Source organism: Catenulispora rubra (assembly GCF_015356825.1).
GTDB classification, from domain to species: Bacteria; Actinomycetota; Actinomycetes; order Streptomycetales; family Catenulisporaceae; genus Catenulispora; species Catenulispora rubra.
Map to the genome: position 1 here is coordinate 1 of NZ_JAACYW010000043.1, position 56,763 is coordinate 56,763.

Here is a 56,763-nt window from a genome sequence, read left to right on the forward strand (position 1 = left end):
GGTGTTGGACGTCCGCGGGATCGGGCCGGGTGACCGGTTCCGGCTTCTGGCGGAGACCGAGGCGGGGTTGGAGCCGGCGATGTTCTGGTTGGGCGAGAATGGCATGCCGCTGACAGTGTCGACCTGGAAGGGCATTTTCGCCACGGCGAACCTGCGCTGCCGGGCGGTGGGGGTGGAGTTGAGTGCCCACGCGCACGCCCTGCGCCATACGTTCGCGGTGATCACCCTGGAGCAGTTGCAGCGCGGGCACATCAGGGCTTTGGCCGAGATGAACACCGATCAGCGATTGCACTATCAGAGGATCTTCGGGGATCCGATGGACTTGGTGCGACGCAGACTCGGGCACGCCTCGCAGCTGACGACGCTGATCTACCTGAACGCGTTGCAGGAGCTGGAGATGGAGACGCGCATGGCGCTGGTCCCTGACGGCTGGGAGGACCCGCGCGAGATGCCGCTGGCGCTGTTCGGCGTCGACGAGGGAACAGGGGCATGAGCCGGCGCACTGGACGTGGCAGCACCGGTCCGGGGCGGGGCTCGCCGCTGCCCGGTGACGGATTCCAGGTGCCTGTTCCGGTGCTGCCGTCGGTGACCGGTTCGCTGGTGGTGGAGTTCCACGGCGACGATGGACGGCGGCGGTCCTTCGACTTTGGCGAGTTGCCCATGCGGGGATGGCGGTCGATGCTGGCTCAGGCGTTCGCGCTGCGCACCGGGTACGGAGGCGCTGTCCGCACCCTGACCAGCGCCCAGAGCACGATGACGATGACCAAGCGTTTCGTCTGCTGGCTGGATGGACTGGACCGGCCGCCCGCGACGCCAGCCGATTGCAGGCGCGTCCACATCAACGCCTTCTTCGCGCGCACCGAACACGCCCCGGTGACTCGCCAGCGCGATCTGGCCGATCTGCGGGAGCTGTTGCGACCGGTGCGCTCGCGGATGCCGGAGGAAGTATTCGATGCGCTATGCCGTCGGAACATCCGCCAGGAGGCCGCCGGGGTAGGCGGTTTCTCGGACGGGGAGTGGAACCGGTTGCTGGCAGCTGCCCGTACCGACTGCGCGGCGGTGGCCCGGCGGCTGAGGGCCGGCAGGGAACTGGCCCGGGTGTTCCGGGAACAGCCGGGGCTGCTCGGCGGCGTCGAGCGGCTCAGGGGCGCGACTCTGGCCGCCACGCAGGACACCGGGACAGTTCCCGGCTTCTCGGGCAGCGGGTTCTCCACCCGCAAAGAGATGGCCGGTCAGCTGGCGCTGTGCCTGGACGACTTGTCGCCGGTGATGGTCCTGATGACCGCGCTGACCGAGCGCAACGGCGAGACCGTCAAGGAGCTTCCAGCCCAGCATCGGGTGCTGGAGAGCCGGGCAGTGGAGCTGACAGTCATTAAACGTCGCCGCGGAGCGGCTTCGTGGACGGAGACGGTGACATGGGAGATCGGGCGGCCGGGTCGGGAGCTGCACACTCCGGGAGGTCTCTATCTGCTGCTGCACGACCTTACCGAGCACGCCCGGTCAGTCTGCGGATCTCCGCTGCTGCTGTGCATCTGGTCGCAGCGCAACCAACTGAGCAGTCGCGGGGAGTACTACGCGCCGTTCCAGGACACACTGCACCCCCAACAACCACGCGGGCTGATGTCCTGGGCGCTGCACCGGCCACGGCCCCTGCTGGCCGACCCGGTGACAGCCGACTCGCACGACGAAGCCCCGGCACCGGCTGAGCCGCTGGCCTTGACCCTCAATCGGGTCAAGACCACCGCCGACGCACACCGGACCAGAAGCCTTGGCGGGCACCTGCCCTCCTCGGCAAAGTCGAACACGGCGCAGGTGCTATTCCGCCACTACCTCCGCCCTGACCTGGCGACCCGGGAATGGGCCGATGGAGTGGTACAGGATGCGCTGCGCGAGGCCGAACACAGCGTCCTGATGGCACACGAACAGCAGGCGCTGCGCGCTCACCAGGAAGCCGCGCGGGCACGGGGCGGAGGGGCGAGGGTCATCGAGGCGGACGTCGCCAGGGAGCTGCTACCGCTGGCCCAGGAGACCGCTTGGGGGGCATGCCGCGACGCCGAGCACCACCCGGTGACGAACACACCATGCCAGGACTCGCTGCTGGACTGCCTACACTGCGGAAACTGCCTGGTCACCCGTGACCACCTGCCCGCCCTGCTAGCGCTGCTCGATGCCCTGTCAGCGCGCTATCAGCGCATGGACATCGACCAGTGGTGGCGCCGCTACGGCCCGGCCTGGGCTGCGCTGCGGCGCGACATCCTCGTGAAGTTCGACCCGGCCGAGGTCGAAGCAGCCCGCACCCGGCTGGCCCCGAACGCCGATGAGCTGCTGGACCTGGTCGAAAACCCTTGGGAGCATCCGTGAGCACTGCCCTGTCCGAGCCGATCGGCGACGACCCGTTCGTGCTGCGCGCTCGTCGGCTCCGTCCCGGCGTCCTCCTGCAGGCGACCGCCCGTTTCAGCAGCCCGGTATGGGACCTGTCTCCGGCGCTGCTTAAGGAGAATGCCTCGGCGCTGAGGCTCTACTTCGACACCATCCCGGACCGGTTCCAGAACGCGGCCAGGCGGCTGTTCGAGGCGCTGTTGTCCGGTCCGCTCCCTGATGGTGAGATCAGGCCCGACATCGCCAGGATTCGCCAGACGTTCACCGGGCTGAAGACGTTTCTGGTCTGGCTCGATGCGCGCTGGCTGCCCGAGCGGGCCGGGCTCGGGCACCTGACCGGCGAGGATCTGGAGGCCTACGTCAGGCACCTGCTGACGGTGATGCCGGACCGCCCCCGCCGACGCGTGACGCTGCGCCGCCAAGTACGGCTGCTCTGGCACTGGAGGTCAGCCCTGGGGCCCGACGCGCTCAGGTTCGATCCGCTGATGGTCGACGGCTGGCTGGAGACGACTGGCGCTCACGGCCGGGAGAACTCTACCGCTCGTATTCCCGAACCCGTGCTCGGGGCGCTCTTGGCCTGGGCGTTGCGGTTCGTCGATGACTTTGCCGAGGACATCCTGCGCGCCGAGCAACTGCGCCGCAGGCTGCGTGCACCACTGGAACAGACCGGGCGGCTCAAACCTGGCGAGGCTGTCGCCAGGATCCGGGCCGCGCTGGATGAGCATGTCGCCGATGACCGCCCGCTGCCGGGCCGGCAGGGCCAGCTCAACAGGTTCTACTTCGCGCAGCTGCTGCGGATCGAGCGCTCCCACCTGACCAGACCGCGGTGCCAGGCCGAGATCGACACCGTGATCGAGAAGGTTGGCCTGACCTCGACGACTTGTTACGACATGACCATCACCGCCCGGCTCAACGGCCGTCCCTGGGCGGCTGGCATCGGCACCGACCACTGCGAGCCATACGGTCTGGCCAGGCTGGCCAGGACGGTGCAAGCCGCCGCCTACGTGATCATCGCTTTCCTCAGCGGGATACGCGACTGCGAAATTAAGCACTTACAACGTGGCTGCCTGCACATCCAGCGCGACGCCGACGGGAACGCCTATCGCTGGAAGGTCGCGAGCCTGGCGTTCAAGGGCGAGATCGATATCGCGGGCGCCCCGGCGGTGTGGACGGTCGGCGAACCGGTGGCCCGAGCCGTTGCCGTCCTGGAGACCCTCCAGCTCCCCGACCAGACGTTCCTGTTCGCCCGGCTTCACCACAGCCCCGCATACAGCAGGGGCCTTGGCCAAGCGCTGAGCTCCGCCGCCACTAACGAACAGCTCAACGAGTTCGTCGCCTGGATCACCGACTACTGCCGTCAGACCGGCCGCCTGGACGGCATCCCCTTGATCGACAAGCGCGTGTTCAACCTCACCACCAGTCAGTTCCGTAGAACCCTTGCCTGGTTCATCGCCCGCCGCCCCGGCGGTGTGATCGCCGGCGCGCTGGCCTACCGACACCACTCGATTCAAATGTTCGAGGGCTACGCGGGAACCAGCGACTCCGGCTTCCGCGCCGAGGTCGAAGCCGAGCAGGCCATAACCCGCGGAGCGGTCTACATGGAAATGATCGAAGCCCACGACCACCTCGATCTTGCCGGGCCTTCAGCTGCCGAGGCCGCCGAACGGCTCAAGGACTTCGGCGACCGGGCCCAGTATCAAGGAAGGATGGCTCTCGACCGGAGCCGACTCCTGCGGATCATGAAGAACAACGATCCGGCGATCTACCCAGGCGAGTTCGTGACCTGCGTCCACAACGCTGCCACCGCGCTCTGCGAGAAAGCCAAGAACGCCCGCGCCGAAGGACTGCCCGAACACGGCGGCTGCCTCCCGCTGGCCTGCCGCAACGTCGCATTGACCGATGAGAACACCCGCGCCTGGCAGCGGGAGCTGCACCGAATCGAGGAACGCCTGAACGCTGGCCGGGCCCTGCCGCCCCTGCTCGCGGCCCGTCTGACTACCCGCCACGCCGAGATCAGCCAGTTCCTCGCCCGACATGCACAGATCGCGCCGACCTCATGAACCGCGACGTCTCCGAAGCGGCCGCCCGCAGACGTCTGGAGGAGATGCTCCGGGCCTGCCATGCCGAAAACACCCGCCCCAGCGTCCTGACGCTTGCCGGCCAGCTCGGAATGAGCAACACCACGTTCCGCCGCCGCTTTCCGGAGATCGCCAGCGAGATTGCTGCGCACCGCACGCCGTCCGCCCGCACCCCGGCCGACGGCCGAGCCCGAACGACATCCTGACCGCGCGAAACGCCAAGCTGCGCCGCGCCAACCGGGAACTCACCGACCAGCTCAAGCTGGCCGCCGCGCAGATCCAACACCTCGCTCTGCGCAACGCGCGTCTGACACGAGCACTGGAGGACCAAGCCAACGTCACCCGCCTCGGCCGCCACCGGTGACGAGCCCCTCGAGCGTCTACGTTTCCTGTTCGATAGGCGACGCCGGACCACCTCCGCCTGGTCAGACGTCACCGGAGCGAGCGACGAGGACCAGGCCCATAATGCGGGGACCGGAATACGATCTTGCACCGCGACTTCGACGAGGTCATCTAGGTCGCACCGAATACCTGGACCATATGCCGTTAACGACCGTGTCACCTGACCCAAACGGCTGTGATCAAGCCGTCTGACGTGCTGCTCTTCTTCGGTTCGGCTGATTGCCCCTTCTCAGGGTTCGGATTACGGCATGATGCGCGGCCATGGGGCGGCAGATAGTCGGGATGGCAGCACGCCTGGCCCAGGTGCTGCATCGGACGATCGACTGGAAGGTCATCGAGGACAACTACGACTTGGTGATGAAGTACGCCGCGGCCATCGACTCGGGGACCGCCACAGCCGAGGCGGTGCTGTCACGGTTCCGCGGCGGGTCTCCCACCCGGCCTACCAGGCGATGCTGGAGATCGGTAAGGCTCAAAGAACGATCTTCATACGTCGTTATCTGCGCGATCGGGACCTTCAGCGGCAGATCGAGGAAGGGCTGAACGTCGTAGAGGCCTGGAACCGCGCCAACGCGGTGATCGCCTACGGCAAATCCGGGGAGATCTCCACCAACCGCAAGAAGGAGCTGGAGATGACGGTGGCGTGCCTGCGGATCTTGCAAGCGGGCCTCGTATACGTGAATACCCTGATGCTCCAGCACGTCCTGGCCGAGCCCGAGTGGGCCGACCTGTTGGGTCCGGCCGATCGGCGCGGCCTGACGGCGCTGTTCTGGGAGCACATCCGCCCTTACGGGGAGGTGCGCTTGAACCTGTCGAACCGTCTGAGCATCGGCGGTGGCTCCGCAGCAGCGTAGGACGACCTGATGGCGTGCCCGGTACGAGGTGTGGCGGGCTATGGAAACGGGCGAGCCCGAGAATGAAGGGGTGGAGGCATGATCGAGCTGACTGCTTTGATCAGACAACTGCGGATGGAGTTGCAGGAGGCGGTGGTCGCCGGCGATGGCGCGGCTCTTCGGTTCGAGCTGGGGCCGATCGAGCTGGAGGTCGTCGTGGCGGTGGAGCGTTCCGCCGAAACCGGTAGCAAGCTGCGCTTCTTGGTGGCGGAAGCACACGCCGACGGCAAGTGGGATGCCACCCGGACCCAGCGGATCAAGCTCACTCTCACCCCGAAGCTGGACGGCACGGAGGTCACCGCGCTCATCGCCGGGACGGCCGAGCCCGGCGAGGAGTAAGCGTGGCAGCCGACGGGCCGGAGAAGGGGCGCGCTGTCCAAGTCGTCGCACACCACCGGAACGGAAAGGACAAGCTCGGCTCCGGATACCTGGTCACCGCCAACCTGGTGATAACCGCACAGCATGTGGTGGGTGACGCGGCCCGCGTGAGCATCCGATTCGTTGACGCGCCTGGCCGGGTCCGCAAGGAGACCGGAAGAACGGAGTGGGCGCACGAGGACGTGGACGTGGCGCTGGTACGCCTGAACGTTTCCGTCTCGCATCCGGGCTCGATAAAACCGGTCCGGTACGGAAGGCTAACCGGCGAGGCGGAATGCCAAGCGGTGGGCTACCCCTGGTTCACGCTGCGCGACGGAGGCAGGAGAGCCGCCGCGGCGTCCCCGGGCAAGTACCGGGAATCTCGCCACATCCGTGCGACCTGCAATCCCTTCAACAACGACATTTCGGGGATGCTGCAGCTGGCTGTCGGTTCGCCACCCCCGCCGCATCCGGATGGTCCCGAGCGCTCACCCTGGGAAGGGATGTCCGGGGCCGCCGTGTTCGCCGAAGGCGTCTTGATCGGGATCGTGACCGATAACTTCTGGCGCGAGGGGCCGGGCCTGCTGACCGCGCGGCGCGTCGAACAGTGGTACACACTGCCGACTGACCAACTGGCAGCACTGAGCGGGCTGATCGGTGTGCCGGACGCCGATCATCAGCTGATCCCCATGCGATCCATAACTGGTCCGGCAGCGCCCAGCCGGGGATCGGCCGCATCCCGCCCGTCGGCGGTCGCCACCGCGATGACCGAGTCTCCTTACCGGGGTCTGGCAGCGTTCGAAGAACAGGACGCCGATTTCTACTTCGGCCGCAACGAGGCTGTCGGTCAGGTGCTGCGTCGCATGTCGCACTGTCTGAGCAGTTCGGGGCTGTTGATGGTGTCCGGCGTGTCGGGGGTGGGCAAGTCATCGCTGCTGCAGGCCGGAGTACTGTCACAAATCCGCAGCGATGGGCTTGACGGTGCTCCGGAGGCGGCGCAGTGGCCGTCTGTGGTGCTCACGCCGGGCCGGGATCCGCTGCACGAGTTGGCCAACATCGCTGCGCTCGCCGGACTCGACGCAGCCACGACGCATCAGGCGATCAAGGCCGATCCCTCGGGTTTCGCGCTCACGGCGCGCCAGGTCGCGCAGGTTCGGCCCGTCGGAACAGAGCCGGGCCGACTCACGGCCGGGCGCAGCCGAAGACTGCTGCTCATCGTCGACCAGTTCGAGCAGCTTTTCACCCAGTGTCACGATGAAGACCAGCGCGTCGCTTTCCTTACTGCCCTGGAAGCGGCAGCGGGATGTGGCTCTGATGCCGGGAATCGCGCTGCCGCCCTGGTGGTGCTGGTGGTCCGCGCCGACTTCGAGGCGCGCTGCGCGGCCTATCCGCTGCTGACCAACGTGGTCCAGGACCGGTACCTGCTTACCGCAATGACGGAACGCCAACTGCGGATGGCAATCACCGAGCCCGCCAAGGAGCTCGGCTCGGACGTTGACGACGAACTCGTCAGGCAGCTGCTTGAGGAAATCCGTGGCCAAGCACCTGGACGCGATCCGATGGGGCCTGGACGTGGGATCGCGGCGCCTGCGGGCATCCTGCCCATGCTGTCCTATGCCCTGGACACGGCGTGGCGCACCCGTGCCCAGAACAAACTGATGATGGCCGACTACGACCGCACCGGGGGCATCGAACGCGCTGTCGCCACCAGCGCAGACGAAGCCTACAACGAGCTCACCCCCGCTCAGCAGGCTACCGCCCGCACAGTATTTCTTCGGTTGACCGCCACCAGCCCCGACGGCACCACTACTGCCGATCGTGTCCCCCGTGCCGAACTTCTCGGCGGCAAAGACACCATGAAGGCCCGCGACGTCGAGGCGGTTCTGGAAGCCTTCGCCGGCAAGCGGCTGCTGACCCTGTCCGCCGAAAGTGTGGAGATCAGCCACGAGGTTCTCTTCCGGGCCTGGCCGCAGTTGTACGAGGGCTGGCTCTTCGACACGCAAGCCGACCGCATCATCCGCTCCCGCATGCGGACAGCCGCCGGCGAGTGGGTCCGCCACAGCCGGGACCCGTCCTATCTGTATGCCGGAAGCCTGCTAAAGAACGCGCTCGACACGACGGACCGAATCGGCCCGGCTCGCCAGCCGGAGCTCAGTTCGGTCGAACAAGAATTCCTCCATGCCAGCACTCGGGCCCGCCGACGCATACGCGCCTCGCGGCGTGGCGGCCTCGCGGCGCTGCTCGCGTTGACTCTCGGGCTGGCAGTGGCGACCGCCGCGGCGTACCAGGCCAGCCGCACAGCTACCGCACAGCGCGATACCGCTGCCCGTCAGCGCAACGCGGCCATCGCCAGCCAGTTGGACACCGAGTCGCAGACAGCAACCGATCCGACTGCTTCAAAGATAGAGAGCTTGGCAGCATGGCACATCGACCCCACGCCCCAAACCCGATACGCCATGATCAACGCCGCGCTCCGCCCCATACCCGGAAGCCTGGCTAACTACATGCTCACGCTTCCCGTAAACCAAGTGGCAATCAGCCCTGACGGCAAGATGCTGGCCACCGGCAGTCACGACGGCACGGTACGGCTGTGGAACGTGGCCACCGCTCAACCGATCGGTCGCCCCCTCATCAACACTAATCAGTACACATTGATGGCCTTCAGCCCCGACAGCCAAACCCTTGCCGTCGCAGGTAGGGATGGCATCCGCGTGTGGAACGTGGCTACTCAACAGCCTATGGGACAGCTGGACATGCCACCTGATCTCCCTATGTCCATAGCCTTTAGCCCTGACGGAAAGATTCTGGCAACTGGGAACCTAGACGGCACTGTGGGGTTGTGGAACTTCGCCACCCGTCAGGCGATCACTGGCATCCTCACCGAGCGCGCCCTCACAACCCTAGGCGTCGCCGCGGTGGTGTTCAGCCCGGACGGAAAAACTCTGGCCACCGGCGACGAATACGGCGTACAGCTATGGGATATATCCACCAAGAAGCGAATTGGCAACCCGCTCTCTGCCTTGCGTGTGCGGTCGATGGCGTTCAGCCCCGACGGTCGAACCCTCGCAACTGGCCACGACGACGGCACTCGGTTGTGGAACGTGACCACAGGAAAACAGATCGGCAACCTGCTCGCGGCAAGCGCCCAGGGCAGGGTCATCAATGTGGCCTTCAGCTCGGACGGGACGACCCTGACCGCCAGCGACGTCAACGACACAGTGCAGAGCTGGAACGTGGCCACCCAGCAACCAATTGGCCAGCCCTGCACTTTCAGCGACGCCAACTATCCCGGCTTCTACACTGCGGTATATCGCCCGGGCGGCCATACGCTGGTCCTCGGACTCCAAGACGGCATGGCTTGGCTGTGCAGCCCAGCCGCGCAACACCCGACCGACCTGCCCCTCACCATCACCACGGTGGGCGGAGCAGCGTCCGCGGCGTTCAGCCCCGACGGCACCACCGTGGCCACCGGCAGTGAGGACGGCACAGTGCGGTTGTGGGACGTGGCCACCCAGCAGCAAATCGGCCAGACCCTCACCATCGGCAGCGACTACGACGGCGTTGCCTCCGTCGCATTCAGCCGCGACGGCCGGCTACTCGTCGCTGGCAGCCAGAGTGGCCTGGTGCGGTTGTGGGACGTGGCCACTCAGCGCCAGATCGGCCGCGACATCGCGGACGGGAGCAGCGCTCTCGACGGCGTTGCCTCGTTAGCGTTCAATCCGGACGGCCGAGCCCTGGCTATCGGCGACAACATGGGCCGCGTGAGCTTGTGGGACGTAGCGACTCGGCGCCAGACGAGCCGCTTCTCGACCACCCGTTCAACCTTGTCTCCCGCCACCTCCGTCGCGTTCAGCCCCGACGGCCGGACCATCGCCACCGGGAGCGGCAAATACGGCATTCTGGGCGACACTGCACGGCTATGGAATACAGCCACACAGCGAAGTATCGGCAACCCACTTGGTATCGGCCAGGCATTGGCGTTCAGTCCTGATGGCCGGACCGTCGTCACAGGCGGACCAAACGACGTGGTGCAGCTGTGGAACTCAGCCACGGGACAGCAAGTCGGTCAACCAATCACGGGCGGCACGACCGGTGCAAAGGTCAACGCGGCGACGTTCAGCCCCGACGGACAAGTCCTCGTCACCATCGGCGACAACGGCACCACGCAAGTATGGGATGTAGCCACTCGGCAGCTGATCGGTCAACCCATCACCGGCAGCGGCACAGTTCACGCGGCGATCTTCCGTCCAGACGGTCTGACCCTGGCTATTGCGGACACAGGTGGCATACGAGCCTTTGACGCAAACGAGATCATGAACCCGCTCGCACAGATCTGCGCCCAAATAGGATACGAAATCTCCCCCGACGAGTGGCGACAGTATGTGCCACCTGGCCCGGCGTATAGCAGGGTCTGCCCATAGCGTTGGGCCGCTATCCCCATCCGACCACGAGCGGTACCCCTGCCCAGGGCGATATCAGCACGGCGCACGGCCATTTAGAGAATACTAATTCTCTAAAGTAGAATCCTGGCATGGTTTAGCGAACGCGCTCCCGGAGGGTCAGCAGAGCCCGGATTCTGGTTTAGAGAACAGGAGGCCGCCTTCATCGGTCCGCCGTGGACGGCGTCCGGCACCCGTCCCGGACCGGTTCGCCGCGGTACTCGACGACTACACCGATCAGCTGGCCGAGGTACCGCTGTCACAAGCGACCCGGCGCACCTACATCTCCAAGGTGCGCCAAGAGCGCGGCCTCCGGGCTCTGCGACGCCCACCAGTTCCACCGGGTCAAGAAGAGGTTGTCACTCCAGGCGTTCTTGGCGCTGCCGGACCTGACTCCGATGCCGAGGATCGGCGGCTGCCAGGTCGCGGCCTGCTATCGCGACCGGAACAGCCCGACCAGCGGGCGTGTTCTTTACGCTCGGCGCTTTCTGGTTCTGGATCTTCATCAGCAAGGAACGCACTGCGCAGCTCGAAGCGCTGAACAGGGCTCTCCGTGACCTTCGGACCACCCGTGTCCGGGTTTCGCTGCAGCAATCGCGGCCTGTTTCCAGCAAAGGATCCGCTCCACGGCTCTCGCGCCGTTTGACGGGGCTGGCGACGATCGCGCCGCCGGCTGCCGATCGTGGCCGGTTCGTCGAGGAGTGGAACGCCGAGCTTTTCGTGCACTCCCGTCTCCAGCGGGCGAATTTCGTGATCGGTATCTGGCGCAAGCTTCCGGCCATGGCTTGGGGACTGCGCATCCACGGCCGTAGACAGAGCGTCCGATGACCACGCTCCCCACCTCCATCTCCAAGGGAATCCGTCACATGCGCGCAGCCACGGCCAGCGCAGCTACCGGGGTCGCGGGCTGGGCCGCCGGGATTGGGCTCGGCTGGCCCGCCGTGATCGTTGCGGCGGTCGTCTTCATCTCGATCGTCGCGACGCTGATATGGGTACTCAGCGACGGGAACCGCAGCCTGCGCCTGGCTCAGCTGGTCTGCACGGTCCGCACCAGGAAACTCACTTCGCGCGACCCCTCCTTGAGCTTCGGTATCGAGCGACCGAACACGAAACAGCCGATCGTCACTGCGCCGGTCCTCAAAGAGCTGCCGCGCCAGCGCTCGAGCGCTACGCGGTCCCCGCGATCGAAAGCCGCCGGGCCGGCGCAACCTGACGCCAATGGAGCCGAGATCGGGGAGCGTCTGGCGGGCTAGTCGCTCCCCGCCACGGAAGCCACTTCGAGTGGGCGCCGCACGCACCGTTCCATGCGATGCTTCGCCACATGCTGCTGCTGTTCGTCGCCTTGGTAATCTTGGGCATCGCTTCACTTACGCGCCGTAACAAGTTCCTCCCTGACCAGGTGATTGGTGTTCTGGCACTAGGGGGAGCCAGCACGATTCTATGGGGCTGGGCATTTTCGGGGCCGGACACGCCCGGACCAGCCGCATCTGGTGGTCCCCGGACAGCCGCGTCGACGATAGGGCCGAACACGCCTGATCTGGACGCCAACCGCCAGCCTGCCGAGCCAGGACTAGGGCCGGGCATGACCTCGCCCGCCATAGCTGCCGCCTCGAATCCGTCGACGGACGAGACAAACTTCGCACCAGCGACGTCGACATACCCTTCGGCTACTTCAAGCCCCGCCTCGTTCACTGCCGGCTTCCACAAGTACGTCGCAGAAGCTTGGCTGACCCCTGCCGAGCTCCCCTTCGCTGCGGAGTTCTCGTGGCAGGGCAACGGTCAGACACCGGTCGGGGCGACGGGGGTGACTCAGCAGGACTGGTACACCTGCAACCCCACCGGAAAGGAGTGGGGCTACGACCCAGCGAAGGACGGCGTCCAAGCTGTCAACTTCACGGCACCCCCCGGCAACCCACAGGCCCAACTGGAGGAGCGGATGATCTTCTTCGCGGACTCGCAGGCCGCCAGTCACGCTCTCGACCAGATCACTGCCGACTTCACCACCTGCAAGACGGTGACCGCCCTGCCGGGTTTCGGGATGGAGGGCATAGAGCTGGTCAGGTTGAACAAGACAGCAACCATCGATGGCGGCTTTGCCTATCTTCACACCGCGCGCAGATTCGACAGAACGCGGGGCACCGGCGTGGGGCACTGGGGAACCGACGCGCACGAGTACTTCGTCCAGCGCGGCAACATCCTCGTCCTCATCAGCCTCTTTGCGCAGGGCGCTGCTGGCGGCAATGCAATGGACGCAACGACCACGGACAGCACCATCTTGCAGCAGGCGGCAGCTCATCTCGTGGTGGCCTACGGAGGCTGAGATGCTGCGTCGCAGTTAGGCGGCAGGGCTAGCGGCAAGTTCTTTCCGGATCCGGGAGAGCCGGTCTGACGGGAAGAGTTCGATCCGGAGCCATCGGCCAACGTTCGGATCCTCGCAAGGGACGAGCCACACTCGTTATCTTGGGTTGTCAAGTGAACTTGCTGGTGATCTGGTCGTGATGCCTTTAGGCAAGTAAGGCATGTTGCCTGGGACGCGTACTGGTGGCGTTCAAGATGACGCGCACACGCTGGGGCGGTCGTCCCCAGCGCAAACGGGAACGACCGCCCCAAACCTGTACTACGACTTGTTGTCGGTCCTGACTCCCCTGCTGGCGTCGCGGCTTGCGTTAGTGTTCGAGGATCAAGGTGATGAGGGCGTGGACGGCGCCGCGCACGGTAGCGGCGCGGTGGACCACAGCCTCCCTCACCTCCATCATCGTCTTCTGATCCGCGACTTCCCTTTTTTCGTCGGCTGCTGTCGGCGGTGCTTGGTCATGGTGTCTCGCTGGCGGGGTTCGGGTTTCGTGGTGTGGGCGTCCGGAGGCCATGGAATCTGTGGGTTCCGATTCCGGCGATGGGCCGCGTGCGGTCGGCCGGGCCTCTACCTGGTGACGTCGTGGTTCCGGGTATTTCCGGGCGTCCGGCGTCACCGCTGCCGCGCCAGGCTGCGGCATGAGTACGATCCCTGAGAAAGGGTTCGTTCTTGCGCGAGGACGCCACACCATCGGGGTGTGCGAGGAGGCGAAGCCGATGTCCAGCCGGGATCCCGCCACGGCGAGCAGGCAGGCAGCCCGCCTGCTCAGCGTCTACGAGCGAAGCGGAGAACTCTCCGTCCTCGTCGAGACGATCGCGCTGTTCCGTGCGGCACTGGACAACGCGCCCGAAGGCCACCCGCACCGCGCTGCGCATCTGAGCAATCTCGGGGCCACGCTCAGAGAGCTCTCCGGACGCACTGGGGACGCGAACGCGCTGGCTGAGGCGGTGCAGTTGGCGAAGAAGGCAGTTGCCGCCACTCCCGTCGGCAGCACCGGCCGGCCGATCTACTCGAGCATGCTCGGGTCCGCCCTCCAGCTGCAGTTCGAGCGCACCGGCGACGTGGAAGCCCTGACCGAAGCCGTCGCGCTGGCGCGGGAGGCGGTGGCGGCCACCTCCACCGACCATCCCAACCGCGCCGGGTACCTGAACAACCTGGCGCCCAGTCTCAAGATGCTGTACGACCAGACCGGGGATCCAGTCCTGCTCGCCGAGGCGGTCCAGGCCGGCCGTGACGCCGTCGCCGCCATCCCCGAGGGCCACCCCGACCGCGCCAAGTACCTGGGCAACCTCGGGGCGTCCCTGCAAACGCTGTTCAGTCGTACCGGCGATCTGGAGGTACTGGCCGAGGCGGTCCAGGCCGGACGTGGAGCCGTGACCGCGACGGCCGACACCGATCCGTACCTTGCCATGCGGCTGAACAACCTCTCCATCTCGCTCTTGGGACTGGCCAGACGTACAGGAGACACAGGTGCCCTCACCGAGGCCGTCGAGCTGGGCCGGCAGGCGGTCGCCGCCACTCCCAGCGACGATCCCGGCCGCTCGCCGCACCTGAACACGCTGGGGAACGCCCTTCAGGCACGCTCGGATTACACCGGCGACCCGGAAGCCCTGGTTCAGGCGGCCCGGATCAGGAGAGAGGCGTTGGCAGCCTGCCCGAAGGGCGGCGCCAACCACGCGTCGTATCTGCGCAACCTCGCGAGCAGCCTCTGGAGGCTGTCCGAACACACGGGAAACGTGGCGACGTTGACGGAGGCGGTCGCGCTGGCGAAGGAGGCGGTGAACGACAGCCCGACAGGGAGTTCCCACCACGCTTCGGACCTGAGCACCCTCGCCGCAGCCCTGGAGTCCCTGTCCGAACGCACGGGGAACCCGAAAGGGGTGACAGAGGCCGTCGAGGTCATGCGCAAGGCCGTGGCCGCCATCCCCGACGGCCACCCCGACCGTCCGATTTACCTCAACCTCCTCGGCACGACCCTGCAGAGCCTTTCGAAGCGCACCGAGCACTCGGGACTGGTGATCGAGGCGGTCGCAGTCCACCGCGACGCCGTGGCGGCCACCCCCGCTGACCATCCCGACCGCAGTTCCCATGTGACCAACCTCGGGAACGCCGTCCAGGAACTCTGGAAGAGCAACGGGAGTACGGAGACCCTGATCGAGGCGGTCCGACTCCACCGCGACGCCGTGGCGGCTACCCCCGTCAGTCATCCCACCCACGCCATGTGTCTCAGCAACCTCGGCAACGCCCTCCACCACCTTTTCGAGCAAACAGGCGACCCGGCAGTCGTGGCCGACGCGCTCGCGTGCTTCCGGGAAGCCGGCGTTAACACCGCCGCCGATCCACACGTCCGGCTCTACGGATGGCAGCGAGCCGCCGCCATCCTGGCAGCCGGGGACAGTCCCGATTCCCTCGCTGCGGCGGAAGCCGCGGTGGAACTGCTGCCCCAGGCATCTCCTCGCTGGCATGTCCACGCCGATCGCGCATACCAGCTCGGCAAGTTCAGCCACCTGGCGGGAACCGTCGCTGCGGCGGCGATCACCGCCGGGAATCCCGAGCGGGCGGTGGAGCTACTTGAGCAGACCCGGGGCGTGTCGGTGTCCGATGCTCTCGACGCCCGCGACAGCGACGTGGCACGACTGAGCCAGGCCGATCCCCGTTCGGCCGAGGAGTTCAAGGAGCTGCGAGCCCGCTTCGACGTTCTCGGCCGGGAGAGGCAAGCCGCCTGGGATCAGCTGCTCGCCCGGATCCGCGGCCGGGACGGCTTCGCCGACTTCCTCGCGCCCCCGTCGATCACGAAGCTGGCCGGCCATGCCAACACGGGACCGATCGTGTTCGTGTACACCAGTCGCGGCCGCTGTGACGCGTTGATCCTTACTCCCGATCCGCAGCGCCCCGTTCGCCTAGTGCCGCTGACGAAGCTCACCGAGTCCGACGCCGTCGACCGGGCCGCCCGGCTCACTCGGGCCGCCCGGCTCACTCGGGCCGCCCGGCTCACTCGGGCCGCCCGGAATGCGACGGCTCCTCCGAGGGATCTGAAGCCCGAGTCGCGAATGTCCGCGCAGGCGGAGCTGCTCGCGATTCTGGCCTGGATCTGGGACACCATCGCGGCACCCGTGTTCGAAGCCCTCGATCTCACCGCCACCCCGGGCGACGACCGGCCCTGGCCCCGCGTGTGGTGGATCCCCGTCGGCATCATGGCGTTCCTGCCCCTGCACGCCGCAGGCCACCACGCCGACCTGATGGCGACGGACCCCGCCCGATCGGCGAATCCCCGTACAGTGCTGGACCGCGCCGTCTCCTCGTACGCCACCTCGTTACGCAGCCTCGCGTACGCGCGTAACCAACATCCCAGCGCCGACATCAACACCACCGTGGTCGTCGGGGTGCCTGACGCCCCGGACACCCAGCAGCTGCCGGGCGTCACCGCCGAGGTCGCCACCCTCGCGAGGCTCCTCCCGGACGCCCTGATCTTGGCGAACCCCACCCGCGCCACAGTCCTGGCCGCCCTGCCCGATCACCGGGTGGCGCACTTCGCCTGCCACGGCCATGCCGACCTGGACAACCCTGCCGGCAGCCAGCTAATCCTGCGCGACCACAGCAGCAGGGCGCTGACCGTCGCCGACGTCAGCGCCCTGCGCCTCGTCGGCGGCCTGGCGTACCTGTCGGCCTGCGATACCACGGTCACCCACCCGCGTCTGGCCAACGAGGCCGTCCACCTCGCCGGCGCCTTCCACCTCGCCGGCTACCAACACGTCATCGGCACCCTGTGGCCCATCGACGACGCGATCGCCCACGACATCGCCCAGGACTTTTACAGCGAGCTCACCGCGGAAGGCACGATCCCGCCCCGGACGGACCAAAGCGCCCACGCGATCCATCACGCCGTCCGCCGAGTGCGGACCGAATACCCTCAAGCTCCGACGTTGTGGGCAGCTCACACCCACACCGGGCCCTGAGGCCGGCTCCGTCGTCCAAACGACACACGAAGGTGCCTCCCGGAAACCTTCTCCGAAAAACACCTCGCGCGCCCCCGATCGACGACCTCCTTGGCCACCCAGCCCTGTCGAGAGCACCACCCAGCGGTCACGCCTCTGGCAGGTCTTTCTCCCAGGCTGAGGTCTCGGGGCTCCAGCGCCAGATGGCGCCGCGCATGGCATCAGTTGGGTCGATGTCAATGAGGGCCAACCTTGCTTCGTCGCTGAACTCCTCGGGAAGCACGATGACGAGCGTTATCTTGGGTTGTCAAGCGATCTGGCTGGTGATCGCATTGCATGGTCTATAGGCAAGTAGTCTCGTGATCTTCAGCACAGCGCTAGTGTCCTGAGTCATTGATCCGTCGGCAGTAACTTGCCAAGGTCTCGAGGATCTGGTCGGCGGTCTTGGTCCAGACATACGGGCGTGGATCGTCGTTCCAGTCGGCGATCCAGGCGCGGATGTCGCGTTCAAGGGCTTGTGTGGAGCGGTGGACGCCGAGGATTTGCGCCAGATCGCCCGCGACGTCCTGGAGGAGAAGACCAGCCCGGCCGCCGCCGTCGACGGCTTCGTGCGGGCGCACCTGGGGTGCCTCGGAACCTGGCACGACGCACTCGACCAGCTCGACGCCGACCTGCGCGACAGCCGCGGCCAGCTGCCCGACTGGGCCGCACCGATGACCTGCGGCGTCGCCCGCGATCTGTTCGAGGCCGACCTCGCGCTGAAGAACGCCGTCATCGAGTTCCACCACGGCTCGGAGGGGCTGTACCTCAACCCGGCCTACGGCTTCGAGTACTGCCTGTCCAACGGCTACGCCGGCCCGTTCCGATCTCGATGACCGGCATCCGGCGGCGGTCGAGGGGCAGCGGTGAGCGTCACTAGCTCCCGGCCCCCGGAACCGCCGCCGTCCGGATCGTCGCGGCCGACGCCGCGACCGCCGACGCGGTCCTGGCCGCGCTCACCGGACGCTTCCCCCGCGCTCGCCGACGCCGACCGCTACCCGGCCGGCGCGCGGACCGGCACCCGCCTATACGTCACCGTCGAAACCCCGCAGGGATCAACGACGGTAGAGCTCTGATCCGGATTCCGCGGCTGCGACGGTCCTTCGCGGGGGAGCCGGTCTGCGCGACGGTCAGATGACTCTGTACGGGGCTAGCCCATCGGAGTCGAGTACCACGTTGCGCCAGGTGCGATCAGCGGGGCCGTGTACCGGCATGATCGTGTTGAGGTCGCCGACCGGGACATCCCAGCCATCCGTGATCTCGGCCCTGGCCGAGAGATCGACCGTGTGCCTGACCAAGTCAACGCGGTAACCGGTGCGCACATGCAGATGCACAAGCATTAGTCGGTCGACCTTGGACGGGTCGAACGGCTCCGCGTTGCGCCTGGCGAGGACGACGTTGCCGTCCTTGTCGATCCGGACGGACTTCGCATCACTGCGCCCCGATGAGCTGAACACGTCGTAGCCGCGCTGCTGCCCGCCGCCCCAGAGCGCATCGGCGTCCTGTGCGTGGGCGTGCTCGGCAGTGACCGCTTCGGCGAGCACCGACCGCACGGTCGCGAGCCCGCGCCCCTCCCAGTCGCTGAACATCTCCATCGTGACCTCCTGTGGGTGTAGATGACCCGGGTCGTGAGTGTCTGTGCGATCGTCCTGCCCGGAACCGTTTCGTCAATGCGTTGACTACGCCGGTTGAGTGCGGCCCGGAGCGAGGACCCGCTCGTCGCCTGCACCGACTGGTGACGCGGGCGTCCCGCCGGCCGGCTCGCAGGGAGCGGAACCTGCTGGTGATGTCGCCCGGAGGGCAGCAGCACCGCCGCAAGGCCTGCGGCCCAGGGCCCGGACTTGAAGGTCGGCGCCCGCAGCATCTTGATCGTAAAGCTACGGAGTTTTTACGTCCCCAGCACCGCATGGTGTGGTCACAGGCGCTGAAGGACCTGGAAGACGCGGGTTCGGGGCGTGAGGATCAGGTGAAAGGGGGCGAGTCGTGGGCTCGCGAGGATGGTTCAAGAGCAGCTTCAGCCCGACCCAGGGCAACAACTGCGTGCTGGTGCAGTTCGTCGGTCCTGCGGTGCAGGTGCGCGACAGCAAGGTTGTCGGCGGGCCGGTGCTGGAGTTCAACCGCGGCGAGTGGGAAGCGTTCCTGCTGGGCGCGTTCAACGGCGAGTTCGAGATGCCGCTGTAAGTGGAAATGTTGGGCTAGATGCCACCTGGCAAACGATACGGCGCGGCTCACCGGGGTTCCGGTGGGCCGCGCCGGTCGGCGTCTGGAGTGGGTGGCGGGGCCCGGGCCTGGGCTTGGCCTGGTTTGCGTATTAGAGTTCTGATATGTGGTGTGGCGACGTGGTCGCCTTGGGTGGCGGGAGGCGCGGTATGGAGCGCGGGGGCGACGTCGAGAACGGTTCTGGAGCGTCGGGTCAGGCGGTGTCGTCGTCTCTGTCGGGTACGGCCGGCGATGTGGTGCAGGCCCGCGACATCAGCGGCGGGGTGCACTTCCACACGCCCGCGGGACCGGCTGGGCCGGTGCCGCAACAGTTGCCGCGCGACCTACGTGGCTTCGTCGGGCGCGATCGTGAACTTGCACATATGCAGGCTGTAGTGGTCGACGACGGGCCCGAGCCCCGGCTGATCGTGATCGTCGGGATGGCCGGCGGAGGTAAGACGGCGCTGGCCGTGCACCTTGCGCACCGGGTGCACGACCGGTTCGGCGACGGGCAGCTGTTCGTGAACCTGCACGGCTACGACGATGGTCCGCCTGTGCCGCCGGCGACAGTCCTGGAGCGGTTCCTGCGGGCCCTGGGGACGGCCCCGGCAGCGATCCCCCCGGAGCTGGAGGAACGCGCGGAGCTGTACCGGTCGCTGATCGCGGGCCGGCGGATGCTAGTGGTGCTCGACAACGCGGCCACCGCAGGCCAGGTCCGCCCCCTGCTACCGGGGGACTCGTCAACGGCGGTGGTAGTCACCAGCCGCAGTCGCATGGCCGGGCTGTCGGCCCGGGACGGCGCCCACCGTGTGACTCTGGGGCTGTTGGAGGACAAGGAGGCGGTGGCGCTGTTCGACGCTGCCACCGCCGACTACCGCAGCGGCGATGATCCGGTCCTGGTCGGCGAGCTGGCCCGGTTGTGTGCGCGGCTGCCGCTGGCGCTGCGGATCGCCGCCGAGCGCGCCGCGGCCCGGCCCATGATGCCGTTGGAAGACCTGATTGAGGACCTGCGTGGAGAGTCCACTGTTTGGGAGGCGCTTTCCGCGGATGACGATGCCGAAGCCGACGCGGTGCGGACCGTGTTCGCCTGGTCCTACCGGGCGCTGCCGGGCACCGCGGCCCGGGCGTTCCGGCTGCTGGGCCAACATCCGGGCCCGGACTTCGAGCCTGGCGCCGCAGCCGCGCTGATCGGCCTGCCGGCCGACCGCACTCGAACGCTGCTGGACGCCTTGGCCGGAGCGCACCTGATCGAGCAGACCGGCCCACGACGGTTCCAGTTCCACGACCTGCTGCGCGCCTTCGCCCACGACCTGGCAGACGGCGAAGACACCGACGCCGAGCACCGCGCGGCACTCGTACGGCTGACGGACTGGTATCTGTACAGTGCCGACGCCGCGGTGCAGGCCATGGGAAATCCGGGCCTGAAGCTCAGTGTGCTCACGGACCCTCCCGAGGCCGCCGCGCGGCCGGCCGGCTTCGACACCGCATCGCAGGCGGTGGACTGGTATAGCCAGGAAGGACCGAACATCCTGGCCGTGACCAGGGCAGCTGCCGCCGCCGGGATGGATGAGACGGTCTGGAAGCTCGCCGTCACCGTGAACACCCTGCAAGAATCGCGCAGTGCGCTGGATGACGCCCTGGCCACCGGGACGCTGGGACTTCAGGCGGCCCGCCGCCTCGGCGACGACAGCGCCGAGGCCCGGATATTGGAGAACCTCGGATACGCCTATCGTGTCACCGGCCGACTTGACGAGGCCGTCGAGAGCTTCCATGCTGCCGAACACTCCTATGCTGGCCGAGGCGACGCGATCGGTGCCCTTCGAGCGGCCAACTCCCTCGGGCTGGTTCACGTGTGGCGCCGCGAGCTCGACGCCGCCGCCGACCGATTCCAGCAGGCGCACCGCGCCGCGCGAGACAACGACCAGCCGACCTTGCAAGCCATCACCGTAGGCAACCTCGGTGTCACCCGCCTGAATCAGGGCTTCCTGAACGAGGCCGTCGACCTGCTCAACGAAGCCCTGGTCGCCCAGCAGGAAGCAAACTGCCACCGATCCCTGCGCATCGAACCGTTGACGGACCTGGTCCGTGCTCACCGGGAGGCCGGCGACCTAGACGCCGCCGAACGCTATGCGCGCCTGGCCGACGAGGCGCTGGCAGGCGGGGAGACATATCTAGCCGGGAAGGTGGAGCTGCTGCTCCAACACGCCGCCAACCAAGTCGCCAGGGCTGACATCGAGCAAGCCTTGGAAACCTATTGGCATTGTGTCCAGCTGCAGCGTCCGCTTGGCGATCGCAGGCAAGAGGCCATCGCGTACACCGGAATCGGCGATCTGTTGGCCGTACAAGGCCAACGCGAGCAGGCCATTGACTTTCATCGCCGCGCCGTAGAGTTGCGCCGTGCCGGGCCTGATGCCTTTGGGCTGGCTGATGCGCTGGCCCGTCTCGCCGACATTCTCGAATCCGACGGCCAGACTGGCGCGGCGCAGGCCGCGGACACCGAAGCCGCAGGCCTGCTCGACCGCTACGCCGACCCCCGTGCCACCTCACTTCGCGACCTCATCCGCGCGCGCCGGGACGTAGCGGACACCGAGTAGGCCTGCTGTCCGCTCCTTCGCTGGATTCGCCACCCTTCACAGACGTACTGTCCGCCGCGCTCTGCGGGACAATCGAGTGACACAGAATCCTGATAGGGGCAAGAGGATGTCTCGCCGCGATGAGCACCGGATCGCGCGCGCTGCCGGGCACTGGCCGGGGCGGCTGTCAGCGATGCCAACGCGCCCAGCCAATACCAACCTCCAGCGCTGTTCAGGAGGTGGCAAGACACAGGCTCGCGAGGCGGCGTGACGGTTCGCCGCTGCTTTGCTGTGCGACAGCGGGCGCCTTGGCTGCATCGTTGAGACTTTCGACTACGGGGTGGTCAGCCGATGAACGGCAGCCCAGACGCGACGCTGGAGTTCCAGGTACGCATGCTCGGCATGGTCCAGGCTGTCCACTGCGGCACCGTACTGGACCTGGGTGGCCTGCGGGCCAAGAGCATCCTGGCCGTGCTGATGCTGCATCCGGGCCAGGTCGTGCCCCGGCGCACCGTCATCGCCCACGCCTGGCCCGACGACCCCCCGGCCAGCGCCGCCGACCTGGTCACGGACTACGTCTCCAAACTGCGCAGGGCCCTGGCCCCCGCGACCGCCGCCGGACACGTAAGACTGGTGTCGCAGCGGCCGGGGTTCCGGGCCGACATCGCCCCCGACCTCATCGACGCCCACCGGTTCACCGAACTCCTCCGCGCGGCCGAACGCGACCGGAAAGGCCGCGAGGACGAACTCGCCGCCACCCACCTCCGCCAGGCCCTGGGCCTGTGGCGCGGCGAGATCGCCCTGTCCGACCTGGACACCCCGTGGCTGCGCTCCCAAGCCGACGTCCTCCTGGCCCGGCGGCTCGATGCGTTCGAGCAGCTGGCCGGGCTGTATCTGAACGCTGACGACCCCGCCGCCGCGGCGGCGCTGCTGCGCGAGGCAGTCCCGCGTCATCCCGAGCGCGACCGCATGGCCGCGCTGCTCGTCCAGGCCCTGGCCGCGCTCGGCGAACCCGGCCAAGCCGCCGACACCGCCGTCCACGTCGCCGCATCCCTCGCCGACCTGGGCCAGGCCCCCGGCCCCCACCTGCGCCAAGCCCACACTCAGGCCCTGCGCACCGGCAGCCGGCCGGCGACCGTACGCGGCCCGCTGCACCAGCTGCCCCTGGACCCACCGGCGTTCACCGGCCGCCAAGAAGAACTCACCACCCTGCTGACCCTGGCCGAACACGCCGCCGGGCAGGACACGCCGGCGGCCATCGAGATCTCCGCCATCGACGGCATGGGCGGCGTCGGCAAAACCGCCCTCGCGTTGCACGCCGCCCACGCCCTGACCGCACGCTTCCCCGACGGCCAGCTGTTCGTCGACCTGCAAGGAGCCCACGAACTCACCCCCCGCCCGCCCGGCGACGTCCTGGCCGAGTTCCTCCAGGCCTACGGCACCCCGCCCCAGCTCATCCCCGCCGAGACACCGGCACGGGCCGCGGCGTTCCGCAACCGGTTGGCTGGTACCCGCACCCTGATCCTGCTCGACAACGCCGGCAGCGAAGACCAGATACGACCCCTGCTCCCCGGAACCCCCGGCTGCCTGGTCCTGATCACCAGCCGCAAACGCCTCAAAGGCATCGACGACGCCCACCCCATCCCCCTGGACATCCTGCCGATCACGGATGCGGTCGCGCTGTTCCGCACCATCGCAGGACCCGGACGCATTCCCGGCGATGATCCGCTCCTGGAGGACATCGCACGAATGTGCGGACAGCTCCCGCTGGCACTGCGCATCACCGCCGCCGTGTTCCGCAACCGCCGCGCATGGACCCTGGAGAACTTGATCGATGACCTGCATGCCCGCGGTGCGGACCTGTCGGTGTTCGATGACGGCGACCGAAAGCTGGACGCGATCTTCGACCTGTCCTACCAGAACCTCAACCTCGACCAGCAGAGACTCTTCCGGTACCTCGGCCTCGTCCCCGGGCCCGACACCGACGCCTACGCCGCAGCCGCACTGACCGACACCGACCTACAGGACGCCGACCGCCTCCTGCAAGACCTCACAGACCACAACCTGCTCACCGAGACCAGCACCGGCCGCTACCGCCTGCACGACCTCCTCAGGCTTCACGCCCGCACCCAGGCCACGACGATCGACGCTGCCGGGGGGCGTGCGACGGCCCTGGACCGGCTCCTGCACTACTACGCCCACACCGCACAAACCGCCTCCGGAACCATCGCCCGCAGGCCCCTACCCGCACCCGACGGCCCCGGCCCCGACCACGCTCGCGACCTGGCCGACCCTGAAACCGCACGGGCCTGGCTGCGCATCGAATACCCCAATCTCGACGCCGCGTTCACCCTCGCCCACACCGGCCACCTCGAACAGCACGTCATTGCCCTGGCCGACGGGTTGGCCGAAATCCTGAACACCGACGGGCCCTGGACCCGCGCCATGCACATCCACCAGGCCGCCGAAACCGCCGCCCGCCACAACCAACCCACCGCCCACGCCACCGCCCTGAACGACCTGGGGCTGGTGCGGCGTCTGGTCGGGGACTATCCGGGGGCGGCGCAGGCCCAGGAGGAGGCCTTGGAGATCTTCCGGCAGCTCGGCCACCGCCTCGGCGAGGCCACCGCCCTGAACGACCTGGGGCTGGTGCGGTATCTGGTCGGGGACTATCCGGGGGCGGCGCAGGCCCAGGAGGAGGCCTTGGAGATCTTCCGGCAGCTCGGCAACCGCCTCGGCGAGGCCAACGCCCTGAACGACCTGGGGCTGGTGCGGTATCCGGTCGGGGACTATCCGGGGGCGGCAAATGCCCTGGAGGAGGCCTTGGAGATCTACCAGCAGCTCGGCCACCGCCTCGGCGAGGCCAGCGTCCTGAACGATCTGGGGCGGGTGCGGTATCTGGTCGGGGACTATCCGGGGGCGGTGCAGGCCCTGGAGGAGGCCTTGGAGATCTTCCGGCAGCTCGGCCACCGCCTCGGCGAGGCCACCGCCCTGAACGACCTGGGGCAGGTGCGGTATCTGGTCGGGGACTATCCGGGGGCGGCGCAGGCCCAGGAGGAGGCCATGGAGATCTACCGGCAGCTCGGCCACCGCGGCAATGAGGCCTGGGCGCTGAACCCGTATGCGGCCACCGTCGCCGCGCTCGGCGACCGCCCTCGCGCCCTCGCCCTCTACCAGCAGGCCCTGGCTATGAACCGGGAACTGGGCAAGCCCGACGATGAGGCCATCGCCCTGGAAGGCATCGCCGAGCATCACCTGGCCACCGGCAACCCCACCGAAGGTGCTGCGTACCTGAACCAGGCCCTGGAGATCTACCGGCGCCTAGGTATGCAGCGGGACATCGAACGGGCTCAGACCCGACTGGCCGAACTCGACGCGCAGTAGGCCGGCCCCGGACGCCGCGCCGGATGTCTTCTCGAAAGGGCCCTTCCGGGAAGTGACATTGTGCTGGCGGTGGCCACCACCGACCACGAACTCGCTGTGGACGCCCGGACCCTGACCCCTGACCGCGACCCCGGCTGCTGTGCTGCCCGGCGCGCAGGATTTCGCCGGGGTCGCGGCAGCCTGCGGCATCGAGGTGGATCTGGTCGACGTCGCCGGATCGGCGCCACGGCGGACGGCGGCCGCGCTGCCGGATCCCTCCCAGATCCCGGCACCTGCGGGCCTGTCGAACCTGGGGACCGGCCCGGTGTTCGTCGGTCGCGCAGCGGGCCCGCGTGGTCCTGGACCTCTATACCAGCCCCGGTGACCGGTGACGGACTACCGAAGACCCGACCGTCCTTACGGCCGCCAGCCGCCTACCGCCGACCCGATCCGGCCGTGTGCGCCGCCGCGTGCTGTCCGGCCTCGCTGCGCTGTTCGTCGCCGCAGGAGCCGTCGGTTTCGCGTCGCGCCCGCCCCGTCTTTGGGGACGGTCAGGACGTGCTCAGGCCCTTGAGCTGGCCGACGAGGTAGGTGGTCAGCTTCGCCGCCATGTCGGCGCCGTTGTGCGGGAGCGACGTGGCCACGGTGACTGCGACGACCTCGCCGCCGACGCGTGCGGTCTCCATAGTGACCCCGTACTCCCAGTCGGGACTCGTCGTGGTGATGACGTACGCCTCGTCTCCGACCCCGCTCACCGGCTTCTCCGTCACGGTGACCTTGGCCTTGGAATCAGGATCCGTGTAGTTCGGGCACTGGACCGACAATCCGGACAGGATCGACTCCGCCGTCTGGGCGTCCTCGGTGATGCCGTAGGCGTCGACATCCTGGGTGATTCTGCCGAGCTTGTCGGGTGCGTCGCTGGTGCTCATGGCGAAGGTTAGGCCGGAGCCACCCAGCGACTGAAAGCCGTTCGTGCCCAGTTTGGTGCAGTCCGGCTTGTCCGTGACGGCGTTCACGGATTCCTTCTGAAAATCGCCAGCGCTGTCCTGGGTGCTCGCTAGATCCCCGGTGTAGCCGGACGGCATCATCGAGGTCGGCGCGAGCAGTGACTGCAACTTGGTGCCGTTGGGGATGCCGGCCAGCGGGTTGCTCGTAGTGGTGGTGGCGTCCTCCGGAGCCGTCGTGGCGGTGTCGTCGGCGGAGGTTGTCGCCGCCGCGCTGGACGTCGCCGTGGGCGAGGAGACCTTCGCCGCGGTAGCGCTGGCTTTGCCGCCCCCGCACCCCGCCGTCAACAGTGCCGTCGCCGCAACAGCGGCCAATGTCCAGCGCGTCGCGGCCGAATTACGCATAGTGCGTGGTCCCTCCCCTGGTGATCCCCGTGCGCGGCACACTTTAGCGTGATCACTCGGGTCCTCCCGACGCGCCGTTCATGGTCGTGCCACAGCCTCGGCCACACGCTTCTTCATAGCCTCACCCTCCTTCACCGTCCATCAGTGGTCGGCCGAACCGATTCACTCCGATCATCGAACCCCACGAAGGTTTCGTATCGCACGGTCACGCAACCCGGCGCCGGACAGCGCGTCGAAGCTCTCCGCGAACCCGGACTGCTCACACAGCGCCCGGAAGCCGGCGCTCACCTCGTCGGCGAACCCGGCCCGGCGCAGACCGACGAGGCCCGGATCGGCCCGCGCCAGTAGCCGTCGGCCTCGTAGTACTCCGACGACGGCTGTTCGGTGGCCGGGCCGAACGCGGTGAGATGGGCCTCGATGTCCCGGGCCAATGTTTGCCGGATGTCGTCGAGCAGACCGGTGCCGAGCACGATCGCCATCAGATCCAGCAGGCTCGTGCTGGCCACAGCGCGCTCTGCGACATTCTCGGCTGCACCCGGCCGACCTGAATACCACCAGCGCGCAGAACGCCGGAGTCCGCAAGACCGCCTCCAGCGACGTCCCGTCTGCAGAAACTCCTCACCTCCTGCGGAATCCCGCCAGACGGGTCTGGACGCGTTCTATCTCCGGGCGCATGCCGAGGCACTGAAAGATCTCCAGGGCCTGGTTCAGATAGGCGATTCCGCTGTCGGTTTCGCCGGTGGCGAGGTGGTGGTCGGCGATGCCTTCCAGGGGATGGCTTCGTCGTCGGGTTTGTTCCATCAGCGACCTCGAACTGGGATGATCCGCTCATGGAGCCAGAACCGGAAGGCGCGGGCGAGAGGCGGCTGACGGCTGAGGAGTATGACGCCGTCCGCACCGCCGTCGCCGCGGTCGCTGGCCGCTGGGCTGGCGGGCAGGAGTGCACCCTCAACAACCTTCTTGGGCGATGGCGTGGCGTCGCCGCGGATTTCGAAGACATTGAGGGCTACTCGTGGTGTGGGCCGGAGTTGTCCAACGATGTATGGTGCCGAACTGCGCTTGCGAAGGTCTGGCCGCTGCTGCCGGCCCGAGTACGACAACTTCGTCAGCCTGAACTGGACGAGCTCGATGGCCGGTTCCGAGCGGCCACGGTGCCGTGGCCCGGCCATGAGACCGAGATCCAGTGGTGGACGTGGCGTGTTCCAAGGATCCTGGCTGCCGAACGCGACGAGCGCTACGACCGAGGCTGGCTCATGAGCTCGGGCATGATGCCGTTCCCGAAGCCGGACTCCGTTGACGTCGTGCCCTGGACTTGAGCCCAGCCCGACCGACCACGAGATCTTTGCCAGAACCAAATCACACTGTCAGGAGCCAGTGGCAGATAGCGCGACAACTCAGGGCCGGTCGCAACTACCGTGACCCAACGGTGCCAACTACGGTGTCCCGCCGTCACCAGCCGACGAGGTCACGCTGCTTCGCGAGTCGCAACAACGTGTCCCGGCACAGGCACCCACGTCGGGAACGTTGTGCAGGCCGCGACGTTGTCGAGCCGATTACGAGGTGTAGTCGCCGGGCAGGCCGGCGGACTCGGCGGCGAGTGCTTCTCGGGCAGCAATCCGGAGCCCGTGCTGGTGGCGAGCCAGTCCCGCATGGCGGTGAGCACATCGGGGGCGATGCTGTGTCTGACCGGATCGCGTCGAGCGACGGTGCGTGCCTCGCGCCGGTGGCCGCCGGCCGACAACTGGCTGGAACTGGTGGCGTGGCCGGGCTACGTGGCATGTAGTCGTTCGCGGTCCTCAGCAAGGATCGGGAGGACTATCCCCGAACCCCGTACACGGAGGTGGGCCCCGGTCGGACGACCGGGACCCACCTCCGTGTACGGGGTTCGTCACCTGCTGGCCCGCTACACCGACCCCGCGACACCGCGCTGCGCGAACGCCTCCAAACCCACGTCGACCCGGCGGCCGCGGTGTGAGCTGCGGCCAGGAACCGGGTTGGGTTCGCGAGGCGCGGTGTGTATTCGCCGGGTTCGCCACCGGCAGCGCTGCTACCGCCCGCACCGGCGGGGGAGAAGAATTCCGTACCGCAGGATCCTGATGAGGGGACGGGCTCCAGGTGGCAGGCGACGTGGACGGCGATTTCCGGATACGGCTGCTCGGTACAGTCCAGGCCGTCCACCGCGGCACGGCGCTGAATCTGGGCGGCGTGCGGGCCAGGAGCGTCCTGGCCGTGCTGATGCTGCACCCCGGCCAGATCGTGCCGCGTCGTACGATCGTGGACCACGCCTGGCCTGGCGACCCGCCGGCCAGCGCCTACGATCTCGTCGCGGACTATGTCTCGGAACTGCGCGGGCACCTCAAGCCGGCCAAGGCCCACATCGAGTTGCGCTTCAAGACGCCGGGGTACCGGGCCGACATCGCCGCCGACCTCATCGACGCTCACAGATTCACCGAGCTGATCTGGCTGGCCGGACGTGACCGGCGCGGCCGCGAGGACGAACTCGCCGCCATCCATCTCCGGCAGGCCCTGGACCTGTGGCGAGGCCAGAGCGCACTTGCAGACCTCGACACCCCGTGGCTGCGCTCCCAGGCCGACGTCCTGCTGAACCGCAGGCTGGAGGCATTCGAGCAACTGGCCGGGCTGTACCTGACCGCCGACGACCCGGCCGCCGCCGCAGCACTGCTGCGCGATGTGGTCCCGCGTCACCCCGAGCGCGATCGCATGGCCGCGCTGCTCGTGCAGGCCCTGGCCGCGCTGGGGGAATCCGGCCAGGCCGCCGACGTCGCCGTACGTACCGCCGCGTCACTGGAGGACCTGGGCCAGGTCCTCGGCCCCCACCTGCGCCAGGCCCAGACCCAGGCCCTACAAGACGCGGACCGCCCAGCTGCGGCACGCGGTCCACTGCACCAGCTGCCCATGGACCCGTCGGGATTCACCGGCCGCCACGAGGAACTGACCGCTCTGCTGGACCTGGCCGAACACGCCGCCGAGCAGGACGGGCCGACGGCCATCGGGATCTCCGCGATCGACGGCATGGGCGGCGTCGGCAAAACCGCCCTCGCGTTGCACGCTGCCCACGCCCTGACCGGCCGCTTCCCCGACGGACAGCTATTCGTCGACCTGCAAGGCGCCCACGCCCTCACTCCCCGAACCCCCGGCGACGTCCTGGCCGAGTTCCTCCAGGCCTACGGCACACCACCCCAACTCATCCCCACCGAGACCGCCGCGCGGGCAGCAGCGTTCCGCGACCGCCTGGCCGGAACACGCACCCTGATCCTGCTCGACAACGCCGGCAGCGAAGACCAGATCCGCCCCCTGCTCCCCGGCAGCAGCGGGTGCCTGGTCCTGATCACCAGCCGCCGACGACTCAAAGGCCTGGACGACGCCCACCTGCTGCCAGTGGACGTCCTGCCGATGACCGATGCGATCGCCTTGTTCCGTACCATCGCCGGCCCCGCACGCACCCCGGTCGACGACCCGCTTCTGGAGGAGATCGCGACACTGTGCGGGCAACTGCCGCTCGCGCTGCGGATCATCGCCGCCCTGTTCCGCAACCGACCCGCCTGGACCCTCAAACACCTCGCCGCCCAACTGACGACCCGCAATGCAGGGCTGGCCGTCTTCTTCGACGGCGACCGGAACCTGGCCACCGCCTTCGACCTGTCCTACCGCAACCTTGACCCAGACCAGCAGGAGCTGTTCCGAAACCTCGGCCTGGCCCCCGGACCCGACGCTGACGCCTACGCCGCCGCGGCACTGCTGGACACCACCCTGGATCGAACCGACCACCTACTGCAGGACCTCGTCGACCACAATCTCCTGGCCGAGACCATCCCTGGGCGCTACCGGCTGCACGACCTGCTGCGCGAACACGCCCGCACCCAGGCCGAAAAAGCCGACCCCGCCCGGCGGCGCGAGGACACCATGAACCAGCTGCTGAGCTACTACGCCCACACCGCACAGAAAGCCTCCCAGCCCATCGCCCGCCATCCCCGGAACATCACCCACGACCTGGTCCTCGTACACACCCCCGACCTGGCCGACCCCGACACCGCGCGTGCTTGGCTGCGCGCCGAGCACCCCAACCTCGACGCCGCCTTCACCTACGCCCACACCCACCGACTTGACCGCCACACCACCGCCCTGGCCGCTGGCCTGGCCGAAATCCTGCTCTCCGACGGCCCCTGGACCCGCGCCCTACAGATCCACCAGGCCGCCGAAACCACGGCCCGACCCGATCCCACCGTCCGCGCCGACGCCTTGGCCGACCTGGGGCGGGTACGGTTTATGACCGGGGACTATCCGGGGGCAGCCGAGGCCCAGGCGTCGGCGCTAGAGATCTACCGGCAGATCGGCAACCGCCTCGGCGAGGCCCACGCCCTGACCGACCTCGGGCGGGTACGGCAGATGACCGGGGACTATCCGGCGGCGGCCGAGGCCCAGGCGTCGGCGCTAGAGATCTACCGGCAGATCGGCGACCGCCTCGGCGAGGCCCGCGCCCTGATCGACCTGGGGCGGGTACGGCATGCGACCGGGGACTATCCGGGGGCGGCCGAGGCCCAGGCGTCGGCGCTGGAGATCTGCCGGCAGATCGGCAACCGCCTCGGCGAGGCCCACGCCCTGACCAACCTGGGGCGGGCGCGGTCTATGACTGGGGACTATCCGGGGGCGGCCGAGGTCCAGGCGTCGGCGCTAGAGGTCTACCGGCAGATCGGCGACCGCCTCGGCGAGGCCAACGCCCTGACCAACCTGGGGCGGGTACGGTTTATGACTGGGGACTATCCGGGGGCGGCCGAGGTCCAGGCGTCGGCGCTAGAGATCTACCGGCAGATCGGCGACCGCACTGGCGAGGCCAACGCCCTGACCAACCTGGGGCGGGTACGGTTTATGACTGGGGACTATCCGGGGGCGGCCGAGGTCCAGGCGTCGGCGCTAGAGATCTACCGGCAGATCGGCGACCGCGGCAATGAGGCCTGGGCGCTGAACTTCTACGCGGCCGCCGTCGCTGCGCTCGGCGACCTCCCCGGCGCTCTCGCGCTGTACCGGCAGTCCCTGGCCATGAACCAGGAACTACACAAGCCCGACGATGAGGCGCTCTCCCTGGAAGGCATCGCCGACCACCACCTGGCCGTCGGCGACACCGCCCAGGGCACCAGGTACCTGAATCAGGCTCTGGTGATCTACCAGCGCCTCGGCATGAACCCAGCTATAGAACGTATCCAGGCCAAGCTCGCCGAGGCCCACGGGCAATAGCCGCGCGACCGCAGTCGGCCGCCGCTTTACTTCCGGAAAGAGCCCTTTCGTGAAGTGACCTGGCACCATGGCATCCGCCCCGGTCTCCGCCGCCCGATCCCGCAGATCAGTGGGGTATGGCTTCCTGTTCGACATAGCGACTCGATCCTTCCAAAAAAGATCGAGAGTCCGGACCAAACCCGGAGCGGTTCATGGCGCAGGCGGACCGCCACCGCGGCGCTGCGTTCGCTGTTCTTCTTCGCCAAGAAGAACAAGCTCATCTTCGCCAACCCCACGACACGGCTGAAGGCCGAACCGGTCAACGACGGCCTGGTGCCGATGAGCCAGGAACAGATCCGCTTGGTCGAGAACGCGGCCGTCCGCGCTGATCAGCGACTGGCCGTCATCCTCGCTGCGGTCCAAGCCGCCAAACGAGGCGCGATCCGCGACCTCACACTCGACGACCTGGACCTGGCCAACCGGCGAATCACCATCGCAGGAAGCGAACAGCGACTGAGCAAGCCGGCCCGCCAGGCCCTGCTGGCCTGGCTCGACGAACGCCGCAGCCGATGGCCGCACAACCCCAATCGGCATGTTCTGATCAACACACGAACAGCCCTCGGCGACGGACCGGTGAGCAGCCACTAACTGCACGGACACCTGCTCCCCGGCATCTCCCTGGATCAGATCCGCCGCGACCGGATCCTCCACGAGGCGCTGTCCGCCGAACCGGATCCGCTGCACCTGGCCCTCGTCTTCAACCTCTCGCACACCACCGCCAGCCGCTACACAACGATCGCGCAACGCGTCCTTGACGACGTCGAATAAGAAACTGAGGGCCTGCAGTCGCGACGGCCCTCGAAGTGGTCTTGGCCATTACGCTGATCCGAACCGCCGACTGCCCGGATCGGAGCACCATGGCCAACTACCTCTACATCACCAGAGCGACCGAGTGGGGTGGCGGCGAGGACTTCCCGATCGGCTCGGCGGAGTGGCTGGCGTTCGCTGAGGCCGATCCGCGTCTGGAGCCGGACGAGGGCGGCGGCAGCCTCGACTGGGTGTTCACCTGCACCGACGGCACCAAGGCCTGGCTTTCATGGAAGCTCCATGTGATCGAGGTCCGCGGGACCCACGCCAAGGACGCCGACCTCGCGGTCCTCGCCCGCGATCTCACAGCCCGCCTCGTCGACACCGACTACGACGAGGAATACCACCCTAACGGAACGACGACGCCCTGGTCCGAGTCAAGGCGCCCCATCCTTCCGGGCTGAATGAACCTGAACCCGACGCGGACCCCGATTCGGGGCAACGAACCCACGTGAGTTCGGGCTGAAGAGCCCTCAGTACGGCTGAACCCACGGGCGTCTTGGCGTTAACGGCCGTGTCACCTGACCCAAACGGCCCGCGATCTTGCCCTTTGACCTGCTGCTACTCATCAACAGTGAGGTGTTCCAGGGCTCTGATCTTGTCGGCTTCGGTTGGTCGACTATAGATCCTGACGGTTTCGATGCGGGAATGCCCGAGCAGCTCGGCGACGGTCGCCAGGTCGGTGTCAGCCCGTACCAGCGTGGTGCCGAAGGTGTGGCGAAAAACTTGGGCGGTCGGCGGGTCTTCCAACCGGGCCGTGGCGGTGATCGCAGTGATGATGTCGCTGGCGGCTGTGGCGGACAACCGTCCGCCAGTGTGGTTGAGGAACAGCGCCGGTCCACCGGCGCCGGGCCAGGCGGAGCGCTGTTCGATCCAGGCGGCCAGGGCGGTGCGTAGCTGCGGCTTGAGCGGCACAGTGCGGACCTTGCCGCCTTTGCCGTACAGGCGCAGCTCGCCGATCCTGCGGGACATGCGAACGTCGTCGACGTCGAGGGCGACTACTTCGGAGATGCGGGCTCCGGCATAGAAGGGCACCAACGCGATCGCCCGTCCTCGGCCTGCGGCCAGCGCTCGACCTCGCGCAGGAACACCATCCGGTCGCGCGGCTCCGGCGCCCACGGCGCCGTTTTGGGTAGCTCGGTGCGCTTGGCGTCGGCTGGCCCCAGACCGCGGCGGGCATAGAAGTCGTCGAGGGCCGCCAGGGCGTTGTTCACGGTGGCCGGTTCGCGTTTGGCCACGGCCAGCAGCTGGGTGCGGTAGTCGCGCACGGCCCAGTCCCGCGCCGGCTTCTTGCCCAGCGGATCACCGTCGCCAGTGGCGGCATAGGTGTGCCAGATGAGGAACTGGCGCACCTTGGAGATGTAGGTGCGTCGGGTCGCCTGCGACAGCGGACCTTGGCCAACTGATCGGAGTAGTCGTCGAGCACCACTGCGAACCGATCCGGGACCGGCGCCGGGCGCCGTCCCCGTCGGCCCGAAGAAGGCGGCTCCCTGTTCTCTAGACTGGAGTCCGGGCCCTGCGGACCCTCCAGGAGCGTGTTCTCTAAACCATGCCAGGAGTCCATTTTAGAGAATCGATTTTCTCTTAACCTAGGCTAGCCAGCCGACCGGCGACCTTCTCGGCGTGCGGTAGGCCGAGGGCTCGGTAGATCTCCAACGCCTGCCGAAAGAGCACTGCAGCCTGCCCAGTGTGCCCCTCGCTCCGCCGACACTCGCCCAGCTTATTGAGCGTTCCGGCCTGGCCGAGCTGGTTGTCGAGCTGGATGTACAGCTCCAGGGCCTGCTGGTGGTACTCGACCGCCTCGGCGTAGTCGCCACGCCGGTGCCGCACGACCCCCAGCTCGTTGAGCGCTCTGGCCTGGCCTTCGCGGTTGTCGAGCTGCCGGTACAGCTCCAAGGCCCGGTACTGGCAATTGTCCGCTTCAGCGCAATCGCCGTTCCTGAGCCGCGCGAGCGCGGCCCCCAGATAGTTAAGGGTGTCAGCCTGGCCGAGCCGGTTGTCGAGCTGCCGATACAACTCCAGGGCCCGCTTCTGGTACTCGACTGCCTCCGCGCAAGCGCCCGTCATGGCCCGTGCGTTCCCCAGCCCGTTAAGCGCACTTGCCTGGCCGTCGCGGTTGTCGAGTTGCCGGTACAGTTCCAAGGCTTGCTGGTGGCGCTCGAACGCCTCGGAAAAATAGCGTGTCTCGTAGCATACGTCCCCCAACCTGTTGAGCGCGCTGGCCTGGCCGCGCCGGTCACCGATTTCTCGGAACAGTTCCAGGGCCTGCTGGTAGTTCTCGGCCGCCTCGACGTAATCTCCGGTTGCGAACCGTATGTCCCCCAGCTCGTCGAGGGCAACGGCTGGGTTGTAGCGGTCGGGAAGCTGCTGGCACAGTTCCAGGGCTCGCTGCAGATGCTTGGCCGCCTCGACGTAATCGCCACTCCGGCGCCGCAGGCTCCCCAAACCGACAAGCGCACCGACCTGACCTTCCCGGTAGCCGAGTCGCCGACATAGCTCCAAGGTCTGCTGGTAGTGCGCGGCCGCCTCGGCATATTCCCCAGTCATGCGCCGCAGGTGCCCCAGATCGTGGAGTACTCTGGCCTGGCCGAACCGGTCGTCGAGCTGCCCGTACAGTTCAAAGGCCTGCCGGTGGCGCTCGGCCGCCTCTGCGTAATCGCCAGTCAGGCGCTGTACGATCCCCAGCTCGTTAAGCGTATCGGCTTGGTCGCGGCGTTCGCCGAGCTGCCGGCCCAGTTCCAGGGCCTGTTGCAAGTACTCGGCCGCCTCGACGTAGTCTCCGGTCAGGCGCTGTATGCTCCCCAGATCGTTGAGGGCAGTGGCCTGGCCGCGCCGGTCGCCGATTTCCCGGTACAGCTCCAGGGCCTGCTGGTAGTGCTCGGCCGCCCCGACGTAGTCATCACTCCAGCTCCGCATGTTCCCCAGATCGTGGAGCGCAGTGGCCTGTCCGCCCCGATCGCCGAGCTCTCGGCATGATTGTAGGGCGCGAGCGTATACGCGAATGGCGCCGGAGCGGTCACCGGCCTGATAGACCGCTCGGCCCAGCTTAGTCTGGGTGTCGGCTTGGCCGTGAAGGTCATCGAGCTTCTCGTACAGCTTCAAGGCGCGGGTATGGCTACCGATGGCGTCGCCATGCTGGCCGTTGCGACGCTGTACGCAGCCCAGGTTGTTCAGGGCCGCGGCCAAGGCCGCGGTATCTGTGGTTTTGGCTAGGGCGGTGGCGTGGGCGTGCAGGGTGATGGCTTGGTTCCAGGGCCCGTCGGCCTCCAGAGCCGGGGCGATGGCTGCGGTCAGGGCGATGACGTTATGGGGGCGGTGGTGACGGTCGGCCTGGCGGATGCAGGCCAGCAGGTTGTCGCGTTCGGTGCGGGCCCAGGTCCGGCGCAGCTCGTGGTCCAGGGGCTGCCGGCCGTTGTGGGCGGCCGTAGCTTTGTCAGCGACGTTGGTAAGCTGGTAGTACCCATACAGCCGATCCAAGGCCTTCTGGATGTCGTTGGCCTCGGCCGTGATAGCCAGCGAGCGAGCGTATTCGCGAGTCAGGTCATGCATACGGTAACGACCGCGGGTTGCGGTCCCCTCCAGCAGCCGGTGCTCCTCCATCCTCGCTAGCAGCCGCCGGGCCGCACCGATGCCAACATCCAACAGCGCCGCGGCAGCACCAGCCTCATACTCGGTGCCCGGGTGCACCCCCAGCAGCGCGAACAGTTGTTGCTCGTCAGAGGTCAGATCGCGGCGAGACAACTCCAAGGCTGTGGCCATTACGCGCTCCGCGGTGTCCAGAACCTCCAGCCGGCTGTCGGCCTTGTCGAAGTCGTCGACCAAGTCAGCTGCCGACGAGTCAGCCAGCAGCGCTCCGATCAGGGTCAGTGCCAGCGGCAGGTGCCCGCACAGTGCGGCCAACACCTGGATATCCGGATCGGATACGTCGAGGTCGGCCCGGGCTGCGGTGCGTACCAGCAACTCTGCGGCTTGGTCGGGATACAGGACGTCCAGGCTGAGCGGGACAGCCCCGCCGAGCCCGATCAGGCGCCTACGGCTGGTGACGAGCACCAGGGTCCGTGGGCTGGCCGGCAGTAGCGGGGCGACCTGGTCGACGTCGACGGCGTCGTCCAGCACCAGCAGCATCCTGCGTCCGGCGGTACGGGTGCGCCACAGCAACTGCTTGCCTTCGACAGTCTCAGGCAGTTCGGCCGGGCTCACCCGGTCGTAGGCCAGCAGCACGTCCAACGCCGCCGACACGCTCAGCGGGGCCTGGCCCGGGGTATGGCCGTGCAGTTCCAGGAACATTTGGCCGTCGACGAACCGGTCGGCCAAGCGGTGCGCCGCGTAGGTCGCGAATGCGGTCTTGCCCACCCCGGCCATCCCACCGACTGCGTGCACCGCCAAAACAACCCCGCCGGTGCCGTCCAGCATCGATACCAGGCGCTCGAATTCGCCAGTACGGCCGGTGAAGGAGGAAATGTCCCGTGGCAGCCCCCTGGGTGCGTCAAGTGATACCGGTATCTGGCCGACTTGGGTCAAGGCGCTGGCCTCGGGCAGACCCAGGAGCCTGCATAGCTCCGCTAGGTGCTGCCGGTCATCAAGGCTGTACCAGTGCTCGACCGGTCGGGCTGTCAGATGCTTGAGTCCCTCGTCGCGGTGATGTTCGCACACCACGCCGACTAGCAATCCGTCGGCGAACACCACCGCCCCGGACATCCCTTCCCACGGGGATTGACGCTGGTTCGGTGCCGGCTCGTCTACGGTTAACTCCAGCGTTCCGGAGCGCATGTTGGAGAACGGCGTGATCCTGCCCTCTGCGTGGTGGGCTTCGCGGTAATACATCCCCGGGGACGTCTCGCGGCGCTTCCACAGCGGGAAGCCCACGGCCTCGTACTCCGCGCGCCTGGTGAGGCGGCCGTAGGCGACTGGGGCCACGTCGGCGAAGCTCTCGGTCAGACGCACGACGGCCAGATCCAGTCCCTCGCTATCTCCGTCTGCCCAGGCCACCTGCCCTGTCACCTGGCGTATCTTGCTCGATTCGTCGACGAACCGGGCCGTCACCTGGTCGGCGCCGCACACCACATGCCGGGCGGTAAGCACCAGGTTGCCGCTGACCAGGTAGCCCGAGCCGACCTTGTCGTGCGCCAGGATCTGGCAGGCGCGGCGTGCCTGAAGCCCTGCGTGCGGCATGGCTTACTCCTCGCCGGGCATGATCTCGCCGGATACATACGGCGACCTGTCGTCCGGGGCCAGGCGCGGGGTCAGGGTCAGCTTAACCCGCTGCGTGTTAGTGGTGCCGATCTTGCCGTCGGCTCCGGCCTGAACCACCCAGAACCGCACCTTTGTCCCGGATCCGGCCTCGCGTTCGAGGGCAACCGACACCTCAAGCTCGATCGGTCCGAGCTCGAACCGTAGCGCCGCACCGTCGGCGGCGACCACTGCCTGTTCCAGCTCCACCCGCAAATCCCTGATCACGCTGGCCAGCTCGATCACATCATCCCCCTCCCCGCAACCAACACTCCTGACCTCGACTGTAGAGGTCTGACACAGTAATGCGCCGCCGGATGACGCCGAGCGCGGTCATACCCCGGTGGCGCTGCCGATGACCAGGCGGTTTCCCAGGTCCAGACGCACCTCCCCGTAGGGCGGATGTACTCCCAGAACAGGGCGGTCAGCCCGAACCCCAACTGCGCAGCCGCGTTCCAGGTGCCGAAACCCCTAAAGACTGGTCAACGGTCAGCGCTGGACCCCGTTCCCAACGGGAGCACCTACGGCCAGTCGCTAGTTCCGCAGGGTCGGGCCCACGCCACGACGGCGGCGTCTTCGGCGGGTCCGCCGGGCTCACGGCAGACGTGGGCGTACGGCGCGTCAACAACGCCACGCAGGTTACGAGTGGCACGGAGTGCGACGTCTGAGACGGTGAGATCGACGGTCACCGGTAGTAGTAGCGGCGGGTGGTGCCACCCAGACGGCTGCGACCGCCAGGTCTACTCGGTGTTTGACGACCAGGTCACTGCGGTCGCGTTGTCGACTCCCAGCTTTGGTTGGCGGCGCTTCCAGGGGCTACTCTGCGGCTACGTACACGATCTCCACCGTGGTGTCACGAGGTTCCGGCCAGGCACTTGCCAACCGCTGAGAGGCTCCGTCGGCACCTCCTCGTGGCCTCAGCTCCATTCGAAAGTCAGCAGTGCGAGCCGGTCAACGGGTTCGAAGAACAGCAGAATCGAGTCGGCGCCGCTGCGTCGGTAGTGCCAGCCCGGCACCGACGCCACGAATCGGAACGGATTCCCGGCCGGGCTCACCGGCCATGCGATCTGGTCGTCGTGGTCGATGTCGAACAGATCGGGCTGGGCCCAGTTGCCGTGGGCGTCGGCCTCGCCGCCGAGTTGCTCCAGGTAGGCCACGGCATCAGCCCCGTCGAACCGTGGAGCGCCGTCCTCGCGGCGCATGAGCAGTCTGCCTTCACGGCGGAAGGCGTCCCGGTGTGCCAGGTAGCTGCGTTCCTCGGACTCGCAGTGCTCGTGCAGCTGCGTACGGAACCCGGGCCATGGATCGGGCAGTTCCTCGAGGGTCGTCGCCCGCGCGAAGTAGCGCCAGTCGCCAAGCAGACGGTAGCGGTCGTCCTCCATCGAGAAACCCAGCCAGTTGGGTTTCTGCAGGGGCGAGTGGAAGGCTTCCGTATGGTCGCCGAGGTAGCCCTCGGCCGGCTCCAGCGGGCTGACCAGGTGGATCCACCCATGCCAGGCCGGGTCCACCCCGGCGAGATCGATCGAGATCAACGGGTGCAGGTGCTTCGCGAGTTCGGCTTGGTCGGCGACGAACACCTCCGCAGGCTCAGGGTAGACCCGCAAGCCTGCTCCGGCCGTCATGACGTCTTCCTGCATCGTGTGCCTCCACTGCTGTCCTCCCGATGATCGGCCAAGGCCGCCGGGCATGTAGATCGATCGAGGGACAGTCAACCGTCCCCATCGGACATTCACGCTTCGACCACCGCCCGGGCACGTCAGCTCTCGCGAAGCGGCAGGGCGTAAGAACGACGATCGACGCCGCGGCGGCTGCGACCGTCGCCGCGACGCACAGCGATGGAGCCAGAAGACCACTCGACTGTGCTTGGGCTACTCAATGAGCGGCGCGCCCGGCTCGCGCCACAGCGATAGCGTTTGACAGGTTAGGGCCCGTTGCTTGACTGCTGTCAAACCGAAGAGCACGGCGCGACCCAGGTACGGTTCATCAGTAGCTACACCGGGTGTTGTCCGCGCTGCGTGTAATGGTGATCTGATCGGCGACGGCTCCGAGGTTCATCACCGAGACCGGCAAGGTATTGGTGTCCGTGTTGGGCTGGGCATCTAGGAAGTCCGCCACACCCCGGGGTACGAGAAGCGCGGTGATCAAAGCGTGTGCGTTGACTGCGCCTGCCGTCGGCGTTCCGATCTCTCGCCGGTCGGCGCTCCACCCATCGCCCGACGCTTTCGCGCGTCCGTCGTAGGAGTAGCCCGAATTGGCCGCAGGGTTGCCGTCGACGTCGGCTGGCCTGTCAAACAGTATGAGAACGTCCTCGGCGGGGATCGTGCCGGTACCGCTGAAGTTAGCGCAGAAGGGGAGGAGTTGAGTCATTTCTCGGAACCGCAGCTGTTTCGCGGCAACGTACAGGTCCGGTTGGTTCTGTGCACCCGAGGTGACGGCATTGCCTGGGCCCCCGAGTCGGCTTGCGCTAGTACGTGGGCGATCTTGCCAAGCCAGCGCTGCCAACCCGCCGCCGACAAAGGCTAGGGAGGCCATTGTCGCGAAAAGCCAGCGGTGGTGCGGCCAGTGCGGCCAGACCGCCAGCGCCACCCACGGAACACAGGCAGCAGCGAACAGGGCGAAACTGGCCAGGTGTCCGAGGCTCTGCCCGGTGACCGTGATCAAAATAGGCACCAGGACGGCGGCGATGCCTGCCAATTTAGCCACTTTGCTTGGCTCAGACCGCTTGCTGGTGGGCCGCGTACCACGCATCACGCGTGGAGGCTATGAGGATGCCCCGAAGTTAGTCTCGGCGGCGACCAAACATCCCCGCCGACTGGGGAGAAGAGCGCTCTGATGAGGTTGTCACCTCGGCATGATCACCATCCGGTGAGGGATTATCGAACGAGGAGTACCTCACCCCGGCAGGCACAACCTAGGACGGCCCCGGCATCCCGCCCGACATCCGAACCCCGGTATTCGCAGCGAGCTCACCACCGACAAGGACTCGGCCTTCCAACGAGCAGTCGCCGAACCACACTGAAATCGATCGCAGACCCCAGCGCTCAATCATCAGGTCAGGCCACGCTGTCGCGGCGACCTGACCGATGGGCAGAGTGCGGTGTCGCAGCGGCGCATCGGACGGCCCGATGCCACACGGCCACGTCAGGGTGCGATGACGTCCGATAGGATCTCCGAAAGCAGCGCCGTGCAGTCGCACCGACCAGACAGGGGCCCGTCGTGCCGGAGGTCGTACCGTTCGAGGACTCTCTCGCGCCCTCCACATGGGAATCGACGTCGATCGACACCTCCAAGGCGCATCCGGCCCGGATCTACAACTACTTCCTAGGCGGTAAGGACAACTACGCCGTCGACAGGGAGGCTGCCGAGACGGCGCTGCGTGCGGTGCCGGAGGTCCGCGCCGGCGCCAGGGCGAACCGGGCGTTCCTGGGCCGCGCCGTGCGCAACGCCTCCATGGCCGGCATCACACAATTTCTGGATCTGGGCACGGGGATTCCGGGGCCGGGGAACACCGGCGACATCGCGCGGTCGATCCATCCCGAGGCACGCGTGGTGTACGTCGACAACGATCCGATCGTGGCGACCCACTCCCGAGCCCTGCTGTCCGGAGCCGACCCTGCACTTACCGCGATCCTGGAAGCCGACATCCGCGACCCGACGTCGATCCTGGACGATCCGACCGTCGCAAAGGTCTTGGACTTCCAGCGCCCGATCGCGGTGCTCATGGTCGCGCTGCTCCACTTCATCCGCGACGAGGAGGATCCCGCCGGCGTCCTCGCAACGTTCACCGACGCTGTGGCACCGGGCAGCATGCTGGTGCTGTCCCACGCCACCCGGGGATCGGATCCGGAGCGAGCGAAGTCGGTGGCCAGCGGCTGGACCAACGCCACCTCCCAGCTCGTCATGCGGAGCGTTCCAGAAGTCACGCAGTTCCTGGACCGGTGGAGCGTCCTGGAACCCGGCCTGGTTCAGGTCCCACAGTGGCGGCCTGACGGTGACGTTCCCGAAGGCAGTGAACTGATTCAGATCTATGGGGCCGTCGGCGTCAAGCCCTGATCCTGAGCACGGTGTGGATGAGTGAGGGTCTCCCGGTTGCGGTGCAGCTGGGAGAGCAGGGGATGATATGGACCGCAGTGGCCGGCGGGGTGCGAGGAGTTGTCCGCCATCGCCCCGAGGTCGTCGACTTCACGGCCGCACCAGGCGGCCCGGCATCAGCTGTTCACCTCAACAACCGACGCCCGAGCCGGAGCATCTGGCCGACAGTGGTGCTCGGCATATATACAGAGTTGTGTCATGGTCCTTGACCTTGTGTTTGTGGTGTGTTGTAAGACGCTGAGGGCATGGATGAGCAGTCTGTGCAGGCGCTGGCTGGGGACTTGGCGGAGTTCGGTGCCGATGTGTTCTCCGGTCTGGATTACCGGGGGGCAGCGTGAGTTTGGGGGCGTGTATCTGCGGGGGCTGATGCTGGATGGCCGACGTAAGTCGGTCGAGCCGATGGCGGCGCGGCTGGGGGTGCCGCGGCAGAACCTGGGGCACTTCGTGGGCCAGTCCACCTGGGATTACACGCAGCTGATGCGGCGGGTCGCTGCGCGGGCGGTCGCGGATCTGACCCCGTCGGCCTGGCTGATCGACGATCATCCGTTCGTCCGATACGGACGTGGCACCGCCGGGGCGGCCATCCAGCACTGCGGCGAGCGCGGGCAGCACCTGTGCCAGGTCGCGGTCACGGTGCACGCGGTCTCCCGGCGCGGGTCCAGCCCACTGCACGGACGGCTGTTCCTGCCCAAGACCTGGGCCCAGGACCCCGGACGTTGCGCCAAGGCCGGGATCCCGGCCGGGTGCGGGCACCGCACCAAGCCCCAGATCGCGCTGGACCTGATCGACCAGCTGACCGCCTGCGGGCTGCCACCGCCGCCGTTGGTGATCGCCGACAGCGACTACGGGGAGAACGTGGCATTCCGCACCGGGCTGTCCGCCCGGGGGATCCGCTGGCTGATGGCGGTCGGCGGTGACACCGTGGTCCTGCCGACCATCGGGCATCCCACCACCGCCTGGGCCAGACGCAACCCGGTCCACACCGTCAACACCATCGCCGAAGCCAACCGATACCGCGCCCGCCGCTTCATCTACCGGCCCAGGACCGCCGACCACCGGGCACGCTCCGGCTGGTTCGTCGCCATCCGCGTCCACATCGCCGGGGTCGTCGAACGCACCCGGGTCTCCAAAACGATCCCCGGGCGCCTGCTGCCCGAGAGCACCCTGCTGGTGCAGTGGAGACGCAAACACGACGGTGACGCCTTCCGCGTCTGGATCACCGACCTGCCCGCCGACACCCCGCTACCGGTCCTGGTCAAACACGCCGCCAGCCGCTGGCACATCGAATGCGACTACCGCCAGATGGAACAGGCCCTGGGTCTGGGAGACTTCGAAGGCCGCAACTGGAACGGCTTCCACCACCACCTCGCACTCGTAGCCGCCGCCCACCCGTTCTGCCTGGAGCAGCGATGGAACCCAAAAGACCAACACACGGCCTGAACCTCTACCGGGTCCTCGCCGTCCTCCAACACGCCCTCATCGGGATACTCGGCCACTGCCCCACCTGCCACCACCCCACACACAACCACCCCCCCTCGATCAAGGACCATGACCAAGCTCTGATATATGCGCGGCCGATCGCGTTCGTAGTCGCCGGCAGAGCGGCAGGATCCGGGTACGCAACGTACAAGGGCTGATAGTGCGGCTGGAACTTCGCCTTGAACGCCAACAGTGATCGGAAGCCGTAGACAGGTGTAAAGTCGTCGCCAGGGCCGGGCGTGAGCAGGTCTATCCGTCGATCACTGAGCAGCGGGCACGACCCCCGTCTCGTCGGGGGTTCGTAGCCCGAGGACGAGCGGATCGCCATCACCGACCTGCTGCGGGTTGGGAAGCCGCTGCGTGCCGTCGCCGGAGAACTGTGCCTCAGCCCAGCCACGATCAGCCGGGAGGCGGGCAGGTAGTGGCGTTTATCGCGGTCCAACAGCTCGGCTCTGCTGAGAGGTGGCGACGTAAGAACAGCGGAGCTGAGCGGCGGCACGGCCGTGCCAGGTTCGTCCTGCACTTCCCGTGTGGGGGCCGCGTCATAGGACTCTCCGGCGCGTATCGTGCCACCCAGAAACAGCGCATTACAGCCTGCGTAGGTTCGGTGGTATGAGGTCCGGCGGCGTATGAAGATCCTTCCGTCCGCGCGCCTCGACAGCACGAGGGCTCGGCGGCGCCACAACCTGCCGGCGATCACGTCTTGGCGCGTCCACGACGTCGAGGATCTCGTCGGTCTTCTACAGGCTGGGGTATTCCATGCCGTCTATGGTCAACGGCGGGCCGCGATGAGGCTGGCTGTCGTCGTGGTGTGCACAGCACCGTCGGCTGCCGGAGGTTCAAGCAGCCGGCCGACGAGCTGGTGCAGCACTCTGCGGCTGGGTTCGTCGAGGGCTGCCACCTCGTCGCTTACCGGTGAGAACAGCAGCATCGTGCAGGCGTCGGCCAGACCGCCGGGGAAGCAGACGGGGATGGTGCGAGGTGCCTGAACGACGTCGGTGAAACCGGCGCCGATCAGAAGATCGACCAGGCGATCGGGCGGCATTGACCAGGGCTTGGCGAGGCGGCCGGCGGCTTCCGGGCCGAAGAAGCTGGCGATGGCCCCGTGCAAAGCGCGGAACAGGGGGTTGTCGGCCGTGCCGGACCAGATGGTCAAACCCACTAGGCCGCCGGGGCGCAGAACCCTGCGAGCCTCAGCCAAAGCCGCGGCAGGGTCCGGGGCGAACTGGATCACCTGCTGGCCGGTGACGGCGTCGATGGACCCGTCGGGAAGGGGCAACGGCGCCAGGCCGCCTTCCATGTAGGTGATGGGAGCGCCGGCCGGTACCGCGGGCTTGGCGCTGGCCAGTCGCAGCATGCCCGGCGAGGCGTCCAGGCCGAGCACCGCACCGGACGGTCCGAGGCGCGCGGACAGGATCCGGGCCACCGTGCCCGGGCCGCAGCCCAGATCCAGAGCGCCGGCGCCGGGGGCGGGACCCAGCGCCTCGACCAGAAGACAGCCCCAGGGGTGGAACACCGCTGGAAGGTAGATCTCGTCGTAGGGAACGAGATTGGTCACATCAGCGTCAGGCCACGATTGCCGGGCCGGACCGAACTGGAGGGTCATCTTGGTTCCTCATGCTGGGAGATGGCCGCGGTGAACCACACGCCGCGACCGCTGAGGTTCGATGAGCCCATCGTGAGCGCCAGAGGTGCGTGATGGGACAAGTCCAGTTGGCGGGGCAAACCGCTCAAATATTGCCACCAAACTTGTCCGAATGACGAGCACTTAACCGGATATCCGCACATTCACTTACTGCCTCGGGTAGCGTGAAAGACCTCTCACGACGCTGGAGGGGACCATGGAGCGTCTGTCGCAACCACTGTCGATCGGCGAGCGGTTACGAATGCGTCGCATGCAGTACAAGCTGTCCCGCGAGGTGGTGGCCGGGCTCGTCGGCCGGAGCGCCGAATGGCTGCGCCAAGTGGAAAGCGGCAAAGCTCGGCTCGACAGCCTCACGGTGATCCGTGGATTGGCCGAGGCGCTCCACATCTCCGACATCAGGGACCTGATCGAGGAGCCTGGTCCGGCTGTGCCATCGACGCTGGGCCCTGATCCGCGGTTGCTCGCGTTACGGCGGGCGGTCATCGACCGTTGTTCCGTCCTCGCCTTCGGAGGTACCGCGTCGCCGCGCGGAGCCACCTGGGCCAGCGTCCAGACCGAGCTCGACCACACCTGGAGCCGCTGGTGCACCGGTGCCGACCGGTACAGCTACGCCATGGGCCGGCTCCCGGCGCTCTTGTACACCGCACGCGCTCTGTGCCGACGGCAAGGTGCCGACCCTGACGCCGAGCGCGTGCTCGGCGGGTCGTACCGCCTGGCCCGCTCGCTGCTCACCCGGCTTGGCGAGCACGAACTCGCTCTGCACGCCGCGCATCGCGCGCTAGACCTCGCCGAGCAGGTCGCCGATCCGCTGGCCGTGGCGGCCGGCGCCTGGCATGTGGCCGGCTGCCTGCTGCAACTGGGGCACCACGCCGAAGCAGTCGGCTTCGCGACTGCGGCCGCCGACAATCTCGCCAGCGAGGCCGGCACCTCAGACCTCGCAGATCCCACCGACCGCGAACGCGTGGCCATGACCGGCGCGCTACGCACCACCGCGGCGGAAGCCGACGCCGCCCAATTGAACGCCGCCGGCTGCGCCAGCTCCCTGACGCTCGCCCAGGCAGCCGCCACCGCGCTGGGCACCGACATGTGCAGCCGTGGCGTCTGGTTCGGCCCGACCGAGATCGGTATCGCCGAACTCCAGATCGCGCTCCGCCTGGGCCGGATCGCCGACGCACTACGGCAGTCCCGGACGCTCGAGGTACCGGCCGAGTATCCGGTCGAGCGCCGTTCCCGCTACCTGGTGAGCCTCGCCGTCGCCCACGCGCACCGCGGCGAGGATGCCGCGGTGCTGCTCGCGCTGTCCCAAGCCGAGCGAGAATGCCCGGAAGATCTCCGCTTCGACCAGACGGCGCGCAACCACCTGGCCCGCCTCATCCGGCGCGACAACCGCTCCATGCATTCGGAGGTCTCGCGGCTCGCGGTCGCTGCCGGGCTGTAGCGGTGCCAGGCGCGACAGCCAGGACAACACTTCGCGAGATCGACTAAGGCGCCCATACCTCGCCGGCGAACCGCCACCCTTCGTGGCCCAGTTCCGTTCCGCCTTCGGCGCCGAGCCCTCGGCCGGCGACGGTGCGGGCATCTTGATGCAGCTTCTGGGTGCGTTCCTGCACGCCGTCGCGGCCAAGCGTGCAAACCCGAACGCTCCTCTCATCCTGATTCAGCTGCCAGCTCGACGGCGGCCAGCCCCTCAACCGTCTCGGCACTCGAACATCCGTAGCGAAACCTGTGACCTTCGCGGTCATCGCGCATCTCCCCTCATAGAGACATCTGATCTCCGATGCCAGGAGTTTGATCCCGATGATCGTTGAAGTCGACGCTGACATGGTGGTGGCGGCCAGAGATGGCGACGCTGCCGCCATCGAGCAGTTGATCGTGGACTTCCTTCCGCTGGTCTACAACATCATCGGCCGGGGCCTGGGCCGCGAGTTCGACGTCGACGACGCCGTGCAGGAGACGATGCTGCACGTCATGCGTGGTCTACCCGAGCTGCGCGATCCGGCGGCGTTCCGCTCCTGGCTGGTGGCGATCGCCATGAACGAGATCCGCAAGCAGCACCATCGGCGGCTCCCGGAGTCACGTCCGCTGGATGAGTTCGACGCTCTGGTGGAGCCCGTCTCCGACTTCACCGACCAGGCCATCTGGCAACTCGGGCTGACCGGGCAGCGCAGGGAGACCGCCAAGGCCGCGGAATGGCTCGACGACCACGACCGCGAGCTGCTGTCGCTGTGGGTCCTGGCGGAGACCGGGCTCTTGAGTCGGGCCGAGATGATCGGGGCGTTGGACGTGGGCCCGCACGCGGTCACAGTCCGGATCGGGCGTATGAAGGCTCAGTTGGAGACGGCGCGCGGCATCGTCCGGGCCCTGGCGGGCACGCCGCCGTGTCGCGAGCTTTCCGTTGTCGCCATGAGCTGGTCCGGCGCTCCTCATCGGCTGTGGCGGAAGCGGTTCGCGCGCCATATACGCGAATGCGACCTCTGCATGCGTGCCGGAGCCGACCTGATCCCCGCCGAGCATCTTCTCGTCGGCCTTGCACTGGTGCCTGTGCCTTTCGTCCTGGCCCGCAAGGTGTCCTCGGCGACACGCCGGCAAGCAGCGCGCACACCGATCTCGCATCGCCGAGTTCCCCGCGCAGCGCACAAACGAATACCCGGCCGCTCCAGCATGTGGAGCGGAAAGGTCGCGCTCATCGGCGCCACGGTAGTAGTCGGTGGCGGCGCGACCGTGGTCGGCTCCATCGCCGCGAGCTCGACAAACCGGCCGGTGGCGGAATCGTCGACGGCACGCCATCAGCTCACGACGAGCAACTCGCCGACGCCGACCCGCAGTCCTGCCACGCCACCGGCCTCACCCACAACGCCGACCATCACGCCGAAGCCCACACCACAGACCCCAAGCGGCTCGACGTCATCGTCAAGCGCGGGAGACCAAGTTCTCGCCGTCATCAACAACGCTCGCAGACGCCAGGGCCTGCCGCCTCTGACCCGCACCGACGGCTTGAACCGCAGCTCATCCGGTCACAACCAGGCGATGCTGTCCGGCTGCGGTCTGAACCACGACTGCCCCGGCGAGCCGGACTTCGGAGGCCGGGAGTCGGCCGCCGGCGTGAGCTGGAGCGCGGCCGGCGAGAACATCGGGGCAGGCACGGCGGCTCTCGGATCCCCGTCATCGATCAGCAATATGGCCGTCCTGCTCACCGACGACATGATCGCGGAGAAGCCGCCGAACGACGGGCATCGAGCAAACATCTTGAGCACTGCCTTTCACCACGTGGGCATCTCAGTCAGCCAGGACGCCTCCGGGACCGTCTGGCTCACCCAGGACTTCTCCGACTGACCAAGCAATCAAAGACACACCAAGGAGCCATCCCCTTGCGCAAGGCAATATCAGCCCTCGTGGTCACGACGCTTGCGAGCACACTCGCCGGCTGTGCATCTTCGGGCCCGCTGCAGTCCGCGGCCGACGGGACGTCGCTGTCATCCACGTCGACCACCGAGTCTTCGGCGGCACCGGGCGACACCATGACACCGTCGCCCAGCTCGTCGATCTTCACAGCGCCTGCGACGTCGTCCTTGCGCCCGTCGCCCGCGACGACGAGCAAGCGTTCCACCCCAGCCCCCAAGCCCACGTCGACGCCCGTCCGATCGTCCTCCCCGTCCCAGCCCGAACCCTCCGGCTCGACGACTGCGCCCTCCTCTTCGATCTCCAGCCACTCGCAGCCGCCATCCTCGCTCCCGTCTTCCTTCGGCTACGACCCCAAGGCCGACTCAAAGGGCCAGATCAACGCCGCGCGGGCCGCGGCCAGGGCCGACGGCCGGAAAGTGATCCTCGAATTCGGCGCCGGCTGGTGCGGGAACTGCGTCGCCCTGGACGAGACGTTCCACAACTCCGGCGTCCAAGCCGAACTGGAGTCCTCGTACCACCTCGTCCAGGTAGATGTAGACGTCCACATGGATCTGTTGTCGCAGTACGCACCCAACAACTCAGGAGGCTACGGACTTCCCGTCATCGTCGTCCTCAATTCAAACGGCAGCACCGTCGTCGACACCGACAGGTCTGGAAACCCCGGCTTCGACGTGTCGTCCTTTCTGGCTTTCCTGAAGAAGTGGGCCGCCTGAGCACCACGCCGTAATTCAGGAGGCTTCCTTGTACACACTGAGAATGTTCGCTTCTCTGGCAGCCCTCACGTTGCTGGCCACCGGATGCTCGAACAACACGAGCAGCAACAGCGCCACCGGACAAGCCACCGTCATCTCCCCTGCCAAGCGTGCGGATTTTCCGCAGCTGTCCGGACCGACGCTCGACGGCCCCACGCTCAGCCTGACACCCCTTAGCGGCAGGGTCATCGTCGTGAACGTCTGGGGATCGTGGTGCTTGCCCTGTCAACACGAGGCGCCGGATCTCGAGCGCGCCTATGAGGCCTACCGGAACATCGGGGTCTCGTTCGTCGGCATCGACACACGAGACAACGCCGCCCAGGCCAAGTCCTTCATCGCCACGAGCAGGATCGAATACCCCAACCTGATCGATGACGGCTCGGAGAAGCTGCTGACGAAGCTCGCCGGCATCGTGCCGCTTCAAGCCGTCCCCTCAACGGTGATAGTCGACCGCACAGGCAAGGTCGCATGGACTGCCCCCATGCCCATCGACTACAAGACTCTCGCTGCTGGGCTGGACGCGATCCTTTCCGAGAAACAGACACCATGACGAAAGACCGAGTGCTCGATGATCTACGCCGCCAGCGCTGCCACGACGGTCGCGTCAGGCTCACTACTGCTCGCCGTCCCGATCGCCGTCGTCGCAGGCGTGGTCTCCTTCCTCTCGCCCTGCGTACTGCCGCTGGTGCCTGGCTACTTGTCGTACGTGACCGGGCTCACCGGCATCGACCTGATCACGACGACGTCGTTCGAGGACGCGGCGCGGGCAAAGCGGGGCCGCATGGTGCTCGGAGCGATTCTGTTCGTGTGCGGCTTCAGCCTCGTCTTCATCCTCATAGGAGTCGTCGCCGGAGGAACCGGGGTCTTCCTCCTCGCACACCGCGAGCTGCTTCAACGCATCCTCGGCGCACTGACCATCGTCATGGGGCTCTCGTTCGCCGGCCTCCTGCCGGCGGTGCTCAGCCAGAGGGTCAATCGCGAGTTTCGATTCCACCGGGACCCGCGCATCGGCCTGATCGGCGCGCCAGTGCTCGGCGTGATGTTCGGCTTCGGCTGGACGCCGTGCATGGGACCGACGCTCGGCGCGATCGAAGGGCTCGGCCTCACCCAAGGTGCGGTGAGCCGAGCCGTCGTGCTCGCGTCGGCCTACTGCCTGGGACTCGGCCTGCCGTTCGTACTCACCGCCATCGCCTTCCGCAAGGCCATGGGGGCCTTCAGCCACATCAAGCGTCACTATCAAGCAGTGATGCGCGTTGGCGGCGGCATGTCGGTCATCATCGGGCTGCTGCTGGTGGTGGGAGTTTGGAACGACCTGGTCGCCCTCATCCAGGGAACCGTGTCCGGCGGCGCGAGTCCGATCTAGATTCAACGCCGCCCGGGGCACCTTGCCGACTGGAGTCCGTTGAGCTGCGCCGATCCCGACGATGTCGAGGCCCGCAGCCTGCTCGCATTCTGCGTGGCGATCGGCGCGCACACCCTCGCCGACGACCATGGCGACCGCTCCCGAGCCAAGGTCCTCGCCCACGCCACCGACGTTCTCCGTCGAGGCCACCACAGGGTAGACCGCCCACGCGCTCCGACGGTCGCAACCCACAAGGACCATCAGCCCCAGACCATGGCAACCGCCGTAGACAGGGCACGCAGTGCGCGAGAGGCTGCTCAGTTCCTGGTGCCGGCGCCGGCTGCCGTCGAGGAAGACACCGATCGCTGCCGCGCTCGCCTTCTCCGCCCCGATGCCGTTCGGCCCGACCGCCGCCGGATCCGCAGCAACGGCCCGCACGATGCAGTATGTCCCCACGTGTGTCAGAGCATTGTAATCGTGCTCGATCGCCTGCGAGCTTCGGAAACAGCGGTTTCGAACTGACAGTCCGCCACTACCGACCTCGCACCCGCAGCCCCGGCGCGTAGCTGCCCGGGCGGCCCATGTCCCAGTACACGGTCGTGGCGGGCATCCGGTCCCAGGCGTTCCCGAGCAGCAACGCGCATGCGTGGGGCATCGCGAGGAAGAGGTAGACCTCCGGCGGTTGAAGGCACCGGTCAAGGGCCCTCAGCTCGTCGCGAAGCTGGTAGATGAGTGCGCGTGCGTGAGGAAGCCCTTCGATCGCCTGCCGGCCTGGGACCGGCAGACGAGTCCTGATGTGGATCGCGTCCGGGTGCTCTTTCGCGATGAAGTCGTCGACGTCCTCTGCGATGTCCGTGGCGAGGCTGACGCTGACGGCCCACGGGCGACCGCATGCGTCATCGCCCAGGTTGTCCGGAAGGCCGACCTCAAGGTCCCGACGGTCCCCCGGCTCGGCAGCGGACGACCAGATGCCGTCGCGGGCGTCGGTCGCGACGGTGAACCCGGCAGTGCTGGTGAACGCGGTACCGACGGCGAACCAGAGGGGGAGACGCATGGCGCCGTCCACCTCGATATCGGTGATCCCCTTCGCCCAGAAGTGCCTGCGCGCGTCCTCGAGATCGGACATGACGCGCGCGGACGCGGTGGCCTGGTCCACGAACTTCCGTCGGCTGTCGGCGCAGACACCGTCGAAAAGATCCAACCAGCTGAGGGAGTAGTCGGCGGTGCTGGACCGCGGGTGCGGTTCGAGAGCTTCGACGACCAGGAGCGCCCGGGGAGCCAGCACCGACAGCCCGAGGTCGCGGATGAGCTCGATGAGCTCCTCGCGAGTGAACGTCTTGCGGGGCGACTTGACCCAGGACCGAACTTGCTGGAGCCCCAGGGCGATCGACGCGGCGTCGCCGCGGACTCCGACGGCGGCCGCGGCGTCCCGCACCTTCTCCTGCCACTCCTCCTCGTACAAAGCGTGCCGGATCTTCAGGCACTCGAGGAACTCCATCAGCCGGTCCTCCTCGATGCCGAGGTGATCTGCCCACTGACGCCGGGCAACGGCCAGAGTCCCCGTCGCGCCGCGGAACGTTTCGACAATCCGGGCATCGGTCGTCGCGCGATCGCCGAGTACGAGATCGTCGGGAGCGATCGCTCGGGTCGTCGCCAGGACGATCACCGGAGGCCGCGCATGGCGTGGCAGGAGGAGCTCCCAACTGGCGTACAGGCGCTGCAGCAGGCTCGCCTTGCCCTTCGGCTTCTCGAACAACCAGTCCTGGGTCAGCGTTTTCGTCGCGCCGACAGATGCTTTGACCTGCCAGAACTCTGCCGGCAGGTCGGCCCGGCGCATCGTCAGGTCATCGACGTTGCCGACATCGGCGGCCTCGACATCGAGGTGGGTGATCGTGGTGTCGGCCCGCAGAATGCACAACACGTGGTACCACACGATCAGGTGCTGGACGTCATCGCCGAGGAGACGCGCGCCGCTGGCTGCGCGGGCAGCCATCAGGCCGCCTCCGCGAACGGCTTCGTCGGAGGCACCCGCCGGAGGACGTCGGTCGCGATCGTCGCGTCGATCGCCGCCTTCCGGCGGAACGCTTCGAGAACGACCTCCGGGACCAGTCGCTGGCGGAGGTCGGAGTACGTGTAGCCGTAGGGGCGCCCCGGGACCTCCGAGGTGACGGCGGCGAGCGCGTCGATATCGGCCGCTGACATGCCCGTGCCCGCGAACAACCGGGACAGCAGCGCCGCCCGCTGAACGTGGCCGGGCCGTTCGAAGACCTCGATGACCGCAGCGCGGCGGCGCAGCGCCGGGTCGATCGCGTCGAGCCTGTTCGTGCACACGATCGTCAGGATCGGCAGACGGTCCGAGCGCATGCCGTCGATGCCGCGGAGCAGCGCGTTCACCCCGGCGCGGTCTTCGTGGTGCATCTGCGCGAGTTCCCGCGACTGGGCCAGAGCGTCGCCCTCGTCGATGAGAAGGATGCCGAGGGACTCGCTGGTTCCGTCGCTCCTTCTCGCCTTGATGAAGTCGGCGGTGATCCGGTCGAACGTCCCGGTGATCAGCGTGGTCATCTCCCCCACCGCGCCGCGCCCGCGAGCGGCCAAGCTCAGCGGGTACAACGTCACGTCCATGCGGGTGCTGGTCGCCACCACCTGGCCCAGGACCTCGGCGACCTCGGTCTTCCCGACCCCGACGTCACCGCTGAAGATGAACAGCGGGGTCCGATCGGTCAGGGCGTCCACGGCCGGGACGACCGCCCCGTGCACGTGCTCGCTCCACAGGCGTAGTGCCGTCGGGTCCGCGAACGCGACAGCGTCCTGCGCAAGGCGGCTGATCAGGTCGTCGAGCCCGACCAGGGAATCGACCCTGGTCTGCGCGGCCGGGTTGGGGAACTCCTCGATCCGGGCGAACAGCCCTTCGGCGCCTTCGATCATGCCGCGCTCCTGAACACTTCGCGCTCCAGGCCGACGCCGCCGGAGGCGTAGTTCCGGTCGACCACCCAGGCTCCGTGGGTGTCGCTGGGCAGGGAGCCGAAGCCGCGCTTGAACGGCAGCTCGTCCTGGACGGTCTTCCGTGCGGTCGCCGTGAGGTCGTGCCACCGAGCGGAGTACGTCAGGAAGGTGAACCACGTGGCCCCGGTGACGTCTTCGCCGCGAGGTACACCGCCGGCGCCGCCGGTCAGGGAGCCGTTCGCGCCGACGCTGTAGCGCAGGGACCAGACGACCTTCCCACTCTTCTTGAACCCGAACTGGTACTGCGAGACGTATCCGTCGGTCAGCAGCAGCTCGAGCTCCTGTCGGTACTCTTCCACCCTCTGGGCCGTCGGGCTGCCGTAGAACAGCCAGCTCTGGTGCAGGTCGGTCGCCGTGCGACCCGCGAGACGTGCCGCATCGACCCGGGTGAAGGTCTGCGCATAGGTGTAAGTGCTGCTCATCAGGCCGCGGCCGTGAAAGCGGGGCCGAGGACGATCTGCCACAAGGCCACGGCCCTGCCCTTGGTCGGCTCGAAGCGGGCCGTGGTGATCGCGTCGAGTGCCTCCTGGGCGGCGTCCTCAAGCTCCTTACGGTGGTGGGGCTCGTACTCGTCGGCCACGTTGCTCTCGAAGTTGGCGGGGTCGAGGACCTGGATGGGGCTGGTCCCCCGCTCCGGGAGGTCCGAGGCCTTGTGGAAGTCGGTGAACGCGATCTGCTCGTCGAGTCCGCCGACGACGAGGAAGGTGAAGAACGCCTCGAGCGCGTCGACATAGTCGTCGAGCACCTCCCCGCGGTCGGCCAGGTGCGCCCAGATGAGCTCCAGCATGAAGCTCTTGCACTTGAAGTCGCCGTCGCGCTTCCGCTGCTGCCGGACCCACCACTTCGTGAACCGGATCAGCTGGGCCAGGTTCGGGTGGTCATCCTTCCGGCCGCGGATGAAGTCGAGATGCTGCCGGGTGCTGGTCTTGACCAGGTCGCCGGTCTTCTTGTTGACGAGGTAGCCGACGTCATCCGGGTCGCCTTCGTAGAGGACGGGGACGACGTCGACGTCCAGGCCCGTGCCGCGAAAGTTCACCGTGACGCAGTGCGTCTGCGCGACGATCTGGTCCGGCCCCAGGTTCGGGTTCGCCTCGACGATCCGGTCCCGCATCCAGTTCACAAGGCCCGGGCGATCCGAAGGTGCGAGCTCCGCACGAACATAGAGGGCGAGGTCGCGGTCCTTCGTCTTGCTCAGCGCCGTGCCCTTGGCCACGGAGCCGGCGTGGAGCGCCTTGACGAGCCCGAAGCCCGGCGTCGCCGCGATCTTCGTCTCGATCCGATCACGCAGGCCGTTGACCTGGGCCCGCTGCCGATCGACCTCGGGCTTCTTGAGGTTGACCTTGTCGTCTGCGAAAGCAGCGAGGTCGCGGTGGGTGATCTGAGGATCCATGGGGTACTCCCGTCTGCCGAGATCGGCAAAGGGCGGACCGGCGACGCCGGCCCTTCAGAGTTCTGTGTTGGAGAGTGCTAATCCGCAGCTGGTTGAGCGCGACCGTGCTCTTGATGCCATGTGCGGCCCAGGAATGCGTACAAGCGCAATGAACAGCGCAAAAACCATCGAACAGCGAACAAGCCCTTACTTCGCAGGGCTCGCCGATGGGTTGAGGTTAGCACTCCATACTGTCGAGTGCCAATCACTCGGCGGATGGGTGAATTTGCACTGCGGACCAGGTCACGACGCCAAAGTCGATCGCGCATAGCGGCGCATACTGCGACCGTGTTCGCCTCATCAGTGCCCTCGACCCAGTATGGCCGGGCCCTCCGACAAGTCCCTCCGAACCATGTGAACCGCAGCCCCGACCAGCTTCCCGGCGCGGGCGATCAGCTGGTGGTCTTGAAGGACCCCGACCGTGTCCCGGCGTTGCCGAGCCGGTCCGGGCCACCGCGACAGCGACCGGGATCTCCGGCTCTGTGATCCCTGGCCTTTTCCCGGAAACCGCTGACGTGTCGAGGGCGCGGAAGAGCTCGCCGTACCGGCCCCAAAAGCAACGACTCACCGGCCGCCGACCGCCGCGACAGTGCGTAGGCCCTGGGGACAGGCACTAGTGAAGCCGTGTCGGCGTGTCCGCATGACCGCATGACCGCATGACCGGCGCTCACGCTCGCACAGTTCGCTGTGCCACCGCGATGGCCTCCACTCGTCGCGCCAACGCTTCGGCATCAGCCGGGCGGATGGCCGAGGTGTCGATGTGCAGATTCAAGCGGACGCCGCCGGGTATCCCGTCGATCTGCATGATCAGGCCCTTGAGAGGCAGCTTGTCCTGGTAGCGAGTCCAAGCGAAGTTGCTGGAGCGGACCAGGGCGACGCCCTGCGGCGATGACGCGTCGTGTGCCGAACCGCTCGAGCCCGCGCCGAGCCGGTTGTTCAGGAACCAGTGCGTGCCGAGTGCCATGCCGAGCTCGGCCTCGACGCGATCGATCAGCGCAGCCACGTCCCACGGGTCAACGTAAGCATGCTTGTACGCCCTCCGCGCCGATCGCGCTGCGGCCCGCAGGATGTCGTCGAACCCACGCCCTGCGACATCGAGCAGGCAGATCGCATTCTGGGCCGCGGTGCACACCACATCGGTCAGGCCGGGATGAAAACGGTTGTCCACCATCGGCCTGACCACCACCGGATCGACGCCGTGGGTCTCGTGCACCGCGACTGCGAACAACGCGAGGAACACAACCGGGGTATCCACGCCCGTGCGCTCGCTGATCGCTCGCACCGCCGGCAGCAGGACGTAGGAGTCGAACTCGCCGTGCCAGTACCGTCGAGTGTCGGGGCCGTCCGGGTTGTAGGACCGGTAACGGGGGGCCTTTCGGAGCACTTCGTCCCAGTAGCGCAAAGCCGCCGCGTTCTGCCGCTGTCCGGCCGCCGATGCCTGCCACACCGCCTGCTCCAGCGGCACGCGCCCTCGAGACGGACACCCGGTGCGCACCTCGGACTGGGCCACCAACGCCGCCACCCCGGCCGCGTCGATCACCAGGTGGGAGATCAGCACCACAACATGCGTAGGCAGCCCTGCCTTGCAGACGACGCCCATGCGGATGGGCCAGTCTGTGGCGTAGTCCATCGCAGCATCCGTGTACCGCCGGTGCAGATCTTCGGCAAGACGCCCCGGGTCTTCCTCGTTCGCGTCCACAACGTCCAGTACGACGACACCGGCGGCGGCGACGACCTGCCGGGGGCGGCCGTCCCCGTCCAAACGGACCCGGGTACGCAGCGACGGAAAGCGCGACATGCGATAGCGGAGCTCGTCTACAAGGTCATCGAGACTGCGACCCGCCGGTACCGCGACCACACCACCGACCGGCCACCAATTTCCCTCCTCCAGGATGTCCGCCCACCACTCCCGTTGGCCCCAGGTGAACTCCC

Annotated in this window: 43 protein-coding genes and 7 pseudogenes; 29 read left to right on the forward strand and 21 right to left on the reverse strand. The window is 67.5% G+C overall.

The window, feature by feature from the left end:
* The 11 genes and pseudogenes from GWK61_RS14850 to GWK61_RS14905 form a co-directional block, all read left to right on the forward strand.
* Window positions 1–493, forward strand: a pseudogene (locus GWK61_RS14850) (integrase); the annotation flags it as partial.
* On the forward strand, window positions 490–2,361 hold the full coding sequence (locus GWK61_RS14855; protein ID WP_194908948.1) for a hypothetical protein: 1,872 nt from the start codon (window positions 490–492) through the stop codon (window positions 2,359–2,361). The pseudogene GWK61_RS14850 and the gene GWK61_RS14855, both read left to right, overlap by 4 nt.
* Window positions 2,358–4,439, forward strand: coding sequence for a hypothetical protein (locus GWK61_RS14860; protein WP_194908949.1), 2,082 nt, complete (start codon window positions 2,358–2,360; stop codon window positions 4,437–4,439). The genes GWK61_RS14855 and GWK61_RS14860 overlap by 4 nt, the downstream gene beginning before the upstream one ends.
* A complete protein-coding gene (locus GWK61_RS14865; RefSeq protein WP_194908950.1) occupies window positions 4,436–4,663 on the forward strand; it encodes a hypothetical protein in 228 nt (75 codons plus the stop codon). The genes GWK61_RS14860 and GWK61_RS14865 overlap by 4 nt, the downstream gene beginning before the upstream one ends.
* A 478-nt stretch (window positions 4,664–5,141) precedes the next feature.
* A pseudogene (locus GWK61_RS14875) lies at window positions 5,142–5,713 on the forward strand (Tn3 family transposase).
* A 78-nt stretch (window positions 5,714–5,791) separates the two neighbouring features.
* Window positions 5,792–6,091: a trypco2 family protein gene (locus GWK61_RS14880; protein ID WP_194908953.1), complete on the forward strand. Its 300-nt coding sequence runs from the start codon at window positions 5,792–5,794 to the stop codon at window positions 6,089–6,091.
* 2 nt (window positions 6,092–6,093) lie between these two features.
* Window positions 6,094–10,530 carry an nSTAND1 domain-containing NTPase gene (locus tag GWK61_RS59505; RefSeq protein WP_194908954.1) on the forward strand — a complete coding sequence of 1,479 codons (4,437 nt, stop codon included), beginning with the start codon at window positions 6,094–6,096 and terminating at the stop codon, window positions 10,528–10,530.
* 483 nt (window positions 10,531–11,013) lie between these two features.
* The gene (locus tag GWK61_RS14890; RefSeq protein WP_194908955.1) at window positions 11,014–11,376 is read left to right on the forward strand and encodes a hypothetical protein; all 363 of its coding nucleotides are present in this window, start codon (window positions 11,014–11,016) and stop codon (window positions 11,374–11,376) included.
* Window positions 11,373–11,801, forward strand: a complete 429-nt coding sequence (locus GWK61_RS14895; protein WP_194908956.1) for a hypothetical protein — start codon at window positions 11,373–11,375, stop codon at window positions 11,799–11,801. The genes GWK61_RS14890 and GWK61_RS14895 overlap by 4 nt, the downstream gene beginning before the upstream one ends.
* A 68-nt stretch (window positions 11,802–11,869) precedes the next feature.
* Window positions 11,870–12,868, forward strand: coding sequence for a hypothetical protein (locus GWK61_RS14900; RefSeq protein WP_194908957.1), 999 nt, complete (start codon window positions 11,870–11,872; stop codon window positions 12,866–12,868).
* A 749-nt stretch (window positions 12,869–13,617) separates the two neighbouring features.
* The gene (locus tag GWK61_RS14905; protein ID WP_194908958.1) at window positions 13,618–16,857 is read left to right on the forward strand and encodes a CHAT domain-containing tetratricopeptide repeat protein; all 3,240 of its coding nucleotides are present in this window, start codon (window positions 13,618–13,620) and stop codon (window positions 16,855–16,857) included.
* Window positions 16,858–16,984: 127 nt separating this feature from the next.
* Here the strand turns inward: GWK61_RS14905 and GWK61_RS58510 are convergent, their stop codons facing one another.
* Together GWK61_RS58510 and GWK61_RS14910 are read right to left on the reverse strand one after the other, a co-directional pair.
* Window positions 16,985–17,119, reverse strand: coding sequence for a hypothetical protein (locus GWK61_RS58510; protein ID WP_267254266.1), 135 nt, complete (start codon window positions 17,117–17,119; stop codon window positions 16,985–16,987).
* A 94-nt stretch (window positions 17,120–17,213) separates the two neighbouring features.
* Window positions 17,214–17,366 (reverse strand): annotated as a pseudogene (locus GWK61_RS14910) (IS630 family transposase); the annotation flags it as partial.
* Between GWK61_RS14910 and GWK61_RS14915 the strand changes: the two are divergent.
* The gene (locus GWK61_RS14915) at window positions 17,364–17,711 is read left to right on the forward strand and encodes a hypothetical protein (protein WP_194908990.1); all 348 of its coding nucleotides are present in this window, start codon (window positions 17,364–17,366) and stop codon (window positions 17,709–17,711) included. The pseudogene GWK61_RS14910 and the gene GWK61_RS14915 sit on opposite strands and share 3 nt — an antisense overlap.
* 294 nt (window positions 17,712–18,005) lie before the next feature.
* On the opposite strand, the gene GWK61_RS14920 is transcribed toward GWK61_RS14915, so the two are convergent.
* Window positions 18,006–18,470, reverse strand: coding sequence for a hypothetical protein (locus GWK61_RS14920; protein ID WP_194908959.1), 465 nt, complete (start codon window positions 18,468–18,470; stop codon window positions 18,006–18,008).
* A 388-nt stretch (window positions 18,471–18,858) separates the two neighbouring features.
* Between GWK61_RS14920 and GWK61_RS14925 the strand changes: the two genes are divergently transcribed.
* Window positions 18,859–19,056 (forward strand): DUF397 domain-containing protein, encoded by a 198-nt coding sequence (locus tag GWK61_RS14925; protein WP_194908960.1) that lies wholly within the window; start codon window positions 18,859–18,861, stop codon window positions 19,054–19,056.
* Window positions 19,057–19,418: 362 nt separating this feature from the next.
* On the opposite strand, the gene GWK61_RS58515 is transcribed toward GWK61_RS14925, so the two are convergent.
* Window positions 19,419–19,607: a hypothetical protein gene (locus GWK61_RS58515; RefSeq protein WP_267254269.1), complete on the reverse strand. Its 189-nt coding sequence runs from the start codon at window positions 19,605–19,607 to the stop codon at window positions 19,419–19,421.
* Between GWK61_RS58515 and GWK61_RS61680 the strand changes: the two are divergent.
* From GWK61_RS61680 to GWK61_RS14935, 3 genes and pseudogenes are all read left to right on the forward strand, one after another.
* Window positions 19,539–19,877: pseudogene (locus GWK61_RS61680) on the forward strand (hypothetical protein); the annotation flags it as partial. The gene GWK61_RS58515 and the pseudogene GWK61_RS61680 sit on opposite strands and share 69 nt — an antisense overlap.
* A 21-nt stretch (window positions 19,878–19,898) precedes the next feature.
* Window positions 19,899–21,668, forward strand: a complete 1,770-nt coding sequence (locus tag GWK61_RS14930; RefSeq protein WP_499700779.1) for a tetratricopeptide repeat protein — start codon at window positions 19,899–19,901, stop codon at window positions 21,666–21,668.
* Between the two features lie 330 nt (window positions 21,669–21,998).
* Window positions 21,999–25,031, forward strand: a complete 3,033-nt coding sequence (locus GWK61_RS14935; protein WP_194908962.1) for an AfsR/SARP family transcriptional regulator — start codon at window positions 21,999–22,001, stop codon at window positions 25,029–25,031.
* A 530-nt stretch (window positions 25,032–25,561) separates the two neighbouring features.
* Here the strand turns inward: GWK61_RS14935 and GWK61_RS14940 are convergent.
* From GWK61_RS14940 to GWK61_RS14950, 3 genes are all read right to left on the reverse strand, one after another.
* Window positions 25,562–26,359, reverse strand: coding sequence for a hypothetical protein (locus GWK61_RS14940; protein WP_194908963.1), 798 nt, complete (start codon window positions 26,357–26,359; stop codon window positions 25,562–25,564).
* A 284-nt stretch (window positions 26,360–26,643) separates the two neighbouring features.
* On the reverse strand, window positions 26,644–26,865 hold the full coding sequence (locus GWK61_RS14945) for a hypothetical protein (protein ID WP_228562347.1): 222 nt from the start codon (window positions 26,863–26,865) through the stop codon (window positions 26,644–26,646).
* A gap of 112 nt (window positions 26,866–26,977) precedes the next feature.
* The gene (locus GWK61_RS14950) at window positions 26,978–27,160 is read right to left on the reverse strand and encodes a hypothetical protein (protein ID WP_194908964.1); all 183 of its coding nucleotides are present in this window, start codon (window positions 27,158–27,160) and stop codon (window positions 26,978–26,980) included.
* Window positions 27,161–27,189: 29 nt separating this feature from the next.
* On the opposite strand from GWK61_RS14950, the gene GWK61_RS14955 reads away from it, so the two are divergent.
* The 4 genes from GWK61_RS14955 (at window position 27,190) to GWK61_RS14970 (ending at window position 32,862) form a co-directional block, all read left to right on the forward strand.
* Window positions 27,190–27,675, forward strand: coding sequence for a hypothetical protein (locus GWK61_RS14955; protein WP_194908965.1), 486 nt, complete (start codon window positions 27,190–27,192; stop codon window positions 27,673–27,675).
* A gap of 811 nt (window positions 27,676–28,486) precedes the next feature.
* Window positions 28,487–31,612 carry an AfsR/SARP family transcriptional regulator gene (locus tag GWK61_RS14960; protein ID WP_194908966.1) on the forward strand — a complete coding sequence of 1,042 codons (3,126 nt, stop codon included), beginning with the start codon at window positions 28,487–28,489 and terminating at the stop codon, window positions 31,610–31,612.
* 54 nt (window positions 31,613–31,666) lie between these two features.
* Window positions 31,667–32,239 (forward strand): site-specific integrase, encoded by a 573-nt coding sequence (locus GWK61_RS14965; RefSeq protein WP_194908967.1) that lies wholly within the window; start codon window positions 31,667–31,669, stop codon window positions 32,237–32,239.
* Between the two features lie 269 nt (window positions 32,240–32,508).
* Window positions 32,509–32,862 carry a hypothetical protein gene (locus tag GWK61_RS14970; RefSeq protein ID WP_194908968.1) on the forward strand — a complete coding sequence of 118 codons (354 nt, stop codon included), beginning with the start codon at window positions 32,509–32,511 and terminating at the stop codon, window positions 32,860–32,862.
* 157 nt (window positions 32,863–33,019) lie between these two features.
* On the opposite strand, the gene GWK61_RS14975 is transcribed toward GWK61_RS14970, so the two are convergent.
* The 6 genes from GWK61_RS14975 to GWK61_RS15000 form a co-directional block, all read right to left on the reverse strand.
* On the reverse strand, window positions 33,020–33,493 hold the full coding sequence (locus tag GWK61_RS14975) for a tyrosine-type recombinase/integrase (protein WP_194908969.1): 474 nt from the start codon (window positions 33,491–33,493) through the stop codon (window positions 33,020–33,022).
* Window positions 33,457–33,810, reverse strand: coding sequence for a hypothetical protein (locus tag GWK61_RS14980; RefSeq protein WP_194908970.1), 354 nt, complete (start codon window positions 33,808–33,810; stop codon window positions 33,457–33,459). Before GWK61_RS14980 ends, GWK61_RS14975 begins: the two co-directional genes overlap by 37 nt.
* A gap of 232 nt (window positions 33,811–34,042) precedes the next feature.
* Window positions 34,043–37,630 carry a tetratricopeptide repeat protein gene (locus tag GWK61_RS14985; protein WP_194908971.1) on the reverse strand — a complete coding sequence of 1,196 codons (3,588 nt, stop codon included), beginning with the start codon at window positions 37,628–37,630 and terminating at the stop codon, window positions 34,043–34,045.
* 3 nt (window positions 37,631–37,633) lie between these two features.
* Window positions 37,634–37,933, reverse strand: a complete 300-nt coding sequence (locus tag GWK61_RS14990) for a trypco2 family protein (RefSeq protein WP_194908972.1) — start codon at window positions 37,931–37,933, stop codon at window positions 37,634–37,636.
* A 671-nt stretch (window positions 37,934–38,604) separates the two neighbouring features.
* Window positions 38,605–39,324, reverse strand: coding sequence for a hypothetical protein (locus GWK61_RS14995; protein WP_194908973.1), 720 nt, complete (start codon window positions 39,322–39,324; stop codon window positions 38,605–38,607).
* A 346-nt stretch (window positions 39,325–39,670) separates the two neighbouring features.
* Complete coding sequence (locus GWK61_RS15000) at window positions 39,671–40,381, reverse strand: hypothetical protein (protein WP_194908974.1); 711 nt, start codon at window positions 40,379–40,381, stop codon at window positions 39,671–39,673.
* 522 nt (window positions 40,382–40,903) lie between these two features.
* On the opposite strand from GWK61_RS15000, the gene GWK61_RS15005 reads away from it, so the two are divergent.
* Window positions 40,904–41,740 carry an SAM-dependent methyltransferase gene (locus GWK61_RS15005; protein ID WP_194908975.1) on the forward strand — a complete coding sequence of 279 codons (837 nt, stop codon included), beginning with the start codon at window positions 40,904–40,906 and terminating at the stop codon, window positions 41,738–41,740.
* A gap of 284 nt (window positions 41,741–42,024) precedes the next feature.
* Window positions 42,025–43,219: pseudogene (locus GWK61_RS15010) on the forward strand (IS701 family transposase).
* A gap of 4 nt (window positions 43,220–43,223) precedes the next feature.
* Here GWK61_RS15010 and GWK61_RS60735 read toward each other — a convergent pair.
* A pseudogene (locus GWK61_RS60735) lies at window positions 43,224–43,511 on the reverse strand (hypothetical protein); the annotation flags it as partial.
* A 67-nt stretch (window positions 43,512–43,578) separates the two neighbouring features.
* Here GWK61_RS60735 and GWK61_RS60740 point away from each other — a divergent pair.
* The gene (locus tag GWK61_RS60740; protein ID WP_194908989.1) at window positions 43,579–43,680 is read left to right on the forward strand and encodes a helix-turn-helix domain-containing protein; all 102 of its coding nucleotides are present in this window, start codon (window positions 43,579–43,581) and stop codon (window positions 43,678–43,680) included.
* A 350-nt stretch (window positions 43,681–44,030) separates the two neighbouring features.
* Here the strand turns inward: GWK61_RS60740 and GWK61_RS15020 are convergent, their stop codons facing one another.
* Complete coding sequence (locus tag GWK61_RS15020) at window positions 44,031–44,864, reverse strand: methyltransferase domain-containing protein (RefSeq protein ID WP_194908977.1); 834 nt, start codon at window positions 44,862–44,864, stop codon at window positions 44,031–44,033.
* 235 nt (window positions 44,865–45,099) lie between these two features.
* On the opposite strand from GWK61_RS15020, the gene GWK61_RS15025 reads away from it, so the two are divergent.
* Complete coding sequence (locus GWK61_RS15025; RefSeq protein WP_228562349.1) at window positions 45,100–46,341, forward strand: helix-turn-helix domain-containing protein; 1,242 nt, start codon at window positions 45,100–45,102, stop codon at window positions 46,339–46,341.
* Between the two features lie 43 nt (window positions 46,342–46,384).
* Here the strand turns inward: GWK61_RS15025 and GWK61_RS15030 are convergent, their stop codons facing one another.
* The gene (locus GWK61_RS15030; protein WP_194908979.1) at window positions 46,385–46,645 is read right to left on the reverse strand and encodes a hypothetical protein; all 261 of its coding nucleotides are present in this window, start codon (window positions 46,643–46,645) and stop codon (window positions 46,385–46,387) included.
* A gap of 55 nt (window positions 46,646–46,700) precedes the next feature.
* Between GWK61_RS15030 and GWK61_RS15035 the strand changes: the two genes are divergently transcribed.
* From GWK61_RS15035 to GWK61_RS60750, 5 genes and pseudogenes are all read left to right on the forward strand, one after another.
* Window positions 46,701–48,236, forward strand: a complete 1,536-nt coding sequence (locus GWK61_RS15035; RefSeq protein WP_194908980.1) for a sigma-70 family RNA polymerase sigma factor — start codon at window positions 46,701–46,703, stop codon at window positions 48,234–48,236.
* Between the two features lie 35 nt (window positions 48,237–48,271).
* A complete protein-coding gene (locus tag GWK61_RS15040) occupies window positions 48,272–49,018 on the forward strand; it encodes a thioredoxin family protein (protein WP_194908981.1) in 747 nt (248 codons plus the stop codon).
* 43 nt (window positions 49,019–49,061) lie between these two features.
* Entirely contained in the window at window positions 49,062–49,607 is a 546-nt protein-coding gene (locus tag GWK61_RS15045; protein ID WP_194908982.1) for a TlpA family protein disulfide reductase, read from the forward strand.
* 18 nt (window positions 49,608–49,625) lie between these two features.
* Entirely contained in the window at window positions 49,626–50,420 is a 795-nt protein-coding gene (locus GWK61_RS15050) for a cytochrome c biogenesis CcdA family protein (protein ID WP_194908983.1), read from the forward strand.
* A gap of 45 nt (window positions 50,421–50,465) precedes the next feature.
* A pseudogene (locus tag GWK61_RS60750) lies at window positions 50,466–50,627 on the forward strand (TetR/AcrR family transcriptional regulator); the annotation flags it as partial.
* A gap of 304 nt (window positions 50,628–50,931) precedes the next feature.
* Here the strand turns inward: GWK61_RS60750 and GWK61_RS15055 are convergent.
* The 5 genes from GWK61_RS15055 to GWK61_RS15075 form a co-directional block, all read right to left on the reverse strand.
* Window positions 50,932–52,392 carry an SAVED domain-containing protein gene (locus GWK61_RS15055; protein WP_194908984.1) on the reverse strand — a complete coding sequence of 487 codons (1,461 nt, stop codon included), beginning with the start codon at window positions 52,390–52,392 and terminating at the stop codon, window positions 50,932–50,934.
* Window positions 52,392–53,324, reverse strand: coding sequence for an ATP-binding protein (locus tag GWK61_RS15060; protein WP_194908985.1), 933 nt, complete (start codon window positions 53,322–53,324; stop codon window positions 52,392–52,394). Before GWK61_RS15060 ends, GWK61_RS15055 begins: the two co-directional genes overlap by 1 nt.
* Window positions 53,321–53,824, reverse strand: coding sequence for an HORMA-1 domain-containing protein (locus tag GWK61_RS15065; RefSeq protein WP_194908986.1), 504 nt, complete (start codon window positions 53,822–53,824; stop codon window positions 53,321–53,323). The genes GWK61_RS15060 and GWK61_RS15065 overlap by 4 nt, the downstream gene beginning before the upstream one ends.
* The gene (locus GWK61_RS15070; RefSeq protein WP_194908987.1) at window positions 53,824–54,792 is read right to left on the reverse strand and encodes a CBASS oligonucleotide cyclase; all 969 of its coding nucleotides are present in this window, start codon (window positions 54,790–54,792) and stop codon (window positions 53,824–53,826) included. Before GWK61_RS15070 ends, GWK61_RS15065 begins: the two co-directional genes overlap by 1 nt.
* A 706-nt stretch (window positions 54,793–55,498) precedes the next feature.
* A partial coding sequence (locus tag GWK61_RS15075) for a condensation domain-containing protein (RefSeq protein ID WP_194908988.1) occupies window positions 55,499–56,763 on the reverse strand: 1,265 nt, incomplete at its 5' end.

Excerpts from the sequence above, each read along its gene's own strand:
- GWK61_RS14855 (WP_194908948.1), top strand. The coding sequence starts at position 490 with ATGAGCCGGCGCACTGGACGTGGCAGCACCGGTCCGGGGCGGGGCTCG.
- GWK61_RS14865 (WP_194908950.1), top strand. The coding sequence starts at position 4,436 with ATGAACCGCGACGTCTCCGAAGCGGCCGCCCGCAGACGTCTGGAGGAG.
- GWK61_RS14880 (WP_194908953.1), top strand. The coding sequence starts at position 5,792 with ATGATCGAGCTGACTGCTTTGATCAGACAACTGCGGATGGAGTTGCAG.
- GWK61_RS14895 (WP_194908956.1), top strand. The coding sequence starts at position 11,373 with ATGACCACGCTCCCCACCTCCATCTCCAAGGGAATCCGTCACATGCGC.
- GWK61_RS14900 (WP_194908957.1), top strand. The coding sequence starts at position 11,870 with ATGCTGCTGCTGTTCGTCGCCTTGGTAATCTTGGGCATCGCTTCACTT.
- GWK61_RS14905 (WP_194908958.1), top strand. The coding sequence starts at position 13,618 with ATGTCCAGCCGGGATCCCGCCACGGCGAGCAGGCAGGCAGCCCGCCTG.
- GWK61_RS14920 (WP_194908959.1), bottom strand. The coding sequence starts at position 18,470 with ATGGAGATGTTCAGCGACTGGGAGGGGCGCGGGCTCGCGACCGTGCGG.
- GWK61_RS14935 (WP_194908962.1), top strand. The coding sequence starts at position 21,999 with ATGAACGGCAGCCCAGACGCGACGCTGGAGTTCCAGGTACGCATGCTC.
- GWK61_RS14940 (WP_194908963.1), bottom strand. The coding sequence starts at position 26,359 with ATGCGTAATTCGGCCGCGACGCGCTGGACATTGGCCGCTGTTGCGGCG.
- GWK61_RS14950 (WP_194908964.1), bottom strand. The coding sequence starts at position 27,160 with ATGGAACAAACCCGACGACGAAGCCATCCCCTGGAAGGCATCGCCGAC.
- GWK61_RS14955 (WP_194908965.1), top strand. The coding sequence starts at position 27,190 with ATGGAGCCAGAACCGGAAGGCGCGGGCGAGAGGCGGCTGACGGCTGAG.
- GWK61_RS14970 (WP_194908968.1), top strand. The coding sequence starts at position 32,509 with ATGGCCAACTACCTCTACATCACCAGAGCGACCGAGTGGGGTGGCGGC.
- GWK61_RS14985 (WP_194908971.1), bottom strand. The coding sequence starts at position 37,630 with ATGCCGCACGCAGGGCTTCAGGCACGCCGCGCCTGCCAGATCCTGGCG.
- GWK61_RS14995 (WP_194908973.1), bottom strand. The coding sequence starts at position 39,324 with ATGCAGGAAGACGTCATGACGGCCGGAGCAGGCTTGCGGGTCTACCCT.
- GWK61_RS15020 (WP_194908977.1), bottom strand. The coding sequence starts at position 44,864 with ATGACCCTCCAGTTCGGTCCGGCCCGGCAATCGTGGCCTGACGCTGAT.
- GWK61_RS15025 (WP_228562349.1), top strand. The coding sequence starts at position 45,100 with ATGGAGCGTCTGTCGCAACCACTGTCGATCGGCGAGCGGTTACGAATG.
- GWK61_RS15030 (WP_194908979.1), bottom strand. The coding sequence starts at position 46,645 with ATGACCGCGAAGGTCACAGGTTTCGCTACGGATGTTCGAGTGCCGAGA.
- GWK61_RS15035 (WP_194908980.1), top strand. The coding sequence starts at position 46,701 with ATGATCGTTGAAGTCGACGCTGACATGGTGGTGGCGGCCAGAGATGGC.
- GWK61_RS15045 (WP_194908982.1), top strand. The coding sequence starts at position 49,062 with ATGTTCGCTTCTCTGGCAGCCCTCACGTTGCTGGCCACCGGATGCTCG.
- GWK61_RS15050 (WP_194908983.1), top strand. The coding sequence starts at position 49,626 with ATGATCTACGCCGCCAGCGCTGCCACGACGGTCGCGTCAGGCTCACTA.
- GWK61_RS15055 (WP_194908984.1), bottom strand. The coding sequence starts at position 52,392 with ATGGCTGCCCGCGCAGCCAGCGGCGCGCGTCTCCTCGGCGATGACGTC.
- GWK61_RS15060 (WP_194908985.1), bottom strand. The coding sequence starts at position 53,324 with ATGATCGAAGGCGCCGAAGGGCTGTTCGCCCGGATCGAGGAGTTCCCC.
- GWK61_RS15065 (WP_194908986.1), bottom strand. The coding sequence starts at position 53,824 with ATGAGCAGCACTTACACCTATGCGCAGACCTTCACCCGGGTCGATGCG.
- GWK61_RS15070 (WP_194908987.1), bottom strand. The coding sequence starts at position 54,792 with ATGGATCCTCAGATCACCCACCGCGACCTCGCTGCTTTCGCAGACGAC.